Source organism: Lysinibacillus sp. NPDC059133, from assembly GCF_042755925.1.
In the GTDB taxonomy this organism is placed as follows: Bacteria; Bacillota; Bacilli; order Bacillales_A; family Planococcaceae; genus Lysinibacillus.
This window is the reverse complement of the sequence record NZ_JBHZDH010000005.1, coordinates 1-57671: the sequence shown is the minus strand read 5'-3', so window position 1 is coordinate 57671 and position 57671 is coordinate 1. Positions and strand designations below refer to the sequence as shown.

Annotated in this window: 52 protein-coding genes, 2 pseudogenes and 1 riboswitch (1 of these 55 running past the window's edge); of the genes and pseudogenes, 14 read left to right on the top strand and 40 right to left on the bottom strand. The window is 37.3% G+C overall.

What is annotated here, in order from left to right; genetic code table 11:
• From ptsP to ACFXN8_RS04200, 18 genes are all read right to left on the bottom strand, one after another.
• Positions 1-808: the start of a phosphoenolpyruvate--protein phosphotransferase gene (ptsP, locus tag ACFXN8_RS04285; RefSeq protein WP_386843044.1), read on the bottom strand. 905 nt of this gene lie to the left of the window's left edge; 808 of the gene's 1713 nt are visible here — the first part of the coding sequence; it begins with the start codon at positions 806-808; its stop codon lies off the left edge, out of view.
• On the bottom strand, positions 805-1071 hold the full coding sequence (locus ACFXN8_RS04280) for an HPr family phosphocarrier protein (RefSeq protein WP_376076212.1): 267 nt from the start codon (positions 1069-1071) through the stop codon (positions 805-807). Before ACFXN8_RS04280 ends, ptsP begins: the two co-directional genes overlap by 4 nt.
• Positions 1068-1772, bottom strand: a complete 705-nt coding sequence (locus ACFXN8_RS04275; RefSeq protein ID WP_386843041.1) for a glucosamine-6-phosphate deaminase — start codon at positions 1770-1772, stop codon at positions 1068-1070. The genes ACFXN8_RS04280 and ACFXN8_RS04275 overlap by 4 nt, the downstream gene beginning before the upstream one ends.
• Before the next feature lie 53 nt (positions 1773-1825).
• Positions 1826-2971 (bottom strand): N-acetylglucosamine-6-phosphate deacetylase, encoded by a 1146-nt coding sequence (gene nagA / locus ACFXN8_RS04270; protein WP_386843039.1) that lies wholly within the window; start codon positions 2969-2971, stop codon positions 1826-1828.
• A 185-nt stretch (positions 2972-3156) separates the two neighbouring features.
• Positions 3157-5103 carry an N-acetylglucosamine-specific PTS transporter subunit IIBC gene (gene nagE, locus ACFXN8_RS04265; RefSeq protein ID WP_386843036.1) on the bottom strand — a complete coding sequence of 649 codons (1947 nt, stop codon included), beginning with the start codon at positions 5101-5103 and terminating at the stop codon, positions 3157-3159.
• Positions 5104-5370: 267 nt separating this feature from the next.
• Complete coding sequence (locus ACFXN8_RS04260; RefSeq protein WP_386843034.1) at positions 5371-6318, bottom strand: ABC transporter permease; 948 nt, start codon at positions 6316-6318, stop codon at positions 5371-5373.
• Positions 6287-7210, bottom strand: a complete 924-nt coding sequence (locus tag ACFXN8_RS04255) for an ABC transporter ATP-binding protein (RefSeq protein WP_386843032.1) — start codon at positions 7208-7210, stop codon at positions 6287-6289. The genes ACFXN8_RS04260 and ACFXN8_RS04255 overlap by 32 nt, the downstream gene beginning before the upstream one ends.
• A gap of 5 nt (positions 7211-7215) precedes the next feature.
• Complete coding sequence (locus ACFXN8_RS04250) at positions 7216-7911, bottom strand: ATP-binding cassette domain-containing protein (protein ID WP_386843030.1); 696 nt, start codon at positions 7909-7911, stop codon at positions 7216-7218.
• Positions 7912-7921: 10 nt separating this feature from the next.
• Complete coding sequence (locus ACFXN8_RS04245) at positions 7922-8278, bottom strand: GntR family transcriptional regulator (protein WP_376076230.1); 357 nt, start codon at positions 8276-8278, stop codon at positions 7922-7924.
• On the bottom strand, positions 8275-9054 hold the full coding sequence (locus tag ACFXN8_RS04240; RefSeq protein ID WP_386843028.1) for a hypothetical protein: 780 nt from the start codon (positions 9052-9054) through the stop codon (positions 8275-8277). Before ACFXN8_RS04240 ends, ACFXN8_RS04245 begins: the two co-directional genes overlap by 4 nt.
• A 550-nt stretch (positions 9055-9604) precedes the next feature.
• Complete coding sequence (locus ACFXN8_RS04235) at positions 9605-11155, bottom strand: hydantoinase/oxoprolinase N-terminal domain-containing protein (protein WP_386843026.1); 1551 nt, start codon at positions 11153-11155, stop codon at positions 9605-9607.
• Positions 11148-12251, bottom strand: coding sequence for an S-methyl thiohydantoin desulfurase family protein (locus ACFXN8_RS04230; protein ID WP_386843024.1), 1104 nt, complete (start codon positions 12249-12251; stop codon positions 11148-11150). The genes ACFXN8_RS04235 and ACFXN8_RS04230 overlap by 8 nt, the downstream gene beginning before the upstream one ends.
• On the bottom strand, positions 12248-13516 hold the full coding sequence (locus ACFXN8_RS04225; protein ID WP_386843022.1) for a cytosine permease: 1269 nt from the start codon (positions 13514-13516) through the stop codon (positions 12248-12250). The genes ACFXN8_RS04230 and ACFXN8_RS04225 overlap by 4 nt, the downstream gene beginning before the upstream one ends.
• Before the next feature lie 132 nt (positions 13517-13648).
• Positions 13649-15250: a PucR family transcriptional regulator gene (locus tag ACFXN8_RS04220; protein WP_386843020.1), complete on the bottom strand. Its 1602-nt coding sequence runs from the start codon at positions 15248-15250 to the stop codon at positions 13649-13651.
• A 648-nt stretch (positions 15251-15898) separates the two neighbouring features.
• Entirely contained in the window at positions 15899-16657 is a 759-nt protein-coding gene (locus ACFXN8_RS04215; protein ID WP_386843018.1) for an ABC transporter ATP-binding protein, read from the bottom strand.
• Positions 16658-16660: 3 nt separating this feature from the next.
• A complete protein-coding gene (locus ACFXN8_RS04210; protein WP_386843016.1) occupies positions 16661-18979 on the bottom strand; it encodes an ABC transporter permease in 2319 nt (772 codons plus the stop codon).
• Positions 18964-20262, bottom strand: a complete 1299-nt coding sequence (locus ACFXN8_RS04205) for an MFS transporter (protein WP_386843199.1) — start codon at positions 20260-20262, stop codon at positions 18964-18966. Before ACFXN8_RS04205 ends, ACFXN8_RS04210 begins: the two co-directional genes overlap by 16 nt.
• A complete protein-coding gene (locus ACFXN8_RS04200; protein ID WP_386843014.1) occupies positions 20255-20905 on the bottom strand; it encodes a TetR/AcrR family transcriptional regulator in 651 nt (216 codons plus the stop codon). Before ACFXN8_RS04200 ends, ACFXN8_RS04205 begins: the two co-directional genes overlap by 8 nt.
• A 220-nt stretch (positions 20906-21125) precedes the next feature.
• Here ACFXN8_RS04200 and ACFXN8_RS04195 point away from each other — a divergent pair, with 220 nt between their 5' ends.
• Both ACFXN8_RS04195 and ACFXN8_RS04190 read left to right on the top strand, forming a co-directional pair.
• Positions 21126-21989, top strand: coding sequence for a pentapeptide repeat-containing protein (locus ACFXN8_RS04195; protein WP_386843013.1), 864 nt, complete (start codon positions 21126-21128; stop codon positions 21987-21989).
• Between the two features lie 289 nt (positions 21990-22278).
• A complete protein-coding gene (locus tag ACFXN8_RS04190; RefSeq protein WP_386843011.1) occupies positions 22279-22476 on the top strand; it encodes a hypothetical protein in 198 nt (65 codons plus the stop codon).
• Between the two features lie 369 nt (positions 22477-22845).
• On the opposite strand, the gene ACFXN8_RS04185 is transcribed toward ACFXN8_RS04190, so the two are convergent.
• Both ACFXN8_RS04185 and pdxR read right to left on the bottom strand, forming a co-directional pair.
• Positions 22846-23295, bottom strand: coding sequence for a DUF1569 domain-containing protein (locus ACFXN8_RS04185; protein ID WP_386843009.1), 450 nt, complete (start codon positions 23293-23295; stop codon positions 22846-22848).
• Between the two features lie 277 nt (positions 23296-23572).
• Positions 23573-24964, bottom strand: coding sequence for a MocR-like pyridoxine biosynthesis transcription factor PdxR (gene pdxR, locus ACFXN8_RS04180; protein WP_376076301.1), 1392 nt, complete (start codon positions 24962-24964; stop codon positions 23573-23575).
• 110 nt (positions 24965-25074) lie between these two features.
• Between pdxR and ACFXN8_RS04175 the strand changes: the two are divergent.
• A pseudogene (locus tag ACFXN8_RS04175) lies at positions 25075-25164 on the top strand (DMT family transporter); the annotation flags it as partial.
• A gap of 151 nt (positions 25165-25315) precedes the next feature.
• Entirely contained in the window at positions 25316-26524 is a 1209-nt protein-coding gene (locus ACFXN8_RS04170; RefSeq protein WP_386843007.1) for an MFS transporter, read from the top strand.
• Between the two features lie 227 nt (positions 26525-26751).
• Here ACFXN8_RS04170 and ACFXN8_RS04165 read toward each other — a convergent pair whose 3' ends face one another.
• The 12 genes from ACFXN8_RS04165 to ACFXN8_RS04110 form a co-directional block, all read right to left on the bottom strand.
• A complete protein-coding gene (locus ACFXN8_RS04165; RefSeq protein WP_386843005.1) occupies positions 26752-31227 on the bottom strand; it encodes an endonuclease in 4476 nt (1491 codons plus the stop codon).
• 592 nt (positions 31228-31819) lie between these two features.
• Positions 31820-32482 carry a Type 1 glutamine amidotransferase-like domain-containing protein gene (locus ACFXN8_RS04160; protein ID WP_386843003.1) on the bottom strand — a complete coding sequence of 221 codons (663 nt, stop codon included), beginning with the start codon at positions 32480-32482 and terminating at the stop codon, positions 31820-31822.
• 592 nt (positions 32483-33074) lie between these two features.
• The gene (locus ACFXN8_RS04155; protein ID WP_386843001.1) at positions 33075-34790 is read right to left on the bottom strand and encodes an FTR1 family iron permease; all 1716 of its coding nucleotides are present in this window, start codon (positions 34788-34790) and stop codon (positions 33075-33077) included.
• Entirely contained in the window at positions 34765-36024 is a 1260-nt protein-coding gene (gene efeB, locus ACFXN8_RS04150) for an iron uptake transporter deferrochelatase/peroxidase subunit (RefSeq protein WP_386842999.1), read from the bottom strand. The genes ACFXN8_RS04155 and efeB overlap by 26 nt, the downstream gene beginning before the upstream one ends.
• Positions 36025-36043: 19 nt before the next feature.
• The gene (gene efeO, locus ACFXN8_RS04145; protein ID WP_386842997.1) at positions 36044-36910 is read right to left on the bottom strand and encodes an iron uptake system protein EfeO; all 867 of its coding nucleotides are present in this window, start codon (positions 36908-36910) and stop codon (positions 36044-36046) included.
• 163 nt (positions 36911-37073) lie between these two features.
• On the bottom strand, positions 37074-38273 hold the full coding sequence (locus ACFXN8_RS04140; protein WP_386842995.1) for an MFS transporter: 1200 nt from the start codon (positions 38271-38273) through the stop codon (positions 37074-37076).
• A gap of 12 nt (positions 38274-38285) precedes the next feature.
• Positions 38286-38714, bottom strand: coding sequence for a MarR family winged helix-turn-helix transcriptional regulator (locus tag ACFXN8_RS04135; RefSeq protein ID WP_386842993.1), 429 nt, complete (start codon positions 38712-38714; stop codon positions 38286-38288).
• A 435-nt stretch (positions 38715-39149) separates the two neighbouring features.
• On the bottom strand, positions 39150-40097 hold the full coding sequence (locus ACFXN8_RS04130) for a nuclease-related domain-containing protein (RefSeq protein WP_386842991.1): 948 nt from the start codon (positions 40095-40097) through the stop codon (positions 39150-39152).
• Positions 40098-40580: 483 nt separating this feature from the next.
• Positions 40581-41588, bottom strand: coding sequence for a FecCD family ABC transporter permease (locus ACFXN8_RS04125; protein WP_386842989.1), 1008 nt, complete (start codon positions 41586-41588; stop codon positions 40581-40583).
• Entirely contained in the window at positions 41581-42582 is a 1002-nt protein-coding gene (locus ACFXN8_RS04120; protein ID WP_386842987.1) for a FecCD family ABC transporter permease, read from the bottom strand. The genes ACFXN8_RS04125 and ACFXN8_RS04120 overlap by 8 nt, the downstream gene beginning before the upstream one ends.
• Positions 42583-42607: 25 nt before the next feature.
• The gene (locus ACFXN8_RS04115; protein ID WP_386842985.1) at positions 42608-43525 is read right to left on the bottom strand and encodes an iron-hydroxamate ABC transporter substrate-binding protein; all 918 of its coding nucleotides are present in this window, start codon (positions 43523-43525) and stop codon (positions 42608-42610) included.
• 14 nt (positions 43526-43539) lie between these two features.
• A complete protein-coding gene (locus ACFXN8_RS04110; RefSeq protein WP_376072161.1) occupies positions 43540-44328 on the bottom strand; it encodes an ABC transporter ATP-binding protein in 789 nt (262 codons plus the stop codon).
• A 409-nt stretch (positions 44329-44737) separates the two neighbouring features.
• On the opposite strand from ACFXN8_RS04110, the gene ACFXN8_RS04105 reads away from it, so the two are divergent.
• A complete protein-coding gene (locus ACFXN8_RS04105) occupies positions 44738-45778 on the top strand; it encodes an NAD(P)/FAD-dependent oxidoreductase (RefSeq protein WP_386842982.1) in 1041 nt (346 codons plus the stop codon).
• Between the two features lie 128 nt (positions 45779-45906).
• Here ACFXN8_RS04105 and ACFXN8_RS04100 read toward each other — a convergent pair whose 3' ends face one another.
• Positions 45907-46149: a hypothetical protein gene (locus ACFXN8_RS04100; protein ID WP_376072156.1), complete on the bottom strand. Its 243-nt coding sequence runs from the start codon at positions 46147-46149 to the stop codon at positions 45907-45909.
• A 185-nt stretch (positions 46150-46334) separates the two neighbouring features.
• Between ACFXN8_RS04100 and ACFXN8_RS04095 the strand changes: the two genes are divergently transcribed.
• Complete coding sequence (locus ACFXN8_RS04095; RefSeq protein WP_386843197.1) at positions 46335-47081, top strand: class I SAM-dependent methyltransferase; 747 nt, start codon at positions 46335-46337, stop codon at positions 47079-47081.
• Positions 47082-47350: 269 nt separating this feature from the next.
• On the opposite strand, the gene ACFXN8_RS04090 is transcribed toward ACFXN8_RS04095, so the two are convergent.
• Positions 47351-47686 carry a TetR-like C-terminal domain-containing protein gene (locus ACFXN8_RS04090; protein WP_386842980.1) on the bottom strand — a complete coding sequence of 112 codons (336 nt, stop codon included), beginning with the start codon at positions 47684-47686 and terminating at the stop codon, positions 47351-47353.
• Between the two features lie 191 nt (positions 47687-47877).
• Here ACFXN8_RS04090 and ACFXN8_RS04085 point away from each other — a divergent pair, with 191 nt between their 5' ends.
• From ACFXN8_RS04085 to ACFXN8_RS04075, 3 genes are all read left to right on the top strand, one after another.
• A complete protein-coding gene (locus ACFXN8_RS04085; protein ID WP_386842978.1) occupies positions 47878-49008 on the top strand; it encodes a DUF418 domain-containing protein in 1131 nt (376 codons plus the stop codon).
• 262 nt (positions 49009-49270) lie between these two features.
• A complete protein-coding gene (locus ACFXN8_RS04080; RefSeq protein WP_386842976.1) occupies positions 49271-50131 on the top strand; it encodes a histidine kinase in 861 nt (286 codons plus the stop codon).
• Positions 50128-50733, top strand: a complete 606-nt coding sequence (locus ACFXN8_RS04075) for a response regulator transcription factor (protein ID WP_386842974.1) — start codon at positions 50128-50130, stop codon at positions 50731-50733. Before ACFXN8_RS04080 ends, ACFXN8_RS04075 begins: the two co-directional genes overlap by 4 nt.
• 57 nt (positions 50734-50790) lie before the next feature.
• Here ACFXN8_RS04075 and ACFXN8_RS04070 read toward each other — a convergent pair whose 3' ends face one another.
• From ACFXN8_RS04070 to ACFXN8_RS04050, 5 genes are all read right to left on the bottom strand, one after another.
• Positions 50791-52149: a PepSY-associated TM helix domain-containing protein gene (locus tag ACFXN8_RS04070; protein ID WP_386842972.1), complete on the bottom strand. Its 1359-nt coding sequence runs from the start codon at positions 52147-52149 to the stop codon at positions 50791-50793.
• 190 nt (positions 52150-52339) lie between these two features.
• Positions 52340-53359, bottom strand: coding sequence for a 2,3-butanediol dehydrogenase (locus ACFXN8_RS04065; RefSeq protein WP_386842970.1), 1020 nt, complete (start codon positions 53357-53359; stop codon positions 52340-52342).
• A 16-nt stretch (positions 53360-53375) separates the two neighbouring features.
• A complete protein-coding gene (locus tag ACFXN8_RS04060) occupies positions 53376-53999 on the bottom strand; it encodes a TetR/AcrR family transcriptional regulator (RefSeq protein ID WP_386842968.1) in 624 nt (207 codons plus the stop codon).
• Positions 54000-54373: 374 nt separating this feature from the next.
• Positions 54374-54556, bottom strand: coding sequence for a hypothetical protein (locus ACFXN8_RS04055; protein ID WP_376072136.1), 183 nt, complete (start codon positions 54554-54556; stop codon positions 54374-54376).
• A gap of 61 nt (positions 54557-54617) precedes the next feature.
• The gene (locus ACFXN8_RS04050) at positions 54618-54740 is read right to left on the bottom strand and encodes a hypothetical protein (protein WP_376072133.1); all 123 of its coding nucleotides are present in this window, start codon (positions 54738-54740) and stop codon (positions 54618-54620) included.
• Between the two features lie 30 nt (positions 54741-54770).
• A riboswitch (cobalamin riboswitch) is annotated at positions 54771-54961 on the bottom strand.
• A 402-nt stretch (positions 54962-55363) separates the two neighbouring features.
• Between ACFXN8_RS04050 and ACFXN8_RS04045 the strand changes: the two are divergent.
• Positions 55364-55610, top strand: a pseudogene (locus ACFXN8_RS04045) (site-specific integrase); the annotation flags it as partial.
• Between the two features lie 44 nt (positions 55611-55654).
• Here the strand turns inward: ACFXN8_RS04045 and ACFXN8_RS04040 are convergent.
• On the bottom strand, positions 55655-55804 hold the full coding sequence (locus ACFXN8_RS04040; protein ID WP_370047262.1) for a hypothetical protein: 150 nt from the start codon (positions 55802-55804) through the stop codon (positions 55655-55657).
• A gap of 152 nt (positions 55805-55956) precedes the next feature.
• On the opposite strand from ACFXN8_RS04040, the gene ACFXN8_RS04035 reads away from it, so the two are divergent.
• From ACFXN8_RS04035 to ACFXN8_RS04020, 4 genes are all read left to right on the top strand, one after another.
• Positions 55957-56166 carry a hypothetical protein gene (locus ACFXN8_RS04035; protein ID WP_386842966.1) on the top strand — a complete coding sequence of 70 codons (210 nt, stop codon included), beginning with the start codon at positions 55957-55959 and terminating at the stop codon, positions 56164-56166.
• 2 nt (positions 56167-56168) lie between these two features.
• On the top strand, positions 56169-56444 hold the full coding sequence (locus tag ACFXN8_RS04030; protein ID WP_386842964.1) for a hypothetical protein: 276 nt from the start codon (positions 56169-56171) through the stop codon (positions 56442-56444).
• Between the two features lie 201 nt (positions 56445-56645).
• The gene (locus ACFXN8_RS04025; RefSeq protein ID WP_386842962.1) at positions 56646-56993 is read left to right on the top strand and encodes a DUF3221 domain-containing protein; all 348 of its coding nucleotides are present in this window, start codon (positions 56646-56648) and stop codon (positions 56991-56993) included.
• Positions 56994-57180: 187 nt separating this feature from the next.
• Positions 57181-57528: a hypothetical protein gene (locus tag ACFXN8_RS04020; RefSeq protein ID WP_386842960.1), complete on the top strand. Its 348-nt coding sequence runs from the start codon at positions 57181-57183 to the stop codon at positions 57526-57528.
• Positions 57529-57671 lie beyond the last annotated feature (143 nt).

Below are 57671 nucleotides of genomic sequence, written 5' to 3'. Positions count from 1 at the left end.
CAACTTGAACGCCATCTTTGGAAATCGTTTTTTCGTTTAGTAATATTGCCCATTCAGCTTGTTGAGCAGTAAAGTCTTCCGCTTTTTTTCTATAGGTTGCAACCACATCTTCTGTTGGGTTCACAAGTACATCGCCTGTTAAACCATCCACGATTAATAAATCACCATCTTGAATGGACTCAACTGCTGTACCTGTCCCTACAACGGCTGGAATTTCTAGTGAACGTGCCATAATGGCAGAGTGTGATGTACGACCACCAATATCCGTTGTAAAGCCAAGTACAAAGTTACGGTCCAATTGTGCTGTCTCAGAAGGTGTTAAATCAGTTGCTACAACAATCACCTGTTCATTAATATTGCTTGGATTTGGAATATGTACACCGAGTAGATGCGCTAAAACGCGGTTTGACACGTCTTTAATATCTGCAGCACGCTCACTCATATAGTCGTCATCCATACCTTCAAATATTGAGACAAACATCGTTGAAACTTCATTCAATGCATATTCAGCATTCACAGCTTCTTCAGCAATTTTTTGTTTGATCGGTCCAATTAATTCTGGATCTTTTACGACAAGTAGATGTGCACCGAAAATGGCTGCTTCTTCCGCCCCTAACTTTTCATGTGTTAGCTGTTGAATAGCAGCTAACTCTTCTGCTGTTTTTTCAAGCGCGGCCACTAAGCGTTGCTGCTCTGCATCAATATCCTGAATTGTTGTTTTCGCAAACGATAAATCCGGTTGTACTAAACAATATGCTTTTGCAATGGCAATGCCGTCAGATGCGGCAATACCTTTGAGTTGGATCATTGTGCTAGCCCCGTTTCTGAAATTAATTTTGTTAATGCAGTAAACGCTTGTTCTTCATCCTCCCCCTCTACGTGTAATGTAAATTTTGAACCTTGTTTTAGGGCTAATCCCATAACGCCTAAAATTGATTTTAAATTGGCTGTTCTTTGTTCTGTCTGTAACTCGATAGAAGAAGCAAATGGTGTTGCTGCTGCTACTAATTGGCTAGCTGGACGTGCGTGAATACCTTGTGGGTCTACTACTGTAAATTGTTTTGTTTTCATTGTTCATTCTCCTCTTTTTGTAAATCTGTTAATATAATGACATTAGGATGTTTGGTTAACACACTTGCTGGTACAGCTTCTGTATATTCAGACGCAAGCACACGTTCTACTACATCACGTTTTGCTTCTCCAACAGCGATTAACAATATGCACTTAGCGCGCATGATTGATTGAATTCCCATCGTAAATGCTTGGGATGGAACGTCATCAATCGAATCAAAGAAACGTGCATTCGCTTGACGTGTTGATTCTTCAAGCGTTACAAGATGTGTCAACGAATCAAATGATGTGCCTGGTTCATTGAAACCGATATGACCGTTTTGTCCGATCCCAAGCAATTGAAAATCTAATGGATGCTGCTGTAATAATGATTCATAGTTTGCCGTTTCTTCTGTAGGATGATCAGCTAAACCATTCGGTAGATAAGATTCTTTAAATGGTTTGTTGTGAAATAAATGTTTGTACATATAATATGCGTAACTTTGTTCATGTTTAGCACTAAGTCCAACGTATTCATCTAGATTAAAGCTAATACAATTCGTGAAATCGATATCAGTCTCACAAATTTTACTGTATAACGGTTCCATTGTACCACCTGTAGCTAGACCGAACGTTGTAGCGCCTTCATTTTTAGTATTCACGATAATGTCTACTGCACGAGCGTATAAATCTTCTTTTGAAGCAAAGCGTTCCAATTTCAATTTCCTATTCCCCCTTATTTATTTTTTAAACTACACGACTAAGGAGCGGCCTCTTAGGCTTCGTAAATTACCTTGCCAGCCTTAATCGTTTGTTGCAACATTAACTGTTCATCCAGAATCACAACATCTGCATCAAATCCTTGTTCGATTTGTCCTTTGTTAGTCAGTTTTAATTGTTTAGCTGCATTGTAACTCGACATTTTAACTAGTTCTTCTAACGTGCAGTTCGTAATGAATTGCATATTACGTACAGCTTGGTCCATTTTTAATACACTACCAGCAAGAGCACCATTTGATAAATGGGCACCACTTTCGGAGACGTGAACCATTTGACCACCTAAGTCATAATCCCCATATGGCATTCCTTTTGCTCGCATTGCATCGGTAATTAAAATAATACCATCTGCCCCTTTTAAACGATATGCCATACTTACGGCATCCTTGTGCATATGGATAAAATCAACAATGATTTCTGCCTTCATTTCTTCTAATAATAATACGCCACCGACAACACCTGGATCTCGATGATGGAATGGGCGCATTTGGTTGTATAAATGTGTGCCCTGTGTTGCACCATGCTGAACCGCTTCTTTCATTTGTTCAAATGTTGCATCAGAATGACCAATTGATACGACCACACCGTTTTCTGCAATTGCTTGAACTACCTCAAATCCATTTGGTTCTTCTGGCGCCATTGTAATTTCTTTAATTTTATTGCCGCTTAAGTTTTGCCATTTTGTAAATACAGCGAAATCAGGAGCTACAACATATTCAAGCGGCTGTGCACCTACACGCTTTTTTGATATAAAAGGACCTTCTACATGAATACCTAGAAGTTCTGCTTCATCTGGATTTGAAGTAAACTGCGCAATATTTTCAAGGGCACGTTCAATATTTTGAAAGCTTTGTGTCATCGTCGTTGCTAAAAAACCTATTGTGCCTTCTTTTGCAAGTGATTTCGCCATCGTATGAAGACCTTCATTCGATGCATCCATCGTGTCCATTTGAGCAGAGCCATGAATATGCATATCGATATAACCAGGGAATAAAAATTTCCCTGTACCATCTATTTGTTGCACATGATCTGCGTTAATTCTTTGCGCAATCAGAGCAATTTTCCCATCCTTTATGAAAACATCGACACATTCCTTTCGTCCATTTCCATTGACGACTGTGATGTTACGGATTAATAATTTCATTAAAAACATCTCCTAGGATTGATAGAAGATACTGTCCTAAAATAGTATGTTTGAAGCGATACGATCCGCGTAGAATTCTGTGGGATCAACAGGTGACCCATGCTTCCCCACAGAAAATAAAGCGGATTAACGATTAGCATGTTCATTTTGTTAGATGGACCCTTTTAGACAGCATCCCTTGTTTGTTACTTCTTCATCGAAATAATGTTATGAGAACCTGCTCGTTGGAAACCAGTTTTTTCTAGTGTAATTTCTTGTCCCATTAAACTTGTGAAAACAACTGGTGTGACGATAGACGGTACTTTGTCTTTAATACGCTCAAAATCAACTTTTAATAAAGTATCACCACGTTGAATTAATTGACCTTCTGTCACCATCGCTTCAAAACCTTCACCATTTAGAGTGACCGTATCTAAACCGACATGAATTAATATTTCTACACCTGTATTAGATTTTAAGCCGATCGCATGCTTCGTTGGGAAAACCATTACTACTTGACCATCAAATGGCGCATGAACTGTACCATCCTTTGGATGAATACCAAAACCTGGCCCCATTATGCCTGACGAGAATGCTTCATCTGGCACGTCAGATAACGGTATTAAATCTCCTGTAATTGGCATTTCAAAATCATTGGAAGGATTTGTTCTTTCTGCTACTGTTTCTTCTTCAACAGGCGCTTCTTTTTGTACATCTACATTTGAAGGCGCTGGATTCCCCTTTTTCAGGCGATCTTTCATGGCTTCTGCCAAAAACTCTACAGATGTACCGATAATTACTTGTACATTTGTCTTACTTATACGCATAACACCACGCGCACCCGTTTGTTTTAATGTTTTTTCATCCACCTGATTCGCATCACCTACAGTCATACGAAGACGTGTTGTACAGTAATCAACTTGCTTAATATTTTCTTGTCCACCTAATGCTTCGATTGTATGGAAAGCACGTACATCTAAATCATCAGAAACAGCTGAAGTAACATCTGTCCCTTCTTCATCTTCGTCTTCACGACCAGGTGTTTTTAAATCTAACTTCTTGATTAAGAAATAGAAAACGACAAAGTAAATTGCCCCGAAACCTAATCCTAATGGAAGTAATAGCCATGGACTATCTGCTAAACCAAAGTTTAAAAGATAGTCAATTAAACCTGCGGAAAAAGCAAAACCGTCCCGGAATCCAATCATATAGGCAACGGCGAGCGAAATACCTGTTAAGACTGCATGAATCCCATAAAGTACTGGTGATAAGAACATAAATGTAAATTCAATAGGCTCTGTTACACCTGTTAAAAATGCTGTTAACGCGATGGATACGAACATTCCACCGACTACTGCACGATTTTTCTTTTTCGCTGCAAAGTACATCGCAAGACACGCTGCTGGTAATCCAAACATCATGATTGGGAAGAAACCTGCTTGGAAATGTCCTGCTGATGGGTCTCCTGCTAAAAATCGATGAATATCTCCTTTGACAAGTTCGCCTGCAGCATTTGTAAATTCACCAAAGTCAAACCATATGATTGTATTAATAACATGATGTAGACCGACTGGAATTAATAGACGATTAAAAAAGCCATACAACCCAACACCAAGTGATCCAGCACCGATTAACCAGTTCCCTACTGAATCAATACCACCTTGAATTGGTCCCCATATAACAGCTAAAATACCTGCTAAAATTGCCATAGTGATGGACGTTATAATTGGCACAAAACGCCGTCCTCCGAAGAATGACAGCCATTCTGGAAATTTCACATTATAGAATTTGTTATAAAGTAAGCCTGCTGTAATACCTGCAATAATACCACCGAATACACCCATATTCAGGTCTTCATTTACAGATCCTAATACTGCGACTAACACCAGATGTGCAATGGCGCCCGCTAATGCTGCACCACCACTATTATCATGTGCTAGACCCATCGCGATACCAATCGCAAATATAATAGATAAATTACCCAAAATCGCATCACCAGATGCTGCCATAATACTTGCAATATGCTTAATAACGTCATTTGACACTGCACCAAGCATGTCATCAGAGCCTAAGCGTAACAATATTGCGGCTGCTGGTAATGTAGCGATTGGAAACATTAACGACTTACCGATTTTTTGTAAAAAAGTTAACATTATTATCCCCCTTTGGTATAGTTGTCTAGACCACTTAATAGAAAAAAAAGCGTTTTCATTAAGTTGTTGCTATCAATTATATTACCACTCGTAAAAAAAATAAACATTATTTTTGAAATGAAGGAAGGGATTCAACGATTTTATTCAATTATACCCAAACATAATTTATTTATAGGGATGTATCATCGTATTGCCATTGAAACAAAGTGTAGCCCAATTGGAAGCTTTTCTTCAACCAATGGGGCTACACTTCATTCATTTTTTTCTTTACGCTGTGACGTCACGTTTCATAAAGGACATATAGCTGATCGCAAGGAAAAGAACAGCATAAATCGCAAGGATTGTGAGTGAGAATGGCATTGTCATATCTGGTACTATAAAATTACCAGTTTCATACTGTGTTAAATCTGAATGTGTTATCCAAATATATTTAACGATTTTAAATTTACTTAAGAACACCACAATCATTCCACCTGTAAAGGATAGGAACATCGTTAAGCCAATCGCTAAAGAACTTGAACGGAAAACTGAGCCCACTAAGAAAGCAAATAATACTGACATGACAAAATTTCCACCCGAAAGCAAATAGTAATATGCCAAATCATTCCATACGGCTTTTTCAACAACCTGACCGTTGACTACTTCTAACTCAACACCAGTTGCACCACCAAATAGTATTAGCCCAACTAGAGCGCTTACTATGACATTAACAACAATTAAGAATAGCCCAAATATGAATGTTGTTAATAATTTTGAGGTTAATATTTTTGCACGCGAAGCCGGACGCGTTAAGAGCATTTTAATCGTACCAGTAGAGAATTCACTAGATACAATACTAGCTGCAGTAATAACCGTAAATAATGTCACTAAAGTCAGCATGCCACTTGCAAATGACATAAAGCTTGCTACACTTCCATCTTCTAGAGAAGGCACATCATTTGCTAATCGATACTCAGAAATAGCAATTTGCTCTTCAAAGTGTTGTTTATTCTCTCCCGATACATCATCACCTTTCAACATTTCTTTATAATCATTAATAGCCGTCTGTTCTGTTTCCTGCCACGTTTTATCCTCTGTCGTTTTTGTTTCATAGTATTTCATCATAATACCAGGACCAATAATAAAGAGGATTAATAGCGCGACCATTGCCCAAGTTCCTTTTTTATGCCATAATTTCATCCACTCATTTTGAATTAGCTTCAGCAATTTGGCCACCTCCTGTCATTTCTAAGAATTGATCCTCTAACGTTTTTTGATGCGGTTGTACGGCAAATAATTGAATGCCATCATTGACAAATTGCGTGATGAGTTGCGGTATAGCCTCTTTCGTTATTTCCACCACGTAACCATTATTCTCTGCATCATAATTGTAATTGAGCTTTTGTAGGAGAGCTGCAGCCTGATTATTTGGTGTAGCTTCAATATAATAAAACGAAGAAGTTTCAATGTTCATATCACGAATATCGATCAGTTTTCCATTTTGTATGACCGCTACTCGATCACACATTAATTCAATTTCGGATAATAAATGGCTGGAAACAAATACAGATACGCCATCCTCTGCCGCAATTTTACGCAAATACATACGAAACTCGCGGATACCTGCTGGGTCTAGACCATTTGTTGGCTCATCTAAAATTAAAAATTTTGGTCGATGAAGGAGTGCCTGAGCAAGTCCTAAACGTTGACGCATCCCTAACGAATACGTCGATACCTTTTCATGAATGCGTTTCTCAAGACCAACTTGTTTAACGACCTCTTCAATACGCTCTTTTGTAACGTTTTTATGCATACGCGCAAAGTGCAGTAGGTTTTTATAGCCCGTCATAAATTTATACATTTCCGGATTTTCTACAATTACACCGACCTTACTAATCGCTTCCTCATAATTATCCTGTAAGGAAATCCCATCAATAATGACTTTTCCTTCGGTTGGATTCATAAGACCTGTCATCATACGAATTGTCGTCGTTTTCCCTGCGCCATTTGGTCCTAAAAATCCAGTGATTTGCCCTGGATATAAATCGATATTCAATTGCTGAATCAATTGCTTACCACGAATAGTTTTTGATAAATTTTGCAATTGAACAATTGGTTGTGTTGTCATAAATTTCACCCTTTCTTATAAAACGCCTTCATCCATTGCACAGCATCCTTATTCGAAACATCTCGAATCGTCTCTACTTCCTCTTGTGCCATAATCGAACCATTTTGCAATAAAATGATTTGATCTAGAATAGGCTCTACCTCATATAACTCATGCGTTGATAACAATATTGTTTGGTGTTCAATATCTGTAAATTGAATTAACCCTTTAATGAGCTGTTCACGAACAATTGGATCCAGACCTGAGAATGGCTCATCCATTAAATAAAAAGGTACTTCTCGCCCAAGCGTTGCGGCCATTTTCATCCGACCACGGTTCCCCTTTGATAATTGCCGTAGCTTCACATTTTTATCAACTTGTAAAAACTCTGCAACAATACAAGCCTTATCATACGAAAAATCTTCGAATTGAGAGGCATAGTGCTGAAAAAGCTGCTCACCTGTATAAAAATCAAAAAACAAATCAATATCTGGTAAATAGGCAATTTCATCAGCATTTCTGCGTGTAACAGGCTCTCCATTTAGCAATACCTCACCACTTGATGGACGTAATATGCCGGCCAACACTTTTAATAGTGTCGACTTGCCACTACCATTTTCTCCAACAAGCCCAATGATTTGTCCAACAGGAATGGAAAAAGACACATCTTGTAAAATAGGCTTTTTCATATAACGAAAAGAAACATATGATAGCTGTAGCATTTATTTCACCTCACGATTTATTTTGTAAAACAACGAGCATCTCTTCCTTTGAAAATCCAAGTGCTTCAATGGAAGTTAAAAAATGATCTGCCAGTTGATTTTTCATATCTTCCCGTAATAGAGCAATTCGCCCATCATCGGTTGTAATAAATGTACCTTGACCTCGTTTGGTTTCCGTTATATTCATCGCTTCTAACTCCTTATACACCCGTTGCACAGTATTTACATTGACACCTGTTTCCACTGCATACTCTCGAACCGAAGGAAGTCGATCCCCAAGCACTAGCTTCCCTTTCAAAATGTCCCCACATATCCGATCGACAAGCTGGCTATAGATGGGCTTATCACGTGAAAAGTCGATTGTCATCGTAAAACCACCTTTTCAAGCCACTTTGTCGCTATGATAAATAAAATCGCTACAAAAATGATCGTTGCTACTTCTTCTACGACATACATTGTCTTAAAGTTGAACTGAAATGATGGTAACTGTGGAAAAAATTGCTCCAGAGTAGTTAAACGAATCCCTATATGATGGAAAATTTTATCATACAATTTACTCTCTGTAAATTTCAACCATTCATTCATACTAATGAAAAAGGCCACCATCGTGATCACAATGGAAAAACTTCCAATAAAGTGTTTCATTTGGAGATTCAATGCTAAAAATAGTAGCAGTATCACAAACATCATCAATTGAAGAATAACTATAATGGCTACAAAAAATAAAAGTAGTAAAAGTAATTGTGCGAAGTTGCCTATAATTTCATCTTTGACTTTGTAAATAGCTATACTCACAAAGATAAAATTAAAGATCGCGTATCCAATTATGGAAAATACGATTTTCACACCTACAAGCTGTGCAATGGAGCTAGTTGAATGCAGCCATATCTCTTTGTTCTTTAAGTCATGACGCATACTAGCTAGGAATTGTAATATCGAAAAAAATCCACCTAAGACTAGTACTAGTATCGAGAAGGCAAATGACGCCTGATTTTCCAACGCAAATTCACCACTAAACCGCCTTATTAAATATGGAACTACCATTGACAGCATGATCCCTATAAAAACCCCTACAAATAGCCATGTCCTATAGAGGACCCATTCCTTTTTTAAATTTCCTGCAAATTTTTTCAAAATAAACACCTCGTGTCATAGTGTACTAGTTAAATATTACACTATGACTTTTATGTTTGCAAGTATTAAATTCAAAAAAAAGGAAGAGCCTTTAAATTTTAGGCTCCTTTCTTCATGTTGTAATGAATTTAATGTTAATAAAGTATGCACCTTTTGTAAGATTGGAGGTGATTTCCTGAGGGCGTCAAGTCTTCACTCTAATCAACTTATCCACATGACTGACGTTTTAACAAAACGTCATCCAACTTTACACTTTTACGTTTTATCGCCCAACTTTTTAGATTTATCTACTAACTTTTGCATTTTATCACCCAACTTTTTAAATTTATCGACTAACTTTTGCGTTTTATCACCCAACTTCTGAATTTTATCGACATCCGCCTTCCAAAGAGCAAAAAAAGATTCACACAGAAAAGCTGTCCGTTAATTCGGAGGCGATTTCTGATTCCGACTGGGCGATTAAAAAAGGCAGTAACGACAAGAATTTGTCCCTTGTCGTTACTGCCTAATTCTTTAAATTGTTGTCGTTGATTTGACAACACAGTGAAGAAAGCCACATCTAACTCATTTTCCCTACCACTTTAACTTTTAATCTCGTTGCATTTTCGGGGTGATAAGCAAGGGGTGTTTCTTCTACTTCCACTAACTCAATCGTCTCAGTAAGTGCTCCTGCTAAAACAGCTTGTTTCACTGCTTTTTCTTGAGCATCCTTCAATGAAGTCTCACGTGGCTCTTTAGAATAAATATAAATCTGTTCATATTGACCACTAATTTGAGCAATAGAGGCACCAATCGCATTTGCCACAGTCCCATTTTCAAATTTAACAATATTGGAGACTCCTCGAAGAGTATCCGGAACAATGATACTGCCTCCACCAACTAAGACAAGCTGAACATCTTCTGATGAAGTTTTCATTTTATCAATAGCTTGTTCAATTAATGATGATATTTCTAATTGCGCTTCTTTTGCGAACTCTTCATCAATATGCGTCACTAAACGACTATCACCAACATTAGCTAATCCAAGACGAACAGCGATGTCTGTTGTCGTAAGAGTATTCCCTCCGAAAACAAATGCTTCTTCAGAAATTTTGTACCCGACGCTATCAGGTCCAACCGTAATTTCCCCATTATTTACTCGGACAATACTGCCCCCACCTAGCCCAACAGAAATAATATCTGGCATTCTAAAATTTGTGCGAATATCCCCTACTTCTACTGCTACCGAAGACTCCCTTGGAAATCCGTCCTGTAAGACCCCAATATCAGAAGTCGTTCCACCAACATCTAAAACCATCGTATCTTTGATTTTTGCTAAATAAGAAGCGCCACGTATGCTGTTCGTCGGTCCACATGCTATCGTTAAAATCGGGAATTGTTTAGCATAATCGATTGACATTAAAGTTCCATCATTTTGGCATAAATACACTTTGGCATTGAAAATCCCTTCACCTTCTAACGCATGAACAAAGCCTGTCGTTGTCGTTTCAATTACTTTGCATAAGGCTGCATTTAAAATGGTTGCATTTTCACGTTCAATTAAACCTACTGAGCCAATCAACGACGAACAGGAAATTGGGAATTCTTCTTCATAAACTTCTTGTATTAGACTGCGAACCCGTATCTCTTGATCATTTTTGATGGAGGAAAAGACACCAACTATCGCTATGGAGTCCACTTTTTCACGCCAGTCTTCAAGAAGTGATTGAATCTCGTCTTCATCAAGCTCGCCTAAAAGTTGACCATCGTATTCATAACCACCATGGACTAAGGCATAATTCCCTGATAGTTTTTCAATCATATCTTTCGGCCATGCAGTATATGGAAGTACAGAGGCGGTTGCTGGATATCCTAGACGGATTACACCGACTTTCGCTAATTTTTTACGCTCTACAATGGCATTTGTACATTGTGTTGTGCCTAACATTGCATGCGTAATTTTCGTTTTATCAATGTTCGATTCTTGTAATAGGTTTCGTAAAGCTGTTTCAATACCAGTTTTAATATCTAAACTCGTTGGCGATTTAACACTATGAATGAGATTGCTATGTTCATCTAAAATAATGGCATCCGTATTCGTCCCACCAACATCGATTCCAATCTTATACATGTTCAGTTACCACCTTTTTAACCAATTCCTCAATTGGAGCATAATCGTAATCATAACCAAAATAGTTTGGACCTACTGTTGCTATTCCTTTATCAGTCCGCCATTTTTCATTGGCTGGCAATCCAATTACTCGGACACGCTTACCGTATTTTAAACTTTCCGTTGTCACTGGCAATAAAGTTTCATAATCTACTAAACAAATTAAATCAGGGGTCATTGCTACAACCTGATCATTTTTCTCAGCAATAAGGTTTTCATTTTGAAAATGAACCTTCATATTTTCGTTTTTATTGACTTCCATACCTTCCAAATTCATTGTCCCAAGGTTAAATCCACCCTTCGTTTCTCTAATCACATCGACAATTTTACCTTGGAATAATTCATAGCCAGAAACTAGCTGTAGTAATTCATGAAGTTTATCTTTCACATTTCTATTTTTGGAAGCAATAATTTCACCGATTTTTTCTGAAAGTGTAATGATATGATGAACGCCGCTCTTTTTAATCTGAGCTCCAGTCGTTGGGTACAAGCTAACTAAAGAGCTAGCGCCCATTTCAACTGTTGCTGAACGTGCTATTCGTTCTGTCCATTTATTATTAATCGTTTCAAAAATCCCGATATTTCCTTTTTCGTCTGTAATAGCCATCGGTGTTGCAGAAATCCCATCTAAATTAAAGGTCACCATTTGCAATTCTGGAAATGCACGTCCCATGCCATCACAGTCAATGAGTGGGATATCCAGTTGTGCCGCTACGACAATCGGGATCATCGAATTCACTCCGCCTGCTTCCATTGGATATGTTCCTGTAACCTTTTCTTTCCCAATATACTTCGCTAGTTTTTGAAAAACTTTAACAAACTCATCTCCACGCGGAAATTTCTCCACTAAAACTGAAGGTGCACCCATCATAGCTGCTGGAATAAAAAAGTCGTCATCTTCAATTTCATCAACTGAATACAATTTAACTGGTCCATTTTTTTCAATGGCAGAAAGAGCCATCATTTTCCCGATATAAGGGTCCCCCCCTCCGCCTGTTCCTAAAAAGGCGGCTCCAATCGCAATATGTTCAATAGCTTCTTTATCTAAATATCTCATCTATTTTCCTCCAATACGACCGTTTTTTGTACGGATATACGATAACCGAAATAATAAATAACAAATGAAATAACAATACCAATTAATGGCTGATTAGGTAATTGAGGCATGCTAGGGAATAACGATAAAACAACCGGAATACTAGCAATCACTGCACCAACTAGCCACGAGAAAACACCTAAACGATTGACACCGTCAACTTCCTTCCAGCTTGTTTTATCCCCTTTATTCATTACCCAATAAGAGGCAATCATAACGCCTGCAACTGGAGGAATCATCGCTGATAAAATCGACATAATCGGTGTAAAGTAATTTAAAATACCGATCACGGCAAGTAAAGTCCCAATCGTTCCAGCTAGGCCAATCGCCATTTTTTCTTTGTCCTTCGAAACGTTAAAAACATTAATTAAGGCGATTCCTCCTGATATTGCATTCACTAAATTGGTTTTCCATGTGGCTAAAATCAAAGCGACACCACCGATTAATGGAGTAACAATATTAAGAAAGACAGCCGTAATATCACTTGTTTGATAAGCGATTGTTAAAACGGCTCCCACAGCAATCATCAATACTCCAGCTGGTATAATTCCAAATGTTGCTGCTTTAAAAACATCCGAGCGTTTTTTGGAATATTGGGAATAATCGCCCGCGATTACTGCCCCAAGTGCAAATGAACCAATCGTTATAGCTAGTCCATCCGAAAAACTCATGTTATTTTTAGGTTTGTAGTCCAACATAAGCTGTAGATTGTCTCCAGATAAAGCTTGCACTAAACCTAGTAGACAAATGACAATTAAGAAAGGAACTGCAATATAACTTAAGACACGTAGCACTTTGATGCCATAAACAGCTGAAATTACCATCACCAAACCACTAAGTAAAGAGGCTAACGGAATAGGTACATTCATATCATACGCTGCTAACAAATTAGCTAACGCAACTCCGCAAACGTTGGCTTGAATGCCAAACCAGCCTAAGCAAGCAATCGCCAAAATAATAGAAAGAATCGTCCGTGATCCTTTTTTACCAAACACTTGTCCAGCGACATGAACGGTTGGCTTTCCTAGATCACTACTTTGCATTCCTTGAAAAATCATGATGATTACTACAATTGCATATCCAACAAAAGACACGGCTAATGCCTTCGTTAAACCCATACCAGAAATCAATGTATTCCCAACTAATAAGCTTGGTATACAAATCATTGCGCCTGCCCATATAATCCCTAAACTATACCAAGACTGACCTTGCCCATCTTTCTCCATATCGTCCCCTCCTTTATCGGTAGTTCATTAGTTAATGTTTTTTATTATAAAAGAAGGTATAGAGGTGAGTCTTTTTCAAAAATGAAAAAAAAGTATGAATTTTTATCTTTTTTGACAAAAATTCAGACTTTTCTAACCATTAATTAGGCGATAGATCATGCAGGCCATATATACATCGTAAAATTCCGAATAAACCGTTACATCGTTGCCAATTAGTTCACTAATTTTTTTTATACGATACTTCACTGTATTTTTGTGAATGTATAAGTTTTTCGCACACTCATCAAAACTACCATTTGCATCTAAAAGAAATGCAACTAATGTATTTAGGGACTCTTTATCATTTAAAATGGGCTCAATAACGGAAAGGGATTCTTCAATCATTTCTTCTCCCTGTTTACTTAAATCAATGGCTCGCTTCATCGATCGAAGTTCTGCGGCAGTAAACAATTTGCGCATAGGATAGATGGTATGAACTTTCTCTCCTACTTGATTCACCAATTGATACATTTGACGTACAGCTTTAGTATTTTTCATTTTCGGTGAGTAAACGATTTCTGATATTTGGGAGTAATAATTAGTTGTTTCAATAAACTCAGTAGCAATCTCATATTCATGAAGTTTATACAAGCCATTTCCTAAAAGAACAATAATACAACGATCAATGCATTGAATCACTGTCGTTTGATAATACTTTGAAAGTTGCTCTTCCAGTTCATCCCTAATTTTCTTCTCTTCTGATACATCGTTAATATAAATTAGCCACATCATTTGAATAGCAGAAACATCGATATTTAGCATGTTAGCTAGTCTTCGCATTTTGTCGCTTTCATCATTAATAATCGCTTTTACTAATGCATACTCACTAACTTCATCATGCTTGTCGCCCCAAAGATTAATGGCCACTTGGACAACTTCACTAATTTTTTCAATGGTCTTCGCTGGTAAGGGTGTGTTCTCTTTAATAACAAACAAAAGTAGCTGTTCCCCATTTTTTTGCTGAACACTTTTATATTCAACGACACACGATAAATCGCTTCTTTGTAGTTCTAGCTTTCCCTTTTCTTTATTTAGATGACTTTGTGAAAACTCCTGTAGTACTTGCCAAACATCTAAAGATGAATTTCTTGGCCACATCACTTGATTCACAATATCAAAATTACTGTTTGTCAGTACAATGTTAGCTTTCAGGCGATCAGATAGCATTTTCAGTGTGATTTCTACACTTTGTAAATGCTCTGGTAGCAAGCTGACCTTTTCTAAAGTTTCCTTCACAAACTGATCATTGACAGCCTGATTACTAACAATTGCTTCCATCACTTCATAAATGACCTCATTATAACGTAGAGAGTAATCATTTTTAGGCATACAAATAATGATAAAACCTTGAGAGTCTGCTAATTGCAGTACCTCTTCTGGAATTTCAGGTAAAACAATTCCCACATAATATAAAATAAGACCCAATTCGCCAAGATCATGTAAGTGTTGAATGGTTTTACATTGTTGTTCTACACTATCTCTAATTGAATAAAAAGAGCTAATGACTAGCTCTTCCGCATACCACTCTTCCTGGACGGATTGGATAATCGTAGATAAAAAATCTACATTCGAAACTTCTAACACAGATAAAGATGAGACCGTACGATTAAGATTAATTTTACCCGTTAAAACTTCTGCCCCTCTAAATGATGGCAATTGTAGTAAATCTTTTACCGTTACCCCATTTTCCTTCACCACTACTTCTTGTTGTATTTTTTATGTACTATCAGGTGTGTTTCTCATAGAGTTAACAAGCCTTGCTAAAAATACAGCATCGTATCCTTAAGAAGAAGAATACCACATTCCCTGTTTTTGAAGAAGAGATAGGTAATATATCCAGTGTCATCGGCTATAACTTCATACACGATTCTCAAATATTTGCTAACAACTTATTTTGAATTACATCTTACCGTTTTTTCTTTATCATTTCTTCAATCCTATCAATCAAAATACCCATTCCCAACAGTATGAAAAGAAAATAAATATTTAAAGTAAATAGAACTGTTATATCCTAATGCGTAGACTAATCCAATTATAATACAGATTATACTTAAAATAATAATGCTATTTCCAGCTTTCATAAAAGGCACATCTCCTATGAATTTATTTTGTAAAAATGAAAATAGTTGTTTCAACCAATCATTCTACTATATTGTCTCTTCAACGGAATCAACATCTGAATAAATTTTCTTTTTATATACTGAAATAAAAGCAGAGGTAGGTTTGTAAACCAATTCCCCTGCTTTTCTCTAAGACTAATCATTTATTGCCAACTCGGTACGTAACTACTATAGAAATCCTACATTCTTCATTGTGAGATTCGGTGTTAATTGATACAGCAACTCATATTCCGATTTCCCACATTTTCTCCGTTACTTTCCCTACTCTGCCATCAATATTCGTTCCATCAAATTTTGGAAGTTTCAGTTCACTGACGATTTTTCCATCGCACATAAACATCACACGCTCCGTCCGCGCCGCAACCTTTGCATCGTGAGTGACGAGCATAATCGCAGTACCGCCAGCGTTGATTTCGGTAAAAATGTCCATGATCTCCTGGGCTGATTTTGAATTAAGTGCACCTGTAGGCTCATCGCCGAAAATGATTTTCGGGCTGTTCAAAAGCGCACGACATATCCCCGCTCGCTGAAGTTGACCACCCGAAACTTGTGTAATGTCACGCATTTCAAGCTCCGCAATGCCTACCCTCTTCATAAGCGCTCTTGCCTTCTCTGAAATTTTCGCAACGTTTTTTCTGTTATCACGGATGGATGGTAGAATAATATTATCAAGAATATTCAGATTTTTAAGCATTGTTGGTTGTTGAAATACAAAGCCCATTTTAGTTCTACGTATATCTGAAAGTTCAACCTCTCCAACTGCCGATAAATCACTACCATCAAAAGTAACCCTTCCACCATTAACGCTGTCCATGCCACTCAATGCAAACATGAGCGTTGATTTTCCCGAGCCCGAGGGTCCCATGATTGCAACAAACTCACCCTCGTTTATTTCAACGGACGCTCCGTCTAGAACATTGCGCTTTTCATCACCCTCGCCGAAAGACTTTACAATATGTTCACCGATTATAATCTTCTTCATAAGCTACTCCTTTATATTTTCGGATATTTTTATTTTCCCCACGTCCCATGTGCCAATTATTGTTGTGATCAGTACCGAACAAATCATCAATAACGGACAAAGTACATACGCCGAAAGTGGATTGATTGAAAAACTAAACGATGACGCCCCGAACGAGGTGATAACCGCACCTGTAAGTACCTCTCCAAGAGTGTTTGCCATAAGGGTGCCCAGGACAATTCCGATAATGGCTACGAAAACCGCTCGTGAACCATACTGTACCGTCATATCGGAGTTTGTAAAACCTAGTGCTTTCATGACAGCAATCGAATATCTATCCTTTGCGACAAGCATTTTCATAAACAATAGTGTCACTAGTACCGTTATTATGAGCGCTATAGCAATTGCAGCAATGGAGGTCTTTTCAACTGATTTTATTGTCGAACCGAATGTTTGTTTAACAAATTCATCAATATTGGAGATTTTAGCAAAAGTAAATCGGTCCGCATATTTAGAGATTTTCTCATCGACAAGAGTTTTATCTGAAAGCTTTGCACAAATAACGCTCCACATTATATTTTCCGAATTGTCAGTAAAAACAGCCTTTGCCGTTTTACCACCGTTAGTAATGTCGGAATAAATGCCACTTACCGTGAGCTTACTCTCCTTCCCCTTTATTATGACCGTAATGGTATCGCCGACTTTTTTGCTCATTTCTTCGGCGTTCAAAGCCGAAAGTGCAATCTCCTTTTCTACAGCGGGTGCTCTTCCCTCTGTATATTCGATAGGGAATATCGAGTGGTCGCCAAGTTCGATTTTTATATTTTCCTCCGAACCGTCTTCCGTTTTTGCTTTGAATGTCTTTGTTGTAAGGATGGTATACTTTGAAATGGAATTGTCGCTGTTCATATATTCTGAAATTTCCGCAGTTTTTTCAGGAATTTGATCCGTCTGCTGAATATCAATACGAATATCGTAGTTTCCAATACCCATATATTTAATGAAGCTTGTTGAGGAAATCGTGTTGTAAAGGTTTTGTGGAACAATAATAATAAATGCTGAAATGACAAGTACTGCAAGCATTGTGGCATAAAGTCTTTTCCTTGCGAGAACATCTTTAATACCAAGAAAAATGTTTGTGTTTAACAGCTTATTTTTGTATAGGCAAAAACGTTTTACGCCTGTGTTTTTTTCCTGTGAAGTGCCAAAGCGTATCGCTTCTGCAGCAGATATTTTCCGGAAGCGTCTTAGCATTCCGCTTACATAAGCGATTATTGCGAGGAATACAAGCAGTATGCCGATTATGCCTAATGCCGAAGCAAAAGAAGAGTTTTCGCTTTCCCCCATATTAAGCCGGATGTTTTCAAGAAGCATGTTTTTGAACATCAACGAAAGTGCATAACCGAGAATACTCCCCCCTGCCGCAATTGCTGCGTACTTTGCAAGATAAATTTTCTTAATGTCGGAAAGGTGTAGCCCTAATGCCTTCATAACACCAATATCACGGTAATCGTCTTCGATTTTCGCAAGGAGTGTAAAGCGGATGCACAGAAATGCGATAGCAACGACAAGAACGCTTATAAGAAGTATAACTGCTATCATGATCCCGTCGGAAAGTGCATTAAGTGTTTTGAAAAGTGGATATGTAATCGTTGGTCCGTTCGCTTCAAGACCTGCGGAAGCATAAGCAGTTTCAAATTCACCAAGCGCCGATAAATCCTTTAGTCTAAACTCTATCAAATACTCCATACTCCCATGGCTTTTTATTTCCGCATAATCATTTTGACTAACAAGAAATCTTTTTGAGGAAGACAGCATAGAATTCATCTGTGAATCGCGAAGGAAGCCCGCAACAGTAAATTCCTTTCCGCCTATTATCGCTTTATCACCGACTCTTGTGGTGTTGTCCTTCATATAGTTAATTGGAACATAGAGCTCGCCATCGGATACGTTTATAATGTTTCCGTCAAGATCAAGAAGATAATCAAATTTTTCACTCTGTATGCTGAAACCATTGTCTTGCACATTATTCGCAAGCGAACGATCACCTAAAATAATTTGCCCGTTATCCATGTTCAGAAACTCAAGCACTTGAAATTCATCGACATTGCTGTTTTGCTCCGCGAAATTTGCAAGCCGGACAGTATCGATATCTCCCGAGTGCATTTGCATAAAATGCGGCGTTTTCGCCTGATTCATAAGTGAATCGATAGCACCAGAAAGATTAACCATAAGTATCGCCGATAAAGAAACGAGCATAGCCGCAGCCGCGACAAATAACGTTGTTGTCAGCGTTATCAGTTTGCTTTTAGAAATGTCATTACGGATTAATCTGAAATACATACGTCACCTCTGTTTTCAAGCTTTTTCACTGATTTCAAATTGAACAAAATAAATGAAGTAATACTTAATAAAATTCCAGCGATTATGATGAGGAAGCCCGTTCCTCTGCCTTGACCTGTACCGGTAATTTTCCCTACGCTGTCTGCAAGCAATCCGCCGTCCACTAGCAAAGGCGTAAACACATAATCCGCAAGTACCCCTGAAAGCGCATAGGCTGCTACAAATCCAAGCTGTGAAATAACCCCAATAAGTGACCATGCTCTGCCCTGAACGGCATTATCAATGTTGGTACGAACAAGAAAATCTAATGTTGAGTTTGCAAATGGCATCATGGCAAAAAAGAAAAAACCTGAAATACAGATTAGAGCTATATTTTCTCGAAGTCCGAATACCGCCATAAATATTCCTTCAAAAAACAGCGAAAACGAAAGAATTTTCACATACCCTTTTTTGATTGGAAGAAATCCGATGATCACACTAGATACGAGCATCCCTGTAGCGACAAACGTTTCCACCGTTCCTATTACGGAGCTGCTCGTAAAAGTAAGCAACATCGGAATGGAAAGTGTTTCAATAATTCCAAGATAAAATGTCAGCACCGATGTCATCATTACAAGAACGAGCACACCTCGATTTTCAGAAACTGCACGCCAACCATCTTTGAACTCATGGAAAAATGATTGTGTCTGTTCGTATGTCTTTGAAGCAAGCCCTTTACGTACTGCAAGAGCTGATGTTACGGTTACAAAGAATGTACAAATGTCGATGACAAGCAAAAGCTTTATATCCGAAACGGTGAGCAAAAATCCCGCAATGATGGGTGAAATCAAATATTTTGCAGAACCCGCCACCTGGACTAAACCACTTGCCTTTGTGTATTGTTCCTCGGTCAGTAAATCCGTAACCGTAGCCTTGTATGCGGGATCAAGCAGCGATGAAAACACCGAGCTTATTGTAACTCCCACACAAATCTGCCATAACAGTGCTTCCCCGCTAAGCATACAGATAAGAATATAAACAAGTCCTATCGCTGAAAGACTGTCGCCTAACACCATTAAAAGTCTTCGATCATAACGATCCGCAAGCACTCCTGCTACAGGGCTTAATAGAAGCGAAGGCATAAACGCAAGTAAGGTTACAAGCGCCATTGCCGATGCCTTTCCCGTCTGTTGGAAAACATAAATACCAAGCCCAAACGCTGTAAGCCCGTTTCCTATTGCTGAAATTAGTTGTCCTGACCAAAGCAGAAGAAATTTTCTAAAAAACCTCTCAGAATCAACCATCGTTGTTTCCACTTTCTTCACCCCCATTGCCAAACATCTTCATCATGTACATAAGGCTTCCACTTTCGACACCGAGCAGTCTTTCTACGTTGAAGACAAAAGCTGGTATTCGTGCAGCACGTTCTTCCTCGGTTATATCAACCATATCATCATCAAAAACGGTATTCGTATAGGCCACAATCATTTCCATACATTCATACGGATACGGCGTACTGAATAGTCCTTGCTCAATCCCCTCACGGATTATGTCCGTCAGTATCGGGGGAAGGCCGTTCATAATAACCTTTTGTATTTTCTGATGCATAAGCGCATTCTGAGGCTTATGTATATGGTCAATAATTTCCTTACCATTTCCGCCACTTATGTTTAATGCCATTACAACACGAATAATACGCTCGTTAACGTGGATGCTCTTATTGGCTGCAATTTCTTTTGCAGCACCTAGAATTTGGGCATTATACCGCTCAATTAACGCGTCCATAATATCCTCCTTCGACTTGAAGTGATAATATAACGTTCCCCGTGCAATACCAACCTTTTCGAGAATATCGTTAGTACTTGTGCCATCGAAGCCCTTCTGACCGAAAAGCTCATCCGCTACATCAAGTATTTCGTTTCTGCGTTCTATCGCTTCTTTTCTCATTTTTATGCCTCCTCACTAGACCGACTGTCTGTCGATAAAAATTATAGCATTTTACAATAAATTGTCAATAGAGTGTTCCGGATTTGTAAAAAACTATCAATTTATTTCCTGATCATCTAGAGGTAAACGATAAATTCATCCATACAAAAATATCCTTTTGTTCATAATAAGTGATAGAATTAAATGTAAAAAGTTTATGTGTTAAGAGAGGTAAACAATAATGTCAGAAGTAAAAAAAATAGATTATACGATGGGAAAAAAGATACGTGAAAGCTTACAGGCAGATTGCCAAAGCTGTTTTGGTCTATGCTGCACGGCTTTAAATATTGCCGCTTCTAGCGACTTTGCTATTCATAAAGCAGCTGGGACACCTTGCCCTAATCTACAATCAGATTTTAGCTGTCAAATTCATAGTAAACTTAGAGATCAAGGGTTTAAAGGATGTACAGTTTTTGATTGTTTAGGGGCTGGACAAAAGGTTTCACAAACAACCTTCCATGGACAAGACTGGCGACAATTCCCTGAAGTTTCCGAGAAAATGTTTCGTGTCTTTCCTATGATGGAACAACTTTATGAAATGATTGCCTACGTAGCAGAGGCTTTATCGTATAACGTAGATTCATCACTATATAACAAACTACATATACAATTAGAACAACTACAGCGTGCAACAGAGCTAGAAGCTGATGCATTACTAGCAATAGATATTCCTAATTTCCGACTGCCAGTGAATGTTTTACTGTTAGAAACAAGTGAGCAAATTCGCCAAAGCCTTATCGTAAAGATTGGAAAAAACGTTCGAAAGTATGATAATCGCGGGGTTGATTGGATTGGGAAGAATTTAAAAGGCAAGGATTTGAGAGCAACTGATCTTCGAGGATCTTATTTAATTGCTGCCAATCTACATAATGCTGATTTAAGAGGTGTTGATTTTATTGGCGCGGATTTACGTGATGCCAATTTACGCGATGCAGACCTTTCAACTAGTATGTTTTTAACCCAAATGCAAATTAATTCAGCACATGGCAATCTTCAAACAAAATTACCCTCCCACCTGAAACGTCCTTCTCATTGGGAACAATAACTTGAAAAAGGGCAGATGAAAGTAATTCATCTGCCCTTCAGACGGTAGACCATGCATGTTGGAGTATCAGATAATTCGTTTCAGCTCAACATGACGGCTTTCATTCCGAATTTCGGTAAATCAGTTGTGACTGTTTTGACAGCCCTCCCATTTCATGCATACGCATTTATAGAGAAACGTTTCGCACCCACAAAGTGTTAAGTAATTAAATTAACCACCGTTCTAAAAAATCCCCTAGTTATGTTATGCTTTGAAATATAACAATCCACATTTTAGGAGGAATCTATATATGAAAAAACATACTACAATTGGAAAATTCATTTATTGGATAGGCTTCTTTATGTGTTTGAGTGGACTTGGAACGTCACTCGGTTCACTTAATTACAATTCATTTATTCCGAATAAATCCGTAGCACTACTATTCATTATTATAGGAATTGCTTTTTTGTTAACTTCAAACTTTTTTAAAAACAGAACTAATCGATAACCAAATATTTTTTCTCTACTGCACAATTACTTTCAGATATTCACTCAATATAGTGATCTTTGAAATCTTTTGGAGGACATAGTTCACCATTTCCGTAATCTGAAGGTTTACCTTTGTTTCTTCCTATTTTAGATATATCTCCAACTTCGATTTTATGCTCTAATTTAATCCCAATTAGTTGTTCAACTACTTTTGGAGAAAATCACTTACCATAAAATGACATTGAATATCCATATCCTTTATCATCATCAAACCCACTTTTCATATATTCTAATACAACTCACTTCTTCATTCAGGAACAGAAAATCCTTCTTCAACTAAGCCGCTTTCTTCTAATGATGCACATCGTTTCATTTAGTTTTTCAATGTTTAAACTCCAAACTGTTTAAAATGGTGGTCAAGGTGCTTGTATATTCCTTTACCCCATTGCTCCGGAGTAAGTTTCCCAAAAAAAGGATGAGGATGAGTTGTGCACTTCTCTGGTCCGTTATTTTGAAATGTGATAATTTTTTGTTTAAGCTTTTCTTTTTCTGTCTCAAATTCTCTATCATCTGCAATCAAAATGGTTGGAATAGTAGACAAATTATGGGGCAATGTCTTGTCATTGTAAATGATTTGTTTTGCAAACCTCCCTACTATTATTCCTAACCAATTCCTTGGTGGAAAAGAATTTCCCATTGCAATGTCTTGGAAAGATGAACAATGCGCTAGCATTTGGGCAACATCCATTTTTCCCCATTGCGGTTGTGAATTCGGACTTAATTTGTCAATACGCTTTAAAACTTCTGCTGTATGAATAGGATTAAAAATATTTTTCATTAGTGCTTATCTCCTTTAATTATAATGAGACAACCTTCCTAACTTATTTGGCCGATTATGGAATAAGAAAAAGCCTGATTTGATACAGTGGTGTCCAGACAACCGCTGAAATAAGTTAAATTATCTGTGCTGGTCGAGGAGAGTCTAATGGTGCAATTTTTTTCTTACTAAAACGGAATTCTCCTAGGAAGTTAAAATGTTCCCAGCCTTATGGGAAACTTTAGGGGGTACTTTAAAATCTTAACTTAATACCGATGTGGTGCTATCCCTAATAAGACTACAACCAAATTTTTGCTAGTTGAGATACTCCATTTATTATCTCTTCTTCAGATAGATTACCCAATCCAAGTAAAATATGTGGATATTGTGGTTTATATTTCGAGAAAGTTTGTGAGCAAGGATTAACTGCTATTCCGTGTTCATATGCCCTTTCAATTAGCATTTTTTCACTCATTTTTGTTTTAACTTCAATAATAACGTAAATCCCTGAGTTACCACCTTTTATTTCAACATAATTTTTAAAGTGTTTTAGTAATTCCCTTTTCAATAGATTCATTTTACGTTTATACAAAGCTTTCATCTTCCTTAAATGTGAGTACCAATATCCCTCATTCATAAAGGTCGCCAATGTTCTCTGGTGAATAGATGAGGATGTTTGCTCAAGCAAAGGAAGGATCTTTTTATATTCACTTACTAGCCTCGTTGGCAAAACCATATAACTAACACGGATAGAAGGTAGCAGTGCTTTTGAAAAAGTTCCTAAATAAACCACCCTATCATTAGAATCTAAACTTTGAAGAGACGGTATAGGTTGATGGATGTAACGAAATTCACTATCGTAATCATCCTCAATAATATATCCTTCCACCCTTTTTGCCCATTGAATTAACTTTAATCTTTCATTGACGGGGATAGTTACTCCATATGGAAAGTGGTGAGTAGGAGTGACATATAAAAGTCTAGAAGGCGACTTTAAAAGGCGCTCGACTTGAATGCCTTGTTCTGTTACCGGAATCGGATCAATAATAAATGACTGAAGAGCAAATAGTTCCCTTGCCACATTATATCCAGGGTCTTCTACTGCCAAATAATGATAGTCCTGCTTTAGCAACAGCGTCAAAAGTAATAATAAGTGTTGTGTACTACTGCCAATAACAATCTGTTCAGTAGACGTATTAACCCCTCTTGATTGAAACAAGTAATCTGCTAGTGCCTTTCTTAATTGAATATCTCCTTGTTTTTCTCCGTATGAAAACATGCTAGAGTCTTTAAGGACTTTGTTTGTGAGCATTCTCCATGTTTTCAAAGGGAAGTTCGCTTGATCCACTGTCCCCATCTTAAAGTCAATCGTTTTTATGTCAGTTTGATTTTTTTCATAATGCTGTTTTCTAATGGGTGCATAATTAAGCGTCTCATCCGATATAGTTGCATCTACAAAAAACCCCTTTTTGTTCTCACTTCGAATATATCCTTCCGATTGCAATTGTTCATAGGCTAACTGAGTTGTGTTTCTGCTAACCTCTAATTGGAGAGCAAGTTGTCTAATCGATGGCAACTTTGTATTCCACTCTAATTTACCAGATAAAATCTGAGTACGTATGTATTGATAAACTTGTTGGTACATAGGGGTGTTACTTTCTCGATTGATAATAAATATTAGTTCATTCATCATTGAAATACCTCATCTGTCATTTGTGTTTATTGTAAACTGTACCTTTTAGAAATGACAGTATCAATGAATAATAAATTTAGAAAAAATTTTGATTTGGCAGGTAGCTTATGACAATAGTTATGTACATATTTTGTTTGATTGCATGGGGACTCAACTTTATAGCAGTAAAAATTCAAGGAACTCCTTTCAGTTTGGACACCCGTTGAAAGGGCTTAAATCTGCATTCACCTCACCGCCTATTGAGGTAGGAGACTTCTGTACCTGTCGCTCGCTTTCGGTACATAAAACATCTGTAGCTGACGCTTCGCTTTCGTTACAAGGAATAATATTATATGGGAGGTGGAAATATTGGATAAACCCCGATTATGGACAAGGGATTTTATCAGTATTGCCATTACTAATTTTCTCGTGTTTACAACATTTTTTTATTTATTGGTCACACTACCGATATATGCTTTACAAGAATGGCATGGCGCCGAATCTGATGTAGGACTTATTACTACAGTTTTTTTGATTGCATCCATCCTAACACGCCCATTTGCAGGTAAATGGATCGAAAAGGCAGGAAAGTATAGCGTTTTTATAAGTTCCCTCATTGTTCTTTTCGCAGCTTCAATTTTGTATTTTATTCCACAATCTTTGATGGGCTTACTCATTCTTCGCTTTTTTCATGGAATTGGCTTTGGAATGGCCACAACGGCCACTGGTGCAATTGTGGCTGATCTCATCCCTGAATCCCGCAAAGGAGAAGGAATGGGGTACTATGGACTAACGCTAAATCTTGCTATGGCTATTGGTCCCTTTTTGGGTTTGACTGTTATGCAACAAACAGCGACAGATGTAATGTTTATCATAAATGCATGTTGTGCTTGCTTTGCACTCGTTGCAGGATTATTTGTTAAATTACCTAAGAAAGCTTCTATGCCAGAACGGGCAATTGAACAAAAAAAAAGTATGAAAATTGGAGATTACTTGGAAAGTTCCGCCATTCCTGTATCATTGATTTCAGCTTTCTTTGGACTGATTTATTCAGGAATTATTTCCTTCGTATCCATATATGCTAAAGAGCAAGGTTTAGTGGAAGCTGCTGGTTATTTCTTTGTTGTGTACGCAGTGGTCCTTTTAATTTCACGACCTTTTACCGGAAAATGGTTTGATTTGTTTGGGGCAAATATGATCATTTATCCCGCTATTTTATGCTTTGCAGGCGGTACGTTCTTATTGAGTGTATCGAATACGCCCTTGTTATTTCTTACATCAGCAGCCCTTATTGGAGTTGGGTGGGGAACTGTATTTCCCAGCTTTCAAACCATTGCCATTCAAGTAGCACCTCCTAAAAAGAGGGCATTGGCTACGGCTACATTCCTTTCTATCTATGATTTTGGGTTCGGCATTGGATCATTTATCTTTGGTATTGCCGCAACTAAAATTGATCATGGATCATTATATTTTTATTGTTCATTCCTGATAATAATCGGAATTGGTGTTTATTATTTACTGCATGGTAGACTATCTTCACGTTCTATTGTGAAAAAGGTAAAGAAAGAGATTGTTTAGGGTATTTTTGGCCAAACGCAATGATTCGTGAATATGTTGCGTTTGTTGTTATGCAGAAAAAACAGCATAAAAAATAGGTTACTGATCAAATTCTTCACTACATAGCCTTCAAAGTATTCCATGCTGAATTCGATGAATCTACTGAAAATGCACTTTTAAAAAGAATATAATAAAAACGCCACTTCAACTTAAACCTTGAAGTGGCGTTTTGAGTACTCTTCTTTAATTTACCATATCTTCTCCGCCCATTCAGGATGGTCTATAAATGGATTTCGATTGCCTTGGATTTCGTAAATTTTTTCATTTCTTTGTTTTTCATATTCATCTACAGGATCTTGCTTGTGCCATTGTAAAAGAACAGACAGTTTGCCGTGATAAGGAGCTGTTCCATTATTAACTTTGTCATTTAATTCAAGATCCACCTTATCTCCAGCCTCATAACGAGTGGCCATATATAATAATATACGTGCTACATCACCTTTTACGCGATTAGGGGGTTCGAATGAATCTGAATCTTTTAAGCAGCCATTACAGCCAGCCACTGGACTGCCACCATTGTCAAAGTCTAAATTTCCTCTTGAACTATTAACTTGTACATCGGTTGGGCGTAAGTGATGGATATCTGTTCCTGGTCCTTTGCTTGTCCCAAAGTTACCATGTGATTTTGCCCAAGTATGCTCTCGGTTCCAGTTTCCTACATTGCCACCATTGTTTGTTTTTGGACTAGATTTCCCAGAGTAAAATAAAATGACATTACTCGGATTACTAGGATCTTCATCCGTATACTTTAATGCATTCCAAACATCATCATAAGAAAGTACCTTTTGTTCAGAAATGATATCATGAAGAGCCTTTTTTAGTGCTTGGCCTTCCTTGTTATAGGCGCCTGCATAATAATCATTAGCAATGACTGTCACGCTGAAACTTGTAGTGACACTTTTCTTTCCATCAGATGCTGTAACGCCAACAATATGACTACCCTCATCTAAATTGAGTGTTAATAACTTTCCATTTATAGTGCCTTTTGTGGCAGTAAATGAAAGTTCATCACCATCAGGATCGGAAAAATGATCGGTTAAATCAATTTTAATTTCCTCTCCAATAGCTACAGTTTTGTTGGTAATAGGTTCTTTAATGATTGGTTGCTTGTTTTCAGCAGGCAAAGAAGGATTCACAATGGGTTTCCCCTTCGAATTTGTAAATTTAATTTGCTCAGGAGCTGCACCCTTTTTATAGATGATCGATTGTAAATCTAAATTTTCAGCGCCTCTTATTTCACTGACTTTTGCACCTTCAATTGTGAGTGTTTTCACGCTAGTGCCTTTAAGGTCAATAATCATCCCTGCTTTCGCTGGGCTAAGAATAACATCTGTCGTCTTAAAGCCTTCTCCATGTAGCTCCACATAGGCACCTTTAAGGAAAACACCTTTTGGAATAACAGATTGAGCATCTAAATGAAGTGCTATACTAGGTTTATTGATTGTTAATTTGTTCTTTTTGAAGTTCTTATAGTCATATACTATTTCTGGTTTAATCGGTTCAACATTTGAATCTTTATTAACATCAATTTGGACCATTACTGGATCATGGTCACTTGCACGACCAGCCATGTCCGTAAAATCTGCATTAATATGAAGAATATCGACATCTGTTTTTTCTGCCAGATTGTTTGACACTAAAATATGGTCTAATACTTGTGAGTTCCCCTGAAATACATATGTGTAACGATCAGAAGCATCTACTTTATTAATCATATTCGTCATCAATTGACCTTCATGGATTTTAAGCGCATCCGCAAATTGATAATCATTAAAATCACCTAAAGAAACTATGTTTGCATCTGGATTTTTTGATTTAATGTCCCCAACAAAATTATAAATAATGTTGGCGATTTTTTTACGTTGCACTTCACTGCCATACTGTGGAGGCTGAATCGCTCCAAATAAAGGCGTATCTCCTGATTTAGAATTCCAATGATTTGCGATCACAATTACATCTTCACCTTGGAATTCAAATTGTGCAGCTAAAGGTTTGCGACTACTATTAAATGCTTCATTTGCTGGATCAATACGCCCAGGGTTCAATGTTAATTTCCCATCTTGATAACCAACAGCTGTTGTAGCATCCCCTGCCGGAATACCTTCCTTTAACTTCACTCGCTCTGGGTTATAAAGGAAGCCAACTCGAATATTCGCATCTGGTGCTCCACCGTCTTGATTGTTCATTGGATCGATATTAACATACTGATACTCGACACCACCTACACCTTTAATAGCGTCAATTAATCTTTTATAACTTTGATCCGCTTTTGAATCTCCTGCAGATGGCCCGTTATTATCCTGCACCTCTGTTACGCCAACAATATCAGGGCTACCCATATCAATACCAATTGCTCTTGCTAGTTTTCTCGCTTTATCATCAGTAGTAGAAGTTTTGTTATTAGAGAAGTTCTCCAAATTATACGAGGCAATTGTTAACTGATCTTCTGCCTTTACTATTTTCGTTGTCTCAGGTGATGTATCTCCTTTTTCATAAGCGGCCTTCATCTCATCTAAAGAAGCATAGATTTTAAAGTTTTGATAGGAATAGCCCACGATTCCCGTAATTGGCCCTTTAAATTTATCACCTGTAGCCACTTCAAAATCACGAGCAGCTCCATTCGGTTCTAGTCGGAATTGAATTCTGTTTGGATTTGCATCTTCTTTCTCATACAATACGCCACCATGAATTGTATTCGTTGGTTCATCCTCAAGTACCGTTACTAAATCTCCATGCTCCTGTGGTGCTACTGCCTTCACGTTGCCAACTTCTACTCTCATGCCTTCGAGACTTTCCCAAAAATCAATAGCGTCGATAGTTGGATTAAAAATTTCAAGCTGATCACTGTCGATTTTACTAAAAGACATTTTTAACTTATCGATGCCAATTGCTTTCGGTAAGGCTACACTACTTTTAATGACTTCTACTTTTCCGTCTTGATCGTCACGCACATTAATTTGTGTAGTTTTTAAATCAGTTTGCTGCCTATCATCATAGCCATCGTAAGCATATTCGCTTACTTTACCTTTAACAGATACTAAATCTCCTACCTTTATTGGCCATGGTTTCTTTCCACTGTACAGAAAAATTCCTTCAGACGTATTCGGGTCATTATCAGCCAATTCATCCGGTGTTTGAATCGTATAATACCAATTATTATTTAACGTAAATGAATACGTTACGATTCCTTCAATCCCTTCAACTGTTTTACCATCAAATGTTGAAGCATGCCCCGCGCCTTGAATATCATGAATTTGTAATTTATCAGCAATGCTATAATCAAATGTAGTTATATCGCTAAATGTGCCATCTTTAGCTTTAACTATTGTCTTTAAAGTAGTATTTTTTCTAATCTCAATTGGTGCCTCATATTTAAGACTTTTATCAGTTGGTTCCGTACCATCTACTGTGTAATAAATTTCTGCATCTGCTGTCGATGTTGTTAAAGTCACTGTTGTTTTCCCAACAAACGTCCCACTTCCAGGAGATGCGGTAGCAGGTTTAAGTGCCGAGCTATTCACCACAATATCTTCTTTTGATCGAGGAATGACTTGATAGTCTTTATCGAACTGTTGAACAATACCAGTGATAGATTCATAGTTTGTACCGACAGTTAAGCCAAGCGAATTTGTTTCATCCCTTACAAGGAAATTCGTTCCGTCACTTGCAGTAAAGTTTGCCCATCCAGCCCCTTGTTGAACATCTGTAAGCGTAACGTTTTTCACTGTTACGAGCTGTGATTCGCTATCTTCATTTACTTGAGCACCTGTTACTACCTTTGGGGAAGGTACACCGGCATTTTCAACTTTTTCTACGATTGTAGCACCATCTAATTGTAGTAACCCACGATAGTCAACTAACTTACCTTTTAAAGTAACTTCATCCCCGATAGACATAGCTAAACTAGTAGGTCTTACAGCAATTCCACCTGTCTCATCTTGAACAGAGAACGTATTTTTCAAGCCTGCTGCAACCCTACCTTTGATCGTTACCGTTTCACCTACATCTTTATTCCGAGCATCTCCAATTGAGAGAATTGCCGGTGCTTCGGGGTCAACAGGTTCACCTGAATTCGTATCCATTACGTGTTGGCCTAAATTGGAGAAATCATCTACCGGAAATGAATTCCATTCCGATGCTGAATTAAAAGGATCATTAATAGTTGTATCACCCGTTAAGACTGAACTCTTTCTTACTAAAGTTACATCTTTAGCAAAATCTGCTGAAGAACCAACTTGTCCAATGGAATCAACTATTTCACCAGATTTCCTTAATACAATTGGATCATTTCCATTGAAATTAATAACAGCCCCGTTTTCTAGATTTCCTTTTGCTTTAATGGTAGGCGCTGCATCTTTATGATATACAACATAAGTATCTCCGCTTTCTAGAATACCCGTCAGATTCACTTTGTTTTTCGCGGTAGCTTCTCCGTTCGTATGAAGCTCTAAAGTATAATTACTTAAATCAACCGCGGCGCCTGTACCATTATATATTTCAATTGCTTTATTGAAGGAAGTTCCTTCAATATACTCTGAAATGATTAAATCCTTTGCCAGTGTTTCAGCCTTTACAGTGATGGGTGCTACTGGTGCGGCAATACTTGCGATTAGAGTTGTTGCTAAAAAGGCATTCATCGGCTTCTTCCAATTCTTCTTTGACATCAAGTCAATTCTCCTTTCAATTTTAAGAATGTTCGTTTTTTGAAAAAGATACTTTCGGTTTGGTCCTATACCGCACAGACGACAAATATCGCGTACGACATGTCGTAAATGGTCGAACTATTCAAAACATATTTCCCCATTCATATATATGTAAACATATTATTATTAATTCACTATTTTTATAGTATGTATATTATGTAAATGAATTGTAATAATAGAAAAACACATCTGCTATAGGGATTTTAACAATTTATAACATAATTTTAACATATAAACAAAATTTACACTTACCTAGTTTGCTTAATTATAAAAAACGGGCAAATTGATTTACGCCAAAAGAAAATAGTCTCTTAACCAGTTACTGGTCAAGAGACTATTTTCTATTTTACTACTACTTTTGTAGCAACACCATTTCGTGGAGGCTGATCTACTCCTTTGGATTAGTGTTATAGATGAGACCATGGAGTGAACCGACTCATGGGACGCCCCTAGTCAAGCGCACAGCTGGAACGGAAAGTAACCTCTCGTTTTTGCTTGGAGCGACAAAAACCATCTTATTTTCTACAAGCAAATGCTTATTTCAGCGGTTAATTTAAAGGTTATTAAATAAATTTTCTACTATGATATATTCATCATCTTTTAGTCTCGTAATTTCACATCTTTCAAGTGTTTCAAATTCTTTAAGTCTTTCTTCGATTGTCTTGCTTGTACTATTTTTGAACAAATCTTCTCTGTCATAGTGTGGGAAAATAAGCTTGTCTGTTAATCCTAATGCTGAAAAATCCTTTGTATTTAGTGTATCCATTTGCGGTGTAAAAAAATGAACAACTTTAATGTTTGGACCAAGTAGAACAGCACCTGCACTGACGCCAACAATAGCTACATTTTTTAAAACTAACTGTCGTAGGATACTATCTGCCCCACTCTGTTTAGTATGAAATAATAAATTAAACGGATTTCCACCGTTGATGTATATAACATCTTTATGTGTAAGATTTTCTAGATTATCAATCTCTAAATCAATGAAATCAATGTTTTGAAACCCCATTTCATTAAAGTCCTCTTTCGCTTTCTGTGCAAACCTATTATTCTCCTTTTGAGGGGATGCAGTCGTGATAATAGCAACATCTAGTTTGTCTGTAGCACCGTTGATGAGCTTTAAAAATTGCTCTTTAATAACATCCGTGTAAAAACCATTAGAGGTTAGTAACAATTTCAAGTTAATCATCCCCGTTCTATTTACTATTTTTCGCATTGGACATATCCTTATTTTAACAAAACATACAAGAAATCATGGATTTTCATAAAAAAAATAACCTTTGTTTGTCGTTAGACACTAATTCATTTTTTTAGACAAATAAAGGATAGATGAGTATATACTTTCATCCGCTCTTCTATTTGTTTCATTAGAGTGAAATACCAAAAGATTCATGCTAGGGGAAGTGGTTGATTGGAGTAGTGGCCGGGTGGGGATCAGAAACTCTAAAGCATACAGCATTTTGTGAGGAGCGTAGTACTGACCTGTTCTCCATTATATCGAGGATTTCTTTGTTTAAAATAATTATCAAACCTAGAACAGATATTTCTATAATGATAATAATTTTGTTTTAGCTTGTGTTTTTATACAGTGATGAGGAATTCTTGATTTTCACGGAGAGAGGCGACTCCTGCGTGATTAGCTTGCGCTGAAAGCCCCGCAGGAACGCAGTGACGAGGTGATTGAAGCCAAGCCCGCGGAAAGCGCCACCTCGAAGTGAAAATCAACCTTTGTTTATTGATACACTTTAATTAATTTTTTTATCGACGTGCTGAAGGGCAGATGAAAGTCTATTCATCTGCCCTCCTATTTATTTCTGTTTCTTCTTATAAATAATCGTAGCGATAACAAGTAAAAGTAAAATCGCTTGTCCAATCATTGTTTCGACCGTTGGATAGAAACCAATGATGTTGACTACTGGCAAGCCATCTACAATCGTTGTTGAAACTGAATCCCTCAGCTGCAATGTATGCAGACTGACACCTATAATTTTAAATGCCAATACATAGATTAACACCGTTGCCACTGCGAAAAATTTATGAACTGGAATTTTTCCACTTGCTTTAAATAATACAACTGCAAAAATAGCTAATATTAATAGTGCTACTACGATACCTAGCACAAATTGAGTTGTCTCCATTTTAGGTGCAATTCCTGCGTAGAAGACAAGTGTTTCTGCCCCTTCACGGAAAACGGATAAGAAGCTAATTGATGCCATCGCAAACACCGAGCCAGTTGAGATAGCATTGCCCATCTGTTTGGATATATAGCGATTCCAGCTTACTACACTCGATTTACTATGGAGCCAAATACCAACGCCAATCATCATGGCAGCAGCTAATAAACCAATATAACCTTCCATCAGCTCACGATTTGTATCAACTGTCGCAGATTGGAAAATTGTCGACATTAAAACAGCTGCTACCGCTGATAAAAAGATCCCTACAATTGCACCAACATAGATCCATTTGCGCATTGTTTTTTGTCCAGACTTCTCTAAGAACGATACTAATGCCATAATAATTAGCAGTGCCTCTAAGCCTTCTCGCAGTAAGATTAATGCTGCATCCCACAGCGTATAATCTGAGTCACCTTGAATCAGCTCAATTTCAGTGCGGAAATTATCCAGCTTACTTTTTATTGCTTTAACATCGACGTTAGACTTCAATAAGTCACTAACGAGAATCGGCATATCACTTTCAATTTTTGTATAAAGGCTGCCGTTACGTGTTGAAATATCTATTTCTACACTTGGCCATATTTTAATGAACTCTCGAATTTTATCAGAGGCAGCCTTGTAGTCACCTGCATCGATAAAATCATTCGCCTCATCAATATAAGCAATCAATGTTGCTAGAGAATACTCGCCTTCTACAACTTTCGCCGTATCATTACCTGCTACAAAATCCTCAATTGTTTGTTTTAATTCTGCATATTGAGATTGCATTAAGGCTACATCTGGCTCTTCAGAAGCAATTGTGATCCGTATAAAGGCCATCTGTGTTTCAATTTGGCCGTACATCGCAATGCTTTGCTCACGTACAGGACGCTCAACTTTCTTCCATTTTGCATTAAAATCCTTATATGCAGCGTCGATTGTAGTTAAATCTCTACTTGCTAAGGCATCTTCAAATGCTTTCATGATAGGTTTAAATTTCGTGCCAAATTCTGCTCGCTGCGCCGCTTCATCTACAGGATTTTCAAGCTTTTCTAATGCACGTAAAGCATTTGACAATTCAGACAGTGCCTTTAAACGTTCATCCTTAGCTGTAGCTTCAACTGCTTGTGCAAGAATATTATCAACTTTTTCTTTTGCTTCCTTCTGATCAGATGTGACCGATGCCCAGTCTTTAGCAAATTGATCAAGAGCACGTTCTGCCTCAGTTTCCTTGTCCTGCTTCGTATTCATCAGCGCATCACTTATAGAAATGTAAAAGTGACTATATGATTGCGCTGCTTGCACGGGTACAGCAAGTGCCACTAACAGGCAAAGTACTAAACTACAGCGCGTTAAAAAGTTCTTCACCTATATAACTCCCCTTTTGTACACCAGGGAAGCAAGCAAAGACTGCACTGCCTCGATGTGTAATATATTCATTCATTTTATCCATACGGCCTAAGCTATTTTGAACTGTTGTAAATTGGGCTGGATCCTTTTGATAAGAAATAAACAAGAGTCCCGCATCATGCGCACCTGTATTCGTCATAACGCCTGATGCATAAGAGTAAGAGCGACGTAAAATACGTGCACCAGATTTACGTGCCAAATGCACATGTGACGTATCTGGCATAATATACTCACCGTTGCTATCCTTCGCCTCTACATCGAAATCATCGAACTCTTTCTTTTTACCAAAAGGTGCACCACTATCGCGATAACGACCAAATGTTGCCTCTTGATCTTTCAGGGATGTGCGATCCCATGTTTCAAGATGCATTTGAACTTTACGTGCGACTAAATAAGAGCCGCCTTTTAGCCAACCTTTATCGACCCATACAACTTTATTTAAATCTTTGTTATCGGTAATCGATGGATTTCCAGTGCCATCCTTGAATGCAAATAGATTTCTCGGTGTTCCTCCACCAACGGGGAATGAGTTAAAGCCTGCTTGTGCCCATTTAATTTCTACCTGACCAGATGCTGCGCGAACTAAATTGCGTACTGCGTGAAACGCCACCTGTGGGTCATCCGCACATGCCTGAATACAAAGATCCCCACCTGTAAATTCTTTTTGTAGCTGATCTTTAGGGAAATGTGGTAAATCATTTAATTCTGCAGGCTTTAAATGTTGAATACCAAGCTTATCAAATAAAGATGGGCCAACACCTATTGTAATCGATAAATTTGAAGCGTCTAAACCATCTGCTTCGCCCGTATCTCCTGTAGGGACTCTAGTATTTGTTGTTAAATCTACCATTAATTCACCATTCATTAAACGTACAACAAGAGGTGTCCATTTTTTGAACAACTCTTGTAGGTCCTTCTTTGATGTAAATAAAACATCCAAAGAAGCAAAATAAATATTTGTCTGAACTGGTGTAATAATGCCAGGTTGATGTTTTCCATAGAAGTCAATTTTATTACGTGCAGTCGTGCTATCTGCAACAGGCTCGAACACATCGTAGCCCATTACTTTCATAACGCCCCCTAAGCCAGAGGCACCGATAGCTATACCCGCTGCTCCGATACCTGTTAGCTTTAACATGTCACGTCTTGATATTTTTTTATTCATCCATTTTTCATCATTTGACGCTGTCATTTATTATCACTCCAAAAAATTACTCCAAAATAATACCCATTTGACTTAATGGTTCTCCAAGTTGATTAACTGCTGCTGAAAGTGCTTTTGTGTCTTCATCAGTTAATTTTTCATAAGAAACATATCCGCCATCAGCAGTCGCATGTTTCGCTAATAAATCATCTACTGCTTTGAATTTTTCATCTAATGTTGCGACTAAGTCTTTGTCTTTCGCTTCTAATTTTGAACGAAGGATTTCAAAGATTTTTTCTGCACCTTCAATGTTTGCTTTAAAGTCATAAAGGTCTGTGTGAGAATAGATTTCTTCTTCACCAGTGATTTTAGATGTTGATACTTCATTTAATAAATCAACAGCACCTGTAATCATTAAATCAGGTGTTACTTCTACAGTTTGAACTAATGCATGTAATTCTTTTGCGTTTGCTAGTAATTGATCTGCAATTGCCTCGTAGCCTGCAGTTTTATTTTCTACCCAAAGCGCATGCTCCAGCTTATGATAGCCCGACCATTCTTCTTCACCCTTGCCTTCTTCTTGGATATCAGCTAAACGACCGTCAATACGTGGATCCAGGTCACCAAAGCTCTCTGCGATTGGCTCCGAACGCTCGAAATACATCCGTGCCGGTGCATAGGCTGCTTTTGCTGCTTCAATTTCACCAGCCTTAAATGCGTCCACAAATTTTTCCGTTTCCACTAAGAATTGATCCATTTGCTCTAATGCAAATGTTTGATAGGCTGCTAGTTCAGTAGATAAATCAACTTTTGTAGCTTTTTCTGCTTGCTCTGTTGCAGGCTTATCTTCTTTTTTAGCTTCATCTGTATTGCCACAGCCAGTCATAAGAATGCTCCCTGCAACTAATACAGATAATAATGATGTTTTTTTCATGCAAAGTACCTACTTCCGAAATAGTTTATATTGAGAATGATAATGATTATCAAATAGGATTGCAAGAAGTATTTTTATTTAAAGAAAAAAACGACATTTTACTAGTTGATCTAATTAGATAACTAGTAAAATGTCGTTCTTCCCACAATATAATTATTCTAAACTATGAAATTTTCGCTTGTTTTATATTTTCATATTTTCCATATAAGAAATAATAAAGGATAATTGACACTAAAATAACAAATACCATCGCGAAGAAAATGGCACTGTACCCCGATGTCGGAACGAAGAATCCTAAGAAATAAGGACCAATTCCTAAACCTAAATCATATAAAATAAAATATGTCGATGTCGCAAGTCCTAAACGCTCATTTGGTGTAACTTTAATAGCTATTGCTTGCGCTACTGAATTGAAATTGCCATAACCAATCCCTATGCAAGCTGCGGCAAGTAAAAATGCAACACTACTTGTCGCCGAACTAAATGCATACATACCGATTGCAAAAATGACTAGACATGGGTAGATAACAATGTTCGCGCCTCTAGTGTCTAGTAATTTCCCTGTAAAAGGACGTGTCGCTAAAATAACAATTGCATAAATGATAAAGAAATAACTTCCCGCTGATACCAAATCAAGCTCTTTCGCGTAAAACGTCATAAATGACATAACTCCGGAGTAGGCAAAGCCAATAACGAGCGCCACAAAAGCAATTGGCACAGCACGCATTTCGATAAAATTAGTGAGCTTAAAGCCTGTTTTCTCCACCATTTCTTTAGCCTTCTTCGGTGCATCTGGAACAGTTACGATAAAATACATCAAAAAGCAAACAACAGCTAATACAGAATCGACTGCAAAAATCATCCGAAAATCTTCAAACAGCTGCGTTAAAAGAATGCCAACAAACGGTCCAATAGCAGTAGCTAAAATAGCACTTAAGCTATAATAACCAATCCCTTCCCCTCGTCGATCAGGCGGCAAAATTTGTGCAATAATTGTTCCTGTCGCCGTACTAGCCATCCCAAGTGCAATCCCTTGTACTAAACGATTGATCATTAGAAGCGGCAAATTCGTCGCAATAAAATAAGACATCGTTGATAGCATAAACAACAATAATCCACAAAATAATGTTTTTTTGCTACCCCAATCCCCTATGATACGCCCTGTCCCGAGACGACCAAATAAAGTACCAATAATAAAAATACTCGATACAAGCCCTGCCGTACTAGTTGAAGCCCCAAAATGCTCAACCGCATAGCCTGCGATGGTTACCATCAATAAAAAAAATATTAATGTAATAGTAAAATTAATAAGTGAGACGATTAAAAAGTCCTTCGTCCAAAGTTTATGTCTAGTTGCTTCCACTTTTTCTCTCTCCTACCTATTGATATTTGCACAAATGTTCGCTAAAACTTTTGTCGCAATTTCAATATCCTTCTCTGATACGCCTGCGAGTGCCTGTTCAAAAAATGGTTTTAATTGTGCCTTAATTTCCTGCACAACCTCTTCACCATTAGCCGTTAATTGGATAAGCTTTTCGCGCTTATCTCTACCCGCTACCGTTTCCACATAGCCAAGCTCCACAAGCTTTTGTACAAGCCTTGTCACACTCGGCTTTTCAATAAACATAAAATTCGCAATGTCAACAAATGTATGTGGCCCTTTATCCATCAATAACCGAAGGAGAGCCCATTGAGAACTATACAACTGATATTTCTCTAACTGCACATTTACTAGATTGATAAACGGTCTGTACATTAAGCGGTACTGATTAAAAAATTCTTGTTCAACTGTCAAAAATACCACTCCTTTTAATTAGTTAGCCTAGCTAACTATATACCCTAAGTTTTTATTTGTCTAGTAGGCAATTAGCGAGAAGTTCGGCATTTTGAACGGGCTATTCGTCGAGCTGGTAGTTCTATCCGTCGCCTTGGGGTTTCTATCCGTCGTTATCTTGGTTACTTCCGTCGCTTCGAGACTTCTTTCCGTCGATAAGGCCTTGCTTTCCGTCGACGCTAATTTGATCCGTCACCTTGGGGTTTCTATCCGTCGTTACCTTGGTTCTTTCCGTCGATTCGAGACTTCTTTCCGTCGATGGGGCTTTGCTTTCCGTCGCTGCTAATTCTATCCGTCGCCTTGGGCTTTCTATCCGTCGTTACCTTGCTTCCTTCCGTCGCTTCGAGACTTCTTTCCTTCTACATCTTTTCTAGCAAAAATTCAGACCGCTTGAATTTTTGCAAGTTAATTAACAATTAAATACTTCCTATTACTTTTTGTTCCCACAGCTTTCAACGGTAACTTTTGTAGTAATTTATATGCAGTATTCGGCGAATCTATTGCAAAAAACTCACAAAAGCTTTTATTTGTTAACGTTTCGCCTACTAGCAATCGATAATCTTCAAGCGTCCTAAAAATTTCCTCTTGATCAACTGCTCCGCAGCGTTGACAATACCATTTTGGGTAACGATAGTTCATTGTCTGTCCATTTAAACAACTTTCGCATAGCACGCCTTTTACTAAATCCTGGACAGGCAATGCTATTTCTCTTTTGATTGGCCTATGCATGGACAATAATTTAGAAGAAAATTGAAAAAGCTTTTCCTCATCCACCACCGCCTCTTTATGCTGTCGAAGCCATTCTCGCACCTGATAACGTAAACCTGAAACATGGAAAATTGGTTGTCCCCTTAAACTCTTCGATAAAATAGCATTTTTCGTTGCCAAAACGACAGCATATTGAACGGGAATCTCAAGTCTTGACTGTTGTAACATCCCCATCATCCACTCCATATGTCGCCTACTTTGATAAAGTGGATTCGTCATTCCTTCAACATCGCCTTCTGCTGTAGTTCTCGTAAATTGATAAAAAGATTCATCGAAATCTAGAAAGCCTGTTACATTTTTAATTTCAAGTATCAATATAAATTGAGGACATAGTAAAACGGTGTCTATTTGATGTGTAGTACCAAAGTGATTGAGTATTTGTAAATTATGAAGAAAATAATGCGGATGAGGTAAAATAATTTCAAGCCATTCGGCATCTACTCTTTGCTCCCCAGCAAAGCCTGCGTGTATACGCCTCAACCTCTCAAAATAATTCTGGTATTCAGTATGTGTGCTAGGTAATCTCCGTATCAAAGCTTCTAAAATTTTGTGCTGCTCTGATTCCTGACGGTCTAATAAAATCATTGTTTTTTTCACCTCCTATAACTATTTTATAAAAAAAGAACCCCCTTAAAAAGAGGTTCAAAAAAACTTGAAATACACATAGTACAAATTAAATCTTTCACCAACTTTTTTAGATAGAAAGAACGGAAAAATTCCTACGATTCAGCTCTTGCTAGTATTTTTTTGCTCGCTTTCCGTCGATGTCGGAGTTCTTTCCGTCGCTCGGAGACTTCTATCCGTCGATGCGGCCTCGCTTTCCATCGCAGCTAATTTTATCCGTCGCCTCGGGATTGCTTTCCGTCGCTCTGAGACTTTCATCCGTCGAGGGGGCCTCGCTTTCCGTCGATGTCGCAGTTCTTTCCGTCGCCGCTAATTCTATCCGTCACCTTGGGATTGCTTTCCGTCGATGTCGATGTTCTTTCCGTCGCTCGGAGACTTCTATCCGTCGGGGGGCCTCGCTTTTCATAAAGCCTTACAACAAAACAACCGAACAGCCAAAGCCATTCAGTCGTTTTTTCGTAATAAATATAAAAAATACGGCGCGCCGATACATGCTACGACAATACCTGCTGGCACGGTCGCACTTGAGATAGCTACACGGCCAATGGTATCCGCTAGCATTAATAAGCTTGCACCGATCAACAATGTGAGTGGTAAAAAGAACTGGTAGCGCGGTCCTACAAGTTGCTTTGCAATGTGGGGAGCCATCAGACCGATAAAGGCAATGCCTCCTGTGACCGATACAGCAGCCGCAGCTAATGCGACAGAGACAACTAATAATTGCAAACGCTCTCGGCCGATATTCAAGCCTAAGCCAACTGCCGTTTGTTCGGTCATCGCAAGTACATTCAACACATTTGCTTTATACAAAATAAATGGAATGCCTAGCGCAAGCCAAGGCAATAAAGCCCAGAAAAATGGCCAGTCTGCACCCCAAACATTGCCCGCAAGCCATTGCGCGATAAATTGAACATCACTACGCTCAGCAGAGGAAATTAATAGGATCATTACACCAGATAAGGCGGATGCTACACCTACCCCGACTAAAATGAGTTGAACCGGCTGTACACCTTCATTGCGCTTATACGAGAAAAAGTAAATGCAGAGTGCCGTTAATAAAGCGCTGACAAATCCTATAAGTGGTAACACATACGCGAAATGAGGTAAATCACCATTAACAAGGAGATAAAATAGCGTAATCCCAACACCTGCACCTGCATTAATCCCAATAATACCAGGGTCCGCTAAATCATTACGTGTCACGCCTTGCAAAACGGCACCAGCCAATGCTAACGCCATCCCTGCTGCTGCCAGCACAAACAATCTCGGCAAGCGAACAGAAAACAATACGAATGATTCTTTGAAGCTGCCGTCTCCAAACAAAATCGGTATTATACGATCAATCGAAACCGAAGCTGCCCCCATTGAAATACCCATTACAAAAATAGCTATTGTTAATAGCATCCAAACCATTAACCATCTACGTTGTTTTTTTCGTCCGACATTAAACAATTTGACGACCTCCCTTCCGAACAAGAAGTAAGAAGAACGGAAGGCCGATTATAGAAATAATGGCAACTACCGGTGTTTCATATGGAGCATTAATCATTCTACCCGCAAAATCCGCTGTTACCATCAACCACCCACCGATAATAGCACTCATCGGCAAGACAAATCGATAGTCTTTCCCAACAACTGCGCGGACCACATGGGGTACCATTAGCCCAACAAAAGCTAAATTACCTACTAGCGCCACTGCGGATCCTGCAAGAATTACTACTACAAACATCATAATTCCTTTGATGACTGTTGTATTTTGTCCTAACCCGACAGCTACTTCTTCATTTAAACTTAAAATGGTTAGCTGACGACTAAACACAAACGCGATTACTAAACCTATTACAATTACAGGAACTATTATTAAAGATTGCCATGTAGTGCCAATTAAACCACCACTCGTCCACATCGAAACATCTTTTGAAATTTGAAATAATATTCCCGTCCCATCTGCTATTGCTTGTAATAGGGCGGATACAGCTGCCCCAGCTAAGACTAACTTTAATGGAGAAAAGCCATTTTTCGTTGAAGCGCCAATACCATAGACAACAATCATCCCTACACCAGCACCTACGAAACATGCAAAAATAAGCATATAATACGAGGTATTTGGGATGAATGCCATCGTCAATGCAAGTGCTGCATTCGCACCTGCTGTGAGGCCAAGAAGCCCTGGATCCGCTAATGGATTTCTTGTCACTCCTTGCATAATAGCCCCAGCAACTGCGAGCGCACTACCTACAAAAATAGCAGCAATAATACGAGGAAATCGAATTTCACGTAAAATAGCATAATGCTTGCCACCGTCTTGTCCGACAATCGCTTGATAGACATCTTCAATACTCGTATTTGCCGCGCCGACACAAAGTGAAATCGTAACTGTCACTGCTAATAAGATCAGTGCAAGCAATACCTGAAGCCAAAATGGGAAATGTCGAAACTTTATCATTTACCTTCGCTACTCTCTACTGAAATTATTGTAAAAATTTCTTTTCAAAGAAATCTAGTTGATATTCTAAAGTGATCGGGTCATTAAAGTAAAACTCGTTGCCATTCACTTCAAATAAATGACCATTCTTCACCGCTTCTAAATCCTTAAACCATGCAGCATTTTTAATGGCGCTATCTTCACCTTTAAACGTACTAAAAATCACATAGTCACCTGCGTATTCATTTAATACCTCTGTAGAAATTGCGAAATAACCTGGTTTTAAAGCATCTGCTTCTACTTTTCCAGGCATTTTCAAGCCCATTTCTTGATATAAAATTTCTGTTCCACGACCCCAGTTATCTCCATACACATACATTTGTTTATTAAACATTTCTGCGACAGTAACCGTTGCATTCTCACCGATTTTTTCTTTAATTTTCGTACCTGCTTCTGCAGCACGTTCTTTAAAATCTTTTACCCAATCTGTTGCTTCTTTTTCTTTGTTGACAGATTTACCAATTTCGATAAATTGCTGTAAATAATCAACCTTACCATAAGTAAATAATACAGTTGGTGCGATTTCCGCTAATTTATCCGCATTTTCAATACCATTTAAACCAATAATCAAATCTGGCTCAAGTTCGATAATTTTTTCAATATCTGTGTTCTCAACAACTACTGCATCTTTAATATCATCTTGGAAATTTGGATTATCTGCAGCCCATGAGTCAACACCTACTACATTAACGCCAAGCTGTAATAAATCCCCAACGAATGACGATAACACAACTACACGTTTAGGATTTGCTGGTACTTCAATTGGCCCAGATTCTGATTGATAGGTAATCGTTTCTGCAGATGCTTTATCTTTAGAGCCCTCATCCGCCTTCTCTTCTTTATTGCCGCACGCTGCAAGCACTAGTACGACCATCATAAACATTGGTAATAACCACTTTTTCATAAATATATCTCCTTTTATACGGTTTGTAATAAGTTATATGTAATGCACATTGGCTTATCTGTACGTGGATCCTTTCCAATGACTGCATCAATATTAAACACTTTTTCTAATACTTCAGGTACTATAACTTCCTCTGCAGTACCAAACTTCACAAGCTCTCCTTTTGATAGCGCAACAATATAATCTGAAAAACGTGCTGCCTGATTTAAATCATGTAGCACCATAACAATTGTGCGTCCTTCTTCTTCGTTAAGCTTGTACAGTAATTCTAAAACCTCTAACTGATGGGCCATATCTAAATAAGTTGTTGGCTCATCTAAAAAAATAATATCGGTTTCTTGCGCTAATGCCATCGCAATCCACACTCGTTGACGCTGTCCACCTGATAAGGCATCAACCGTATTCTGACGAAAGTCATCCGTTTTAGTTACCTTTAAGGCCCAGTCGATCATTTCTTTATCCTTTTGCGATAAATTACCGAAGCCCTTTTGATATGGAAATCGACCGTAGGATACAAGCTCTTCCACTGTTAAACCATGTGCACTTTCCGGACTTTGTGGCAATATAGCCAGCTCTTTCGCCAATTCTTTTGTATTCATCTCGGAAATATTTTGACCGTCTAATATGACTTGTCCACTCTTATGCTTCAAAATCCTTGTAATAGCCTTTAAAAGTGTAGATTTACCACAGCCATTGGAACCAATGATGGTCGTTATTTTACCGTCTGGAATTTGTAGCGATAAATCGTGCACAATCGTTTTGTCCTCATAGCCGATACGAATCGATTCAACTTGTAAACGCACAACGTAACCTCTCTTTCCTTTTTGTTCTTTCCATGCTATGATAACGATTAACCGATAATGATAATCATTATCACTAAAGTTAGTCTAGTTTTCTTATAAAGTTTTGTCAAATACTTTTTAACTTCTTTCAGCAATTCTTTTCTGTAGCGAAAGCAAAGCGTCAGCTACAAATCTCATTTGTAAGGTGGTGAGATGAGTGCAAATTTAAGTTACTTTTCAGCGGGTGTCCAAACATCTGTACCTGTCGCTACGCTTTCGGCACAAAAGACATCTGCTGAAAGAAGTTAAAGCCTCCGGCGGATGTCACGGAATCGGAAAGGAGTTCTTTGTGCTTGCACAAAGCCGATTCCGGACGCAATTATGCCAAGGCATAATTGATTATTTATTTTTTAAGGATGTGGTGATATAAATGCAACATTTATACGATGTAACGATTATTGGCGGTGGTCCCGCAGGCCTATACAGTGCCTTTTATAGTGGTTTACGAGGATTGAAAACGAAATTAATTGAGAGTCAACAACAGCTTGGTGGGAAAGTATTACTTTATCCTGAAAAACTAATTTGGGATATTGGTGGTCACCCCCCTGTCTTAGGCGAACAATTTGCGAAACAGCTAATTGCGCAGGCAAAAACTTTTGATCCAACCGTTTTAACAGGCACAAAAGTCGATTTTATCGAGCGCCAAGATGATATTTTTGTTCTACATACTGCGCAAGGAGATAAACATTATTCTAAAACAGTTCTTTTAGCAGTTGGTGGTGGTATTATTAACCCTCAAAAGCTTTCACTAGAAGGTGCAGAAAAATATGAAATGACTAATTTACACTATACCGTGCAGTCTTATCGACATTTTGTGGACAAGGAAATTATTATTTCGGGAGGCGGAAATGCAGCGATCGACTGGGCCGTTGAACTAAGTACTATCACAAAAAACGTAACTGTTGTTTATCGTAAAGATACGTTATCGGCCCATGAGGCAACAATTCAAGAGGCTTTAGACGCAGGAGTAAAAATTGAATGTAATACTATTATTACTAAACTAACTGCTAATGCTGACAAAACAGCCATCCAATTAGTGACATGTGAAAACACAAAAACAAAACAAAGCTATACGCGTCAAATCGATGAAGTCATTGTTAGTCATGGCTATAACCGTGAAGCATCATTAGAATTGGATCAAGTAATCACCATTCCTAAAAAAGATAATTACTATTTTGAAGGGAAAGCAACGGGAGAAACCACTCAGCCTGGAATTTTTGCAGCGGGTGATATATTAGCGTTTGAAGGAAAAATTAATCTCCTTCTAGGTACTTTCCAGGATGCTGCCAATGCCGTGAACTCTATCAAAACGTATTTAGAGCCTACAGCCTATCGTCATGGGATCGTGTCATCACATAATGAAGTATTTAAAGAGAAAAATCGCTCTATCATTGAAAAGCAACTTAAATAAACATTAAAAACTAACTACAATGATTATTCACCCCTCTTAAGAAAAATTACTCTTCAGAGGGGTTCTAATTACACTCAAGTCTATCTTGCTAATTTTTATAAAGGCAAACTACGTTCCTTCGAAATAAACTATCTAAAGAAATTTAAAAATGCTCCCATTTGCCTTAGCATACCAACTCCATTTGTTATTGTTCCCGCATGGCCCATAATTGTATTTAAATGCTGTGGTAATCTTCCAAATCTAGAAATTTGGGGTTGTTGATTATGGTTAAAGAAAGGTTGCCCCCTTCTACCTTGAATAGGAGGGCCAAAACCTTGTCTATATCTTGGTGGGAATGGTCTCATTCTAGGATTCGGTGGATAAAATGGCATCAATTCACCCCCTATCAAATATCTTTTTACTAGTATACGTCTGTAATTTTTTATTGTTTAGACTATCGGAGAGAGTTGCTAAAAAAATATATAGATATGTATTGTAAAAATGTTGAAGCCCAACTATTTATTATTCTCCCCTTCCTTTCTGTTAAGGTTCTTCATGACAGCTCAGGAACCAACCTATTTTTAATTTCATATTATACAAAAATACGAATAAAGAAGGGATTCCGATTCAAAATTCAAAGTATCTAGATTTTCTGTCCAAATTTGGCGTTGGCGGTGCGCATCCTGGTGGCATTAATCTAACAAAGGAAATATTCAAGGTAGAGAGCATTAACGAAAAGTCCCGCATTTTGGATGTAGGGTGTGGTACAGGCCAAACTTCTGCCTATTTGGCGGAGACATATAAAGCAAAAGTAACTGGTATTGATATCAATCCTGAAATGGTCGCAAAGGCTAAAAGGAGAATGAAAAAAAATCACTTACCCGTAAAAATAATTCAATGCTCTATAGAACAAGTACCATTACCTGATCATACATTTGACTTTATTATTTCTGAATCTGTTCTTTCTTTTGTCAATAAACCTAATGCCCTTAAAGAAATTTTTCGTTTATTAAAAAATGGCGGTCGGTTTATTGCCATTGAATTTACTATTCATCAACCACTTGAAGAAAAAATTGAAAAGGAAATCAAACAGTTTTATGGATTTGATTCTTGTTCAATGAAGAAAGATTGGGTAGCTTTGTTTAACCAGGCTGGTTTTAAAAATATTCGTATACAAAAAAACAAATCAATCTTCTCCATTCCTGAACTTCATCACTCCAAGGATATTGCACCTGAACTTTATGAGGTAATGGATAAACATTTTGATATGCACTTAAAGTATGAAGGCATTTTAGACTATAGAATTTATTCATGTACTAAATAGTGTGAGGATGTTATTTAACTTGAAAACATACTTCTTAACTACTATGTAAATGAAAAAGAGCAGCAGACTCGTTCAACGAAAAGTCTCCAACTCCAACATCAATTCTGTTCAACAATTTAAAGCGGGAAATTAATCCTCTGTGTCATTACCCGCTTCTTTCTTTTTTTACCCCCCACTCAGAACATCCCTTTTAAAATGGAGCAAAATTTCCTCCTTAGTCATTCGTTTGCATATATTTATCTTCATTAATCGTCACTGCATGAATGCCCTCAATAAAAATCCCCCATCTGTTCAATAGAAGAGAATCCATGTAGAATACTTCGTAATCCTCTGACCATATGAATCGCAATTTCTTCCTGCAAATGATAGGCATCTAGCACTTGAAGTACAAGTTGTACGACAGATTCTTGGGCTTGCTGTAATTCTTGATCGTTAGCATCTGGAAAGCGAGTGCTAGCATCATACACCTCTGGATGCTCTCTAACAAGTTGAAGATATGCTTTACTAATTGCACGAACGGCATCATCACATGAACGTCCTACTGCAGCTTGAAGCATATATTCATTTAATTTTTTTACTCCTTGAATGGCTAACTTCTGCTTCAATTCATTTAATCCATCAAGATGGTTATACAAGGAAGATAAGGGCTTTTTATGCTAAATCACCGCTAGTTTTTGTTACCTGATACACCATAAAATGACGCCTGTCATAAAGAATCTTTGACTGGTGTGAATATGTTTTTTCCTTTCATTTTCTTATCATTATTGTAAGAAAACAAAGAAAGAGTGATTCTATAATGAAAGTTCAACAAAGATTACCCTTAATCGATATGTTACGAGGCTTTGCTGTATTAGGGACACTTGGCACGAATATTTGGATTTTTGCTTATCTTGGAGATATTTCGTATATCACAACGAGTCATTATTCAGGTTGGTGGTCATTAAACGACTTTTTACGAATGGTAGTCCTATTTTTCGTAAACGGTAAACTCCTTGGTTTATTAACAATCATGTTTGGTGTAGGTCTAGAATTAAAATATCAGCAAGCCATGCGAAAAGGGAATGCTTGGCCAGGAATGTATATTTGGACGCTAGTCTTTTTATTTATGGAGGGGCTGATCCACTTCACCTTAGTTATGGAATACGATATTTTAATGAGCTATGCTGTGACAGCTATCATTGTTGCCTTTATTGTTAAATTTGGTGATAAAGCGATTAAACGAGCGTTATACGTTTTTGGTAGTTTCCATGCAGTAATGATTTTGCTTATTTTAGTCAGCGCATTGCTTGGGGCTAATACTTCCTTTGCTGGACTCGATCCTGTTGTTAGTCTTTATGAGAATGGTACTTGGTTTGAGCAAATAAAATATCGTTTAACAAATTTTCTTTATTATAGAACGGAAGCTATTTTTATTATCCCAATGAATATCTTTTTATTTTTACTTGGTGTTAAGCTGATGAGAAATGGTGTATTTTCGCAAGATGACAAAGGACGTCAGGCGCGTCAAAGGCTATTCAAAATCGGTATTTTTATTGGGGTACCCTTGAACCTCCTAATCTTTATTCCTGGCGGAGCATTTGATTTTCCTGTTCGTTATTTATTTGCACCAATCCTATCTATTGGCTATATTGGTATATTAGGTAAAATGATAGAATATAAGAAGCTTGATTGGTTATGGAAGAGATTTGGCGAGATTGGGAAAATGTCTTTAAGTTGCTATGTGCTTCAAAATATTATTGCATCTATTATTTTCTATGGCTGGGGCTTAGGTTTAGGTGGAAAATTAAATAGTATTGAAGTGATCGGCATTTGGTTAACCCTCTCCCTTCTACAACTTTTCATTGCACATATTTGTATCAAGCATTTTCATGTTGGACCTATGGAATGGATTCGCAAACATGCCATTCAAAGTGTCACGCAGAAATAAAGGGTTGGTGTGAACTATAAAGATATATCCAAGAGATCAAGCAAAACACTATTTAATTCTAGATGTTGTATCGCTCGTTTTTTTATTTACCATGGTATTAAGTTCAAATTCTCAATTACCTTTATTGGCTAGAATATTAATCCTTATTTTATTTTTAATAGCATTCTATATTGCATTATGGAATCAAGATTGGCGTTTACTTTTTGCTTCCTTAATAGGCTTTACTCTTATTATCATACTGGGTATTTATGAAGGTTCTGCTATGTTAGTTTTCGGCTTTACCTTTGCCGATTTAATTGGGCGAGCTAAAAAGAAGTGGCATATTGCTTTAGGAATGATTGCCATTGCCCTTATGTTTTTTATAGTTATATGGTTTGAATCAGGAGCATCTTACAAATTACAATCCCAAGCATTAATACCCATCATGATCATTCAGCTACTATTTCCAATGCTAATTTACTACGTTGAAAAGTCCAAAAAATTACAATCGGAATTAACAGTGGTAAATACCCAGCTTGTTCAGCAAGAAGAAAGACAACGTATTGCGAGAGACCTCCACGATACGATTGGTCATACATTGACAATGATTAAAATAAAAACCGAACTAACATCAAAATTAGTCGACAAAGATACAATGCGTGTGAAAGATGAGCTAAATGATATTTTAGCGACAACACGTACAGCACTTAAGCAAGTAAGAGAATTAGTATCCGATATGAATTTTATTTCGTTAGACAGTGAGCTTATTCTTTGTAAACAACATTTACAAACAGCGGATATCTCAATAAAAATCAAAAATAACTGTCCAAAGCTGCTACTAGCGAGTGTAGAAGAAACGATGCTGTCCTTATGTCTGCGGGAAGCTACTACAAATATTATTAAACATAGTCAAGCAAAAAAATGCCAAATAGCTATCAATGTTATAAATGGCGTTTTAACATTTAACATTATTGATGATGGTATCGGCTTACATAACCAAGGGCACGGGAATGGACTATCATCGATGAAAGAAAGAATGAATGCCCTTCAAGGACATGCTTCCATTGACAATTTGCCGGTAGGCGGAACAATTGTGACGTTAACACTGCCTATCCAACATTACAGAAAGGAACCAACTACATGATACGAGTATTACTAGCAGAGGATCAACAAATGTTACGGGGCGCCTTGTCTTCCTTGTTGTCGTTTGAGCCTGATATAAAAGTGATCGCAGAAGTTTCAGATGGTCAAAAAGCGTGGGAATATATTCAACATGAGCTACCAGATGTATGTGTTTTGGACATCGAAATGCCGAATCTTTCTGGGCTAGACCTTGCTGAAAAAATTAGGCAGGCAAATTTACCGTGCAAGGTGATGATTGTTACTACCTTCGCCCGCCCTGGCTATTTGCAAAAAGCAATGGATTGTGAGGTATATGGTTATTTATTAAAGGATGAACCAATCGACTATTTAATTGAAACAATAAGAAAAGTGATGAATGGTGAAAAAGTCGTCAGCAGAGATTTAGCAGCCACGTTGTTTATGAAAGAACAGAATCCATTGAATGAACGTGAAATTGCTGTTCTTCAGCTTGTAAAAGAAGGCCACTCTACAAATGAGATTAGTAAAAAGTTATTTTTAACGAAAGGCACTATTCGAAACTATTTATCCACCTCTATTCAAAAACTTCAAGTCGAGTCTAGACAACAAGCAGTCCAAGTCGCCAGTGATAAAGGTTGGCTTTAAAAAAGAAAAGCGATACTGCATTCCTCTTCTATAAAGGATACAGTATCGCTTACTATTTTAATTGGCTTCTTTTTTATTTTTAGACACCAAATTTATGATTATTTCAATCAGTACGACAGCAATTAAAGAAAGGCCAAATAGTGGCATCAGTATTCCTAAAATAATCATGAAAATGATAAAAGGAATGGATATTTTTTGAGAGATTTTAGGTGGTGCAGATAGCATCCCTTGTTTTTTTCGTAGTAGCCATGTTCTAACTCCCCAAACAATAACTACTAAAAATGCTAGACATACTAGTAAATTGATTATTTTATTTGGCCAGCCAAACAAATGACCTTCATGTAAAGGAATTCCCCAAGTGAACCATTTAGCAAGAATACCATAGTCCTCATAGCCAACTTTGTCTATAAATTCCCCGCTATATTGATCAAAATACATTGTCGTTTCATCATCCGGACTAACATCAAGACCTGTCACACCCGTGTTACTAGATTTTGCAACCGTATAGACACCATCTTCACTAGTAGGATAAATAATAGCATAAGGTTTTGATATATTCATTGCATCAATTTCATGTTGTAGCTTTTCCACACTTAGTTGGTTAGGGTTCGCAACATAGCCCATATCTGCCCCCATACCGTGATGGGCTGCATGTCCTGAATCTGACGTTGGAGGGGTTTCTTGACGAGTAGCCCAAGGAATCTCACTGACATCAGATGTTGGTGGCTGTTGCTGCAATAATGGCGTGCCGAAAGAAGGATTGTCTTGTGAAGCTTGGTAAATATATTTCCCCATAAACGCAGACCATGGTAAGCCTGTGAAAATAATAACAAGCATTGGAATCGTAATAATTGTCCCGACAAGGGCATGAAATTTCCTGCTCTTCTGACGTTTGTTTGTCTGCTTTGTTTTCTTTAGTAATTTTGCTTTAAACGTCATGTAAATGCCTGAAAGCATTAGAAAAATAGCCCAGCACGCAGCTAGTTCGACTAAATAATTGACAACCGTCCCACCAATAAATAAGGAACTATGGGTATTTCTCATAATATTTGCAAATGTGTAACCAGCATCCTGACCACCAATAATTTGGTTATGATCATCTAAGAACACATATTTCTCTTTGCCATCTGCATTTTTCATCGATAAACGTGTATTGTATGGCTCTTCTAACTCTATAATTTTATTTGTTTTATAGCCAGCATATGATTCTTCTGCAAGTTTAACAGCATCATCAATGGATTGTACCTCGGTTTTTCCACTTTCACCAAAAAAGTATTTATCATATAACTGATTTTCAACATTGGTATAAAATAAAAAACCAATACCACTTAATGTTAGCGAAATAAGCAGTGGAGTAATAAATAATGCGGCATAAAAGTGCATTCGCCAAAAGCTTTGGTAAAGCGAGTTTTTCATGTTGTAGTCTCCAATCTATAATAATAAGCGCAAAATTATTATATAGATAAAAAGTGAAATAAGTATGAAGTCCTAGGGTTATTTTTATGACAAATATATGTATTCCTATTAAAATAATCAGGTTATACGCAAAGTAAAGTAGCCAAACTCAATCATTGTCAAGTTTGGCTACTCTATGTTTTCTATACTATTATAAATTCATATTCACAAGAATCTTACATTGGCTACGATCTTTTGCTAGTGCTTCAAAACCTTTTTCCACAATATCATCTAAGCTTATTTGATCTGTAATTACGGCATTTCCATCAATAACGCCTCTTGCAAGTAAACGAATAACTTCAGGGAATATATTAAAATAAGCAAATGAACCACTAATCTTTACTTCTGGTGAAACGACTATATTAGGATTGAATTCAACAGGTCTTTCCCAAACACTGACGATTTTGAACTCGCCACCTGGATGTACAGAATTTACGCCACTTGTAAATGTAGCTTGAACACCAGCTGCGTCATAGGCTACTTCGACACCACCGTTTGTTTTTTCACGGATAAAGGCAACTGCATCTGTTTCAATTGGATTAATGACATAAGTTGCACCTAGATCAAGTGCTTTTTGACGTCTTTCATCTGAAACTTCCACAACAAAAATTTCACTAGCACCCGCTGCTTTTACTGCTTGTAAAACTAACAATCCAATTGGACCAGCACCAAAAATAGCTGCTGTATCACCAAGTTTTAGCTGACTTTGTCGTACGGCATGTACCGCAACCGCTGTTGGTTCGACAAGTGCCCCTAGCTCTAAGCTCATATTATCTGGTAATTGATATACATTTTCTTCTCTGACAACTGCATATTCTGCAAAACCACCAGAAATTGTATATCCATAGGATTGTCCTTTTTTACACAGATTCGAGTAGCCACGTTTACAGTTATCACATTTTCCACATGGAATTGGTGGTTCAACCGCAACACGATCACCTACTTTTGTATGTGTCACACCATCCGCAACTTCAACAACTACTCCAGCGAACTCATGCCCTAGTACTGGTTGTGTACGGAATGGATAGGCACCCCCTACGTATTCATGCATATCACTACCACAAATACCTGCAAACTCAACTTTTATTTTGACCATTCCATGTTCTAATGCTGGAAGTGCTGCTTCTTCAACACGGATATCTTTTATTCCATATAATTTTGCTGCTTTCATTGTTAAAACCTTCTTTTCAATTTTTTGTATGAAGCCCATCTAATACGAAGCTTACTGCAAGATCCGCTATATGTTCAGGAGTTGTATCGAACGAAGAACGATTTAAAAACGGATTATTAAAGGAAAACATTAACGTTCCCATAATAAAATTTATTGCTATATCAATCGATTCAAAATCAATTGTCTTTTGCTCTTTACAGGCTACTAAAATAGCGCGGAGTTGCTCCCAAGATGGTAAAAAAACATCCTTTAGCATTTCTAATCTAGGACTATTCATGACAATCTCTTGCTGTAAAATATCAATCAATTCATGTTCGTTCGTTCGATAAAGGACGAAATTTCTGCAAAAACTTTTAAGAGAATCTAATGAATCGTTCAAGTCATAGTTTGCATTCATAAAGGTGTGACGAAGAGGTTCAAATAAAGCATTAAATACATTTTCTTTCCCACCAAAATGATATGAAACTAAGGCAAGAGAAACATTCGCCTCATCACAAATTTGCCTTACAGTAGTCCCATCAAATCCCCTTGAAGAAAAAAGAGATTTTGCGGCCTGTAAAATTTGGTCCTTTACTTCTTTATTTTTCTCATTTTGTACATCTATTTTTTTATTGATTAAGCTCACCTCTTTTTTGAACAAACGTTCAAAACAACTGTTCAACGTAATCTTACCGATGTATTTTTAGTATGTCAATCATTTAGCACGACTTTCTAAAATAGCTGAACGATGAATTTTTTCATTAGAAAAGGCTACTTAATGTCCCGTAAAATGGTGAACATTAAGTAGCCTTTGAACCTTGGTGAACACTAATAATCATTAATAACCAGTGGGGATAATGCGTCCCCACTGATTGAAGTTTCACTTTATCCCGCTTCAACGGGCAATACCACTCCAAACTTTAAAATTAAGCTATAGCGAAGAAGTTACATGGGGTTTAACTGCCCGTAGAAGCCCGATTGGTGAACACTAATAATCAGTGGGGATAATGCGTCCCCACTGATTAAAGTTTCACTTTATCCAATTAGTTCTTTCATTACATTCGTATAAGCTGTTAAAATATCATGTTTATGAACAGCATCCTGCCCTACATATTGTTCAACTAGCTCCCCTAATGTTTGAGATGAACTTGTATACTGCTTTTCCATGATTTCAAATTTCAACAGACTTTCATAATACTCGATTACTTGTGGATTCATGTGTAACACTCCTTCATTTTTAGCATAAAAAAACATCTTTCCCTCTACAGAAAGATGTCTACTATGACAAATACACGACATAATACGGTGATTGACATGGCGAACAAAGCTTTCTATTAGCAATAGAAGCTACCTGTTCAGCAATCATCGTACTATGAGCATGCAGAAGAATTTCTCTAGTCACACTCAACACCCCCTATCCTCGTAGGTTTTTTGGTTGTACTAGATAAAGGCAGGTCTCCTGGCTTATGTTCATCACACCTTTCACCTTCCCATTACATTGCGTAACAGTGGTCTTTTGAAACGTGCTCCCATTTACAGTTGCGGGACAGCGTCGGGTTTGCACCGATCTTCCCTTTTAAACAAATCGAAATTCTGATTTGTACCTCTATCTTATTATTCCGTTTTTATTATTATACCATAGTGGTTTGTGTATATTGACACTATCCTAATAGATTACTAATATCTTTTGTAATGGAGTCAATTTTTAAAGTCAATTCAGCCACTTAAGCATCGTGTATTTCAGGTACATAATTTCCACCGAGGTTAATTTCATTTGATGAAAATCCGATTAACTCTTTTACTTGCCCACAATTTAAATGCACTTCAAATCAAATCTCCTTATGGTCAAATTTGTTGTCTCTATTAATAATACTAAACACCATTTTTATCCATCAGGTAGCTTTTCTCTAATCAAAAAAGTGAAAGTCTCTATAGAGAAACTTTCACTCAATAAATTCATAAAAACCCCAGTAAAATGGTGACTCCCCGAAAGTTCACCAATAACTGTAAATAAAAATCCTATACAAACTTGCTAGAGTGAAGCCTATTCAAGCAAAAGGTTTACATCATTCACATGCTTCATTTTTGATTAATGAGTATAATACTAATCCATTAATTATAAAAGATAGGCTAGACCATGAAGATATAAAAACGACACAAAGCACGTTACCCACACCTTTTTCCAAATGTAAATTTTGAGATTGCTAATTGTATTAGTGGGGCTATTAAATATACTACTTCTAATAAAATGTGGTACAAATTCTTCATCTAAGAAAAACATAGGAAGATTTTAGTCTTCCTATGTTTTCATTCATATTATTTATCTGTTTGTTTTTGCTTCTTTTTCAAATACTCCGCACGTATTTTTTCAAGTTGCTGCTTTTTATCAAATTTGGCAGGCTTGTGTTTTTCATGATACTTTGTCACAGCTACCTTACCTTTGGTATCCAATTGATATTTCCCCACTTTGTTCACCTACTTTTTTTGTCTTTAAAGAAAATCTTTCAACAAATATAATATACCTTATTTTACTGAAGTAAACCTTATTACTTTATTAGTGTACTGCTAACCTTGCATATATCAGTAAAAACTATACGAATAAATCTACAATACTTTCCTTGAGCTTTAATGATTGTATCATTTATGGCTTTACAAATGCGTCAGTTGATACAACTGAAAATGACAAAGAAAAAGTAGAGATTGTTGCAAAACCTAAGAAAGAAACACCTGAAGAAAAAGCTGCACGTGAGGATAAAGATGAAAAAGCACCAATGTCCCTGAATACAAAATTGAAGAAGATGATTTTGGTAAAGGAATGTGGCGAGTAACATTGTCTACACCATCCACTGATGAAAAAGAATTAAGAGCATTGGTTGAGCAGACAAAAAAATTAGCTAAAGATAAGTTCAAAAATGTTAGCTCAATTTGGGTAAATGTTAAAACCGAAAATAGTGTTGCTAATACATATTCTGCAATGGCAAAAGTAGCACTTGATGATAAAGGAAAAGCAACTACTGGATTAAATGAAATTGGTGTATTTGAATTTAAATACAATGTAGATGAGACACACAAAACATCTACATATGATATACAAAAACAAATATGAGTTATAGTGCAGATGATGTTCTAAAAGCATTCCAAGATGCTGGTTTAAGTACCCCGAAACCGTGAGACAATAGTCATAATTGTGTTGATTTAGAATGTACAAAAGTTATTACAACAGAAGCAGTTTAGTGGAATAAATTATCATAAAATTTGAAACGAAAATCACGAAATTCAGTCTAATTTATAAAAGGGCGTGATGATATTGAAAAAAATTAGCTTAATTTTATCTTTAATATTTTTATCAATAGGGTTATTAGGCTGTCAACAAAGTGGTAAAGAGGAGGAACTCAACAAAGAGATTTCAAAATCAACACAGGAAATAACAGATAAACCTACAATCATAGGCGAAATTGTTCAAATAGAAGGTGAAAGATTTTTAGTGGAAAACAAAACCGAAAAATTACCAGACGGGAAACCAGATGCGATATGGTTTTCAACGGATGAAATGGAATCTTTAAAAGTAGGACTTATTGTTTCTGTTTGGACAAACGCAATAGAGGATAGTTATCCCCAACAAGCAAATGCGAAAAAAATTGAGATTAATGAATAATGAGAGAGATTAAACAAATAAGATATTAAACTAACTGGTGCTTTGAAGAATATTGAGCTGTTAAGACAGCTCTTGTTTTTTAATCAGCTAACGGTGGAGTTTAGTTAAATAATTTAATAAGTTTAGTAGGGAGAGATTTGTTATTATAAAAAATAATTTGCTATTACTATTCCTGTTGGTTTTATTCTTGGGAGGATGTTCAAACAGTATTTTTGAAAATGATACTACAATTACAAGCATTGAGATTATGAAATTCGAAAGTGCTTCACCAAGTCCTGAAGAATATAGAGAGCAAGAAGGTGAAGTTATTTCAGTCATTAAATCGAAAGAAGAAATAAAGCGACTTATTAATTCGATTGAAAGAGCAGAACAAGAAAGTACCGAAAGCATGAATATTGCATTGCCTAATCATTTAATTATATTTAAAGAAAACGAAAATGTAATCTTAACACTTGGCTATTATCCCAATATTAGTAATGAGAAGGATGAATTCCTTGATTTAGACAAAGATAAAATTTCACTAGCGTCGCATTAAAATAATTCAATGTATTTTTAAAAACTGAATTTTCCGCAATATTATGCGTGCATAAAAAAAGCCTTTATAATGGTTGGGTGGTAGTAAACCATCCAAATCCAAAATAAAGGACATAAGCATGGTTAAGTTTACACGAAAAACAT

Bases quoted from the DNA above. Each gene is read 5' to 3' on its own strand.
- nagE (WP_386843036.1), bottom strand. From the start codon at position 5,103: ATGTTAACTTTTTTACAAAAAATCGGTAAGTCGTTAATGTTTCCAATC.
- ACFXN8_RS04070 (WP_386842972.1), bottom strand. From the start codon at position 52,149: ATGAAAAACTCGCTTTACCAAAGCTTTTGGCGAATGCACTTTTATGCC.
- ACFXN8_RS04130 (WP_386842991.1), bottom strand. From the start codon at position 40,097: ATGATTTTATTAGACCGTCAGGAATCAGAGCAGCACAAAATTTTAGAA.
- ACFXN8_RS04250 (WP_386843030.1), bottom strand. From the start codon at position 7,911: ATGCTACAGCTATCATATGTTTCTTTTCGTTATATGAAAAAGCCTATT.
- ACFXN8_RS04165 (WP_386843005.1), bottom strand. From the start codon at position 31,227: ATGTCAAAGAAGAATTGGAAGAAGCCGATGAATGCCTTTTTAGCAACA.
- ACFXN8_RS04245 (WP_376076230.1), bottom strand. From the start codon at position 8,278: ATGACAATCGACTTTTCACGTGATAAGCCCATCTATAGCCAGCTTGTC.
- efeB (WP_386842999.1), bottom strand. From the start codon at position 36,024: ATGACAGCGTCAAATGATGAAAAATGGATGAATAAAAAAATATCAAGA.
- ACFXN8_RS04085 (WP_386842978.1), top strand. From the start codon at position 47,878: ATGAAAGTTCAACAAAGATTACCCTTAATCGATATGTTACGAGGCTTT.
- ACFXN8_RS04160 (WP_386843003.1), bottom strand. From the start codon at position 32,482: ATGCGAAAAATAGTAAATAGAACGGGGATGATTAACTTGAAATTGTTA.
- ACFXN8_RS04100 (WP_376072156.1), bottom strand. From the start codon at position 46,149: ATGCCATTTTATCCACCGAATCCTAGAATGAGACCATTCCCACCAAGA.
- ACFXN8_RS04185 (WP_386843009.1), bottom strand. From the start codon at position 23,295: ATGAAAAATATTTTTAATCCTATTCATACAGCAGAAGTTTTAAAGCGT.
- ACFXN8_RS04115 (WP_386842985.1), bottom strand. From the start codon at position 43,525: ATGAAAAAGTGGTTATTACCAATGTTTATGATGGTCGTACTAGTGCTT.
- ACFXN8_RS04065 (WP_386842970.1), bottom strand. From the start codon at position 53,359: ATGAAAGCAGCAAAATTATATGGAATAAAAGATATCCGTGTTGAAGAA.
- ACFXN8_RS04215 (WP_386843018.1), bottom strand. From the start codon at position 16,657: ATGAAGAAGATTATAATCGGTGAACATATTGTAAAGTCTTTCGGCGAG.
- ACFXN8_RS04225 (WP_386843022.1), bottom strand. From the start codon at position 13,516: ATGGAGAAAGATGGGCAAGGTCAGTCTTGGTATAGTTTAGGGATTATA.
- ACFXN8_RS04080 (WP_386842976.1), top strand. From the start codon at position 49,271: ATGTTAGTTTTCGGCTTTACCTTTGCCGATTTAATTGGGCGAGCTAAA.
- ACFXN8_RS04210 (WP_386843016.1), bottom strand. From the start codon at position 18,979: ATGTATTTCAGATTAATCCGTAATGACATTTCTAAAAGCAAACTGATA.
- ACFXN8_RS04055 (WP_376072136.1), bottom strand. From the start codon at position 54,556: ATGAATCCACAAGTAATCGAGTATTATGAAAGTCTGTTGAAATTTGAA.
- ACFXN8_RS04075 (WP_386842974.1), top strand. From the start codon at position 50,128: ATGATACGAGTATTACTAGCAGAGGATCAACAAATGTTACGGGGCGCC.
- ACFXN8_RS04230 (WP_386843024.1), bottom strand. From the start codon at position 12,251: ATGAGATATTTAGATAAAGAAGCTATTGAACATATTGCGATTGGAGCC.
- ACFXN8_RS04235 (WP_386843026.1), bottom strand. From the start codon at position 11,155: ATGTATAAGATTGGAATCGATGTTGGTGGGACGAATACGGATGCCATT.
- ACFXN8_RS04120 (WP_386842987.1), bottom strand. From the start codon at position 42,582: ATGATAAAGTTTCGACATTTCCCATTTTGGCTTCAGGTATTGCTTGCA.
- nagA (WP_386843039.1), bottom strand. From the start codon at position 2,971: ATGAAATTATTAATCCGTAACATCACAGTCGTCAATGGAAATGGACGA.
- ACFXN8_RS04205 (WP_386843199.1), bottom strand. From the start codon at position 20,262: ATGGTTGATTCTGAGAGGTTTTTTAGAAAATTTCTTCTGCTTTGGTCA.
- ACFXN8_RS04280 (WP_376076212.1), bottom strand. From the start codon at position 1,071: ATGAAAACAAAACAATTTACAGTAGTAGACCCACAAGGTATTCACGCA.
- ACFXN8_RS04195 (WP_386843013.1), top strand. From the start codon at position 21,126: ATGTCAGAAGTAAAAAAAATAGATTATACGATGGGAAAAAAGATACGT.
- pdxR (WP_376076301.1), bottom strand. From the start codon at position 24,964: ATGAATGAACTAATATTTATTATCAATCGAGAAAGTAACACCCCTATG.
- ACFXN8_RS04105 (WP_386842982.1), top strand. From the start codon at position 44,738: ATGCAACATTTATACGATGTAACGATTATTGGCGGTGGTCCCGCAGGC.
- ACFXN8_RS04190 (WP_386843011.1), top strand. From the start codon at position 22,279: ATGAAAAAACATACTACAATTGGAAAATTCATTTATTGGATAGGCTTC.
- ACFXN8_RS04200 (WP_386843014.1), bottom strand. From the start codon at position 20,905: ATGAGAAAAGAAGCGATAGAACGCAGAAACGAAATACTTGATGTAGCG.
- efeO (WP_386842997.1), bottom strand. From the start codon at position 36,910: ATGAAAAAAACATCATTATTATCTGTATTAGTTGCAGGGAGCATTCTT.
- ACFXN8_RS04255 (WP_386843032.1), bottom strand. From the start codon at position 7,210: ATGACAACACAACCAATTGTTCAATTGCAAAATTTATCAAAAACTATT.